This is a genomic window from Streptomyces lacaronensis, from assembly GCF_047337785.1.
Classification (GTDB): domain Bacteria; phylum Actinomycetota; class Actinomycetes; order Streptomycetales; family Streptomycetaceae; genus Streptomyces; species Streptomyces lycopersici.
Map to the genome: position 1 here is coordinate 10077936 of NZ_JBLHDK010000003.1, position 56795 is coordinate 10134730.

51 protein-coding genes and 1 pseudogene (2 of these 52 cut by a window edge) are annotated in these 56795 nt (G+C 70.2%); 27 read left to right on the forward strand and 25 right to left on the reverse strand.

Annotation, left to right across the window (positions count from 1 at the left end):
* Positions 1-1445, reverse strand: partial view of a SpoIIE family protein phosphatase gene (locus ACMTAK_RS43585; protein ID WP_413811260.1) — the 5' portion only. It extends 682 nt beyond the left edge of the window; 1445 of the gene's 2127 nt are visible here — the first part of the coding sequence; its start codon is at positions 1443-1445; its stop codon lies beyond the left edge, outside the window.
* A gap of 187 nt (positions 1446-1632) precedes the next feature.
* On the opposite strand from ACMTAK_RS43585, the gene ACMTAK_RS43590 reads away from it, so the two are divergent.
* Positions 1633-2319, forward strand: a complete 687-nt coding sequence (locus ACMTAK_RS43590) for a DUF899 domain-containing protein (RefSeq protein ID WP_413811261.1) — start codon at positions 1633-1635, stop codon at positions 2317-2319.
* A 15-nt stretch (positions 2320-2334) separates the two neighbouring features.
* Here ACMTAK_RS43590 and ACMTAK_RS43595 read toward each other — a convergent pair whose 3' ends face one another.
* A complete protein-coding gene (locus ACMTAK_RS43595) occupies positions 2335-2823 on the reverse strand; it encodes a tetratricopeptide repeat protein (RefSeq protein ID WP_413811262.1) in 489 nt (162 codons plus the stop codon).
* 73 nt (positions 2824-2896) lie between these two features.
* The gene (locus tag ACMTAK_RS43600) at positions 2897-3469 is read right to left on the reverse strand and encodes a TetR/AcrR family transcriptional regulator (protein ID WP_413811263.1); all 573 of its coding nucleotides are present in this window, start codon (positions 3467-3469) and stop codon (positions 2897-2899) included.
* Positions 3470-3578: 109 nt separating this feature from the next.
* On the opposite strand from ACMTAK_RS43600, the gene ACMTAK_RS43605 reads away from it, so the two are divergent.
* Positions 3579-4463 (forward strand): SDR family oxidoreductase, encoded by an 885-nt coding sequence (locus ACMTAK_RS43605; RefSeq protein ID WP_413811264.1) that lies wholly within the window; start codon positions 3579-3581, stop codon positions 4461-4463.
* A gap of 97 nt (positions 4464-4560) precedes the next feature.
* Here the strand turns inward: ACMTAK_RS43605 and ACMTAK_RS43610 are convergent, their stop codons facing one another.
* Both ACMTAK_RS43610 and ACMTAK_RS43615 read right to left on the reverse strand, forming a co-directional pair.
* On the reverse strand, positions 4561-5331 hold the full coding sequence (locus tag ACMTAK_RS43610) for a response regulator transcription factor (protein ID WP_413811265.1): 771 nt from the start codon (positions 5329-5331) through the stop codon (positions 4561-4563).
* The gene (locus tag ACMTAK_RS43615) at positions 5328-6728 is read right to left on the reverse strand and encodes a sensor histidine kinase (protein WP_413811266.1); all 1401 of its coding nucleotides are present in this window, start codon (positions 6726-6728) and stop codon (positions 5328-5330) included. Before ACMTAK_RS43615 ends, ACMTAK_RS43610 begins: the two co-directional genes overlap by 4 nt.
* 276 nt (positions 6729-7004) lie before the next feature.
* Here ACMTAK_RS43615 and ACMTAK_RS43620 point away from each other — a divergent pair, with 276 nt between their 5' ends.
* Positions 7005-7982 carry a CPBP family glutamic-type intramembrane protease gene (locus ACMTAK_RS43620; protein WP_413811267.1) on the forward strand — a complete coding sequence of 326 codons (978 nt, stop codon included), beginning with the start codon at positions 7005-7007 and terminating at the stop codon, positions 7980-7982.
* 25 nt (positions 7983-8007) lie between these two features.
* Here the strand turns inward: ACMTAK_RS43620 and ACMTAK_RS43625 are convergent, their stop codons facing one another.
* The 4 genes from ACMTAK_RS43625 to ACMTAK_RS43640 all read right to left on the reverse strand — a co-directional run bounded on the left by ACMTAK_RS43625 (position 8008) and on the right by ACMTAK_RS43640 (position 10377).
* Positions 8008-8160 (reverse strand): hypothetical protein, encoded by a 153-nt coding sequence (locus ACMTAK_RS43625; protein ID WP_167525773.1) that lies wholly within the window; start codon positions 8158-8160, stop codon positions 8008-8010.
* Positions 8147-8533: a nuclear transport factor 2 family protein gene (locus ACMTAK_RS43630; protein WP_413811268.1), complete on the reverse strand. Its 387-nt coding sequence runs from the start codon at positions 8531-8533 to the stop codon at positions 8147-8149. The genes ACMTAK_RS43625 and ACMTAK_RS43630 overlap by 14 nt, the downstream gene beginning before the upstream one ends.
* 305 nt (positions 8534-8838) lie before the next feature.
* Positions 8839-9696 (reverse strand): transporter substrate-binding domain-containing protein, encoded by an 858-nt coding sequence (locus ACMTAK_RS43635; protein WP_413811269.1) that lies wholly within the window; start codon positions 9694-9696, stop codon positions 8839-8841.
* Between the two features lie 114 nt (positions 9697-9810).
* Positions 9811-10377, reverse strand: a complete 567-nt coding sequence (locus ACMTAK_RS43640; RefSeq protein ID WP_413811270.1) for a TetR/AcrR family transcriptional regulator — start codon at positions 10375-10377, stop codon at positions 9811-9813.
* A gap of 124 nt (positions 10378-10501) precedes the next feature.
* Between ACMTAK_RS43640 and ACMTAK_RS43645 the strand changes: the two genes are divergently transcribed.
* Both ACMTAK_RS43645 and ACMTAK_RS43650 read left to right on the forward strand, forming a co-directional pair.
* On the forward strand, positions 10502-11617 hold the full coding sequence (locus ACMTAK_RS43645) for a saccharopine dehydrogenase family protein (protein ID WP_413811271.1): 1116 nt from the start codon (positions 10502-10504) through the stop codon (positions 11615-11617).
* A gap of 474 nt (positions 11618-12091) precedes the next feature.
* On the forward strand, positions 12092-12979 hold the full coding sequence (locus ACMTAK_RS43650) for a serine hydrolase (RefSeq protein ID WP_413811272.1): 888 nt from the start codon (positions 12092-12094) through the stop codon (positions 12977-12979).
* 86 nt (positions 12980-13065) lie between these two features.
* Here the strand turns inward: ACMTAK_RS43650 and ACMTAK_RS43655 are convergent, their stop codons facing one another.
* Positions 13066-13548 carry a MarR family winged helix-turn-helix transcriptional regulator gene (locus ACMTAK_RS43655; protein ID WP_413811273.1) on the reverse strand — a complete coding sequence of 161 codons (483 nt, stop codon included), beginning with the start codon at positions 13546-13548 and terminating at the stop codon, positions 13066-13068.
* 109 nt (positions 13549-13657) lie between these two features.
* Between ACMTAK_RS43655 and ACMTAK_RS43660 the strand changes: the two genes are divergently transcribed.
* The 8 genes from ACMTAK_RS43660 (at position 13658) to ACMTAK_RS43695 (ending at position 20478) form a co-directional block, all read left to right on the forward strand.
* Entirely contained in the window at positions 13658-14407 is a 750-nt protein-coding gene (locus ACMTAK_RS43660; protein WP_413811274.1) for a dienelactone hydrolase family protein, read from the forward strand.
* Positions 14408-14498: 91 nt separating this feature from the next.
* The gene (locus ACMTAK_RS43665; protein ID WP_413811275.1) at positions 14499-15203 is read left to right on the forward strand and encodes a GntR family transcriptional regulator; all 705 of its coding nucleotides are present in this window, start codon (positions 14499-14501) and stop codon (positions 15201-15203) included.
* A complete protein-coding gene (locus ACMTAK_RS43670; RefSeq protein WP_413811276.1) occupies positions 15200-16003 on the forward strand; it encodes a LamB/YcsF family protein in 804 nt (267 codons plus the stop codon). The genes ACMTAK_RS43665 and ACMTAK_RS43670 overlap by 4 nt, the downstream gene beginning before the upstream one ends.
* A gap of 35 nt (positions 16004-16038) precedes the next feature.
* Positions 16039-16683 carry a 5-oxoprolinase subunit B family protein gene (locus tag ACMTAK_RS43675; RefSeq protein WP_413811277.1) on the forward strand — a complete coding sequence of 215 codons (645 nt, stop codon included), beginning with the start codon at positions 16039-16041 and terminating at the stop codon, positions 16681-16683.
* Entirely contained in the window at positions 16680-17618 is a 939-nt protein-coding gene (locus ACMTAK_RS43680; protein ID WP_413811278.1) for a 5-oxoprolinase subunit C family protein, read from the forward strand. The genes ACMTAK_RS43675 and ACMTAK_RS43680 overlap by 4 nt, the downstream gene beginning before the upstream one ends.
* Before the next feature lie 52 nt (positions 17619-17670).
* Positions 17671-18123 carry a VOC family protein gene (locus tag ACMTAK_RS43685; RefSeq protein ID WP_413811279.1) on the forward strand — a complete coding sequence of 151 codons (453 nt, stop codon included), beginning with the start codon at positions 17671-17673 and terminating at the stop codon, positions 18121-18123.
* 199 nt (positions 18124-18322) lie between these two features.
* Positions 18323-19657, forward strand: coding sequence for an MFS transporter (locus ACMTAK_RS43690; RefSeq protein ID WP_413811280.1), 1335 nt, complete (start codon positions 18323-18325; stop codon positions 19655-19657).
* A complete protein-coding gene (locus ACMTAK_RS43695; RefSeq protein WP_413811281.1) occupies positions 19654-20478 on the forward strand; it encodes a putative hydro-lyase in 825 nt (274 codons plus the stop codon). Before ACMTAK_RS43690 ends, ACMTAK_RS43695 begins: the two co-directional genes overlap by 4 nt.
* A 625-nt stretch (positions 20479-21103) precedes the next feature.
* Here ACMTAK_RS43695 and ACMTAK_RS43700 read toward each other — a convergent pair.
* The 4 genes from ACMTAK_RS43700 to ACMTAK_RS43715 form a co-directional block, all read right to left on the reverse strand.
* The gene (locus tag ACMTAK_RS43700) at positions 21104-21655 is read right to left on the reverse strand and encodes a hypothetical protein (RefSeq protein WP_413811282.1); all 552 of its coding nucleotides are present in this window, start codon (positions 21653-21655) and stop codon (positions 21104-21106) included.
* A 239-nt stretch (positions 21656-21894) separates the two neighbouring features.
* Positions 21895-23967, reverse strand: coding sequence for a hypothetical protein (locus tag ACMTAK_RS43705; RefSeq protein ID WP_413811283.1), 2073 nt, complete (start codon positions 23965-23967; stop codon positions 21895-21897).
* Positions 23964-25043, reverse strand: coding sequence for a hypothetical protein (locus ACMTAK_RS43710; protein WP_413811284.1), 1080 nt, complete (start codon positions 25041-25043; stop codon positions 23964-23966). The genes ACMTAK_RS43705 and ACMTAK_RS43710 overlap by 4 nt, the downstream gene beginning before the upstream one ends.
* A 313-nt stretch (positions 25044-25356) precedes the next feature.
* Positions 25357-26025 carry a Crp/Fnr family transcriptional regulator gene (locus ACMTAK_RS43715; protein ID WP_413811285.1) on the reverse strand — a complete coding sequence of 223 codons (669 nt, stop codon included), beginning with the start codon at positions 26023-26025 and terminating at the stop codon, positions 25357-25359.
* A 523-nt stretch (positions 26026-26548) separates the two neighbouring features.
* Between ACMTAK_RS43715 and ACMTAK_RS43720 the strand changes: the two genes are divergently transcribed.
* The 4 genes and pseudogenes from ACMTAK_RS43720 to ACMTAK_RS43735 all read left to right on the forward strand — a co-directional run bounded on the left by ACMTAK_RS43720 (position 26549) and on the right by ACMTAK_RS43735 (position 31518).
* Positions 26549-27226 carry a Crp/Fnr family transcriptional regulator gene (locus ACMTAK_RS43720; RefSeq protein ID WP_413811286.1) on the forward strand — a complete coding sequence of 226 codons (678 nt, stop codon included), beginning with the start codon at positions 26549-26551 and terminating at the stop codon, positions 27224-27226.
* A 170-nt stretch (positions 27227-27396) separates the two neighbouring features.
* Positions 27397-28343: pseudogene (locus ACMTAK_RS43725) on the forward strand (hypothetical protein).
* Entirely contained in the window at positions 28340-30604 is a 2265-nt protein-coding gene (locus tag ACMTAK_RS43730) for a hypothetical protein (protein ID WP_413811287.1), read from the forward strand. Before ACMTAK_RS43725 ends, ACMTAK_RS43730 begins: the two are co-directional and overlap by 4 nt.
* Positions 30601-31518 carry a hypothetical protein gene (locus tag ACMTAK_RS43735; protein WP_413811288.1) on the forward strand — a complete coding sequence of 306 codons (918 nt, stop codon included), beginning with the start codon at positions 30601-30603 and terminating at the stop codon, positions 31516-31518. Before ACMTAK_RS43730 ends, ACMTAK_RS43735 begins: the two co-directional genes overlap by 4 nt.
* Before the next feature lie 829 nt (positions 31519-32347).
* Here the strand turns inward: ACMTAK_RS43735 and ACMTAK_RS43740 are convergent.
* Positions 32348-33760 (reverse strand): hypothetical protein, encoded by a 1413-nt coding sequence (locus ACMTAK_RS43740; RefSeq protein ID WP_413811289.1) that lies wholly within the window; start codon positions 33758-33760, stop codon positions 32348-32350.
* Positions 33761-33986: 226 nt separating this feature from the next.
* Here ACMTAK_RS43740 and ACMTAK_RS43745 point away from each other — a divergent pair, with 226 nt between their 5' ends.
* A complete protein-coding gene (locus ACMTAK_RS43745) occupies positions 33987-34892 on the forward strand; it encodes an AraC family transcriptional regulator (RefSeq protein ID WP_413811290.1) in 906 nt (301 codons plus the stop codon).
* Positions 34893-35048: 156 nt separating this feature from the next.
* Entirely contained in the window at positions 35049-35798 is a 750-nt protein-coding gene (locus ACMTAK_RS43750; RefSeq protein ID WP_413811291.1) for an SDR family oxidoreductase, read from the forward strand.
* A 126-nt stretch (positions 35799-35924) separates the two neighbouring features.
* On the opposite strand, the gene ACMTAK_RS43755 is transcribed toward ACMTAK_RS43750, so the two are convergent.
* The 3 genes from ACMTAK_RS43755 to ACMTAK_RS43765 form a co-directional block, all read right to left on the reverse strand.
* Positions 35925-37577, reverse strand: coding sequence for an alpha/beta hydrolase (locus tag ACMTAK_RS43755; RefSeq protein ID WP_413811292.1), 1653 nt, complete (start codon positions 37575-37577; stop codon positions 35925-35927).
* A gap of 157 nt (positions 37578-37734) precedes the next feature.
* Positions 37735-39168, reverse strand: coding sequence for a glycoside hydrolase family 28 protein (locus ACMTAK_RS43760; protein ID WP_413811293.1), 1434 nt, complete (start codon positions 39166-39168; stop codon positions 37735-37737).
* A gap of 22 nt (positions 39169-39190) precedes the next feature.
* Positions 39191-42184, reverse strand: a complete 2994-nt coding sequence (locus ACMTAK_RS43765; protein WP_413811294.1) for an alpha-L-fucosidase — start codon at positions 42182-42184, stop codon at positions 39191-39193.
* Positions 42185-42417: 233 nt separating this feature from the next.
* Between ACMTAK_RS43765 and ACMTAK_RS43770 the strand changes: the two genes are divergently transcribed.
* The 5 genes from ACMTAK_RS43770 to ACMTAK_RS43790 all read left to right on the forward strand — a co-directional run bounded on the left by ACMTAK_RS43770 (position 42418) and on the right by ACMTAK_RS43790 (position 47573).
* Positions 42418-43422 (forward strand): LacI family DNA-binding transcriptional regulator, encoded by a 1005-nt coding sequence (locus ACMTAK_RS43770; RefSeq protein WP_413811295.1) that lies wholly within the window; start codon positions 42418-42420, stop codon positions 43420-43422.
* Between the two features lie 108 nt (positions 43423-43530).
* Positions 43531-44973 carry an MFS transporter gene (locus ACMTAK_RS43775; protein WP_413811296.1) on the forward strand — a complete coding sequence of 481 codons (1443 nt, stop codon included), beginning with the start codon at positions 43531-43533 and terminating at the stop codon, positions 44971-44973.
* Positions 44973-45443, forward strand: a complete 471-nt coding sequence (locus ACMTAK_RS43780) for a MarR family winged helix-turn-helix transcriptional regulator (protein WP_413811297.1) — start codon at positions 44973-44975, stop codon at positions 45441-45443. The genes ACMTAK_RS43775 and ACMTAK_RS43780 overlap by 1 nt, the downstream gene beginning before the upstream one ends.
* A gap of 328 nt (positions 45444-45771) precedes the next feature.
* Positions 45772-46986 (forward strand): helix-turn-helix domain-containing protein, encoded by a 1215-nt coding sequence (locus ACMTAK_RS43785; protein WP_413811298.1) that lies wholly within the window; start codon positions 45772-45774, stop codon positions 46984-46986.
* Between the two features lie 122 nt (positions 46987-47108).
* On the forward strand, positions 47109-47573 hold the full coding sequence (locus ACMTAK_RS43790; protein ID WP_413811299.1) for an ATP-binding protein: 465 nt from the start codon (positions 47109-47111) through the stop codon (positions 47571-47573).
* Positions 47574-47630: 57 nt separating this feature from the next.
* Here ACMTAK_RS43790 and ACMTAK_RS43795 read toward each other — a convergent pair whose 3' ends face one another.
* From ACMTAK_RS43795 to ACMTAK_RS43805, 3 genes are all read right to left on the reverse strand, one after another.
* A complete protein-coding gene (locus ACMTAK_RS43795) occupies positions 47631-48308 on the reverse strand; it encodes a response regulator transcription factor (RefSeq protein ID WP_413811300.1) in 678 nt (225 codons plus the stop codon).
* Entirely contained in the window at positions 48305-49456 is a 1152-nt protein-coding gene (locus ACMTAK_RS43800) for a sensor histidine kinase (RefSeq protein ID WP_413811301.1), read from the reverse strand. The genes ACMTAK_RS43795 and ACMTAK_RS43800 overlap by 4 nt, the downstream gene beginning before the upstream one ends.
* Positions 49457-49584: 128 nt before the next feature.
* Positions 49585-50229: a hypothetical protein gene (locus ACMTAK_RS43805; RefSeq protein ID WP_413811302.1), complete on the reverse strand. Its 645-nt coding sequence runs from the start codon at positions 50227-50229 to the stop codon at positions 49585-49587.
* Positions 50230-50509: 280 nt separating this feature from the next.
* Here ACMTAK_RS43805 and ACMTAK_RS43810 point away from each other — a divergent pair, with 280 nt between their 5' ends.
* Together ACMTAK_RS43810 and ACMTAK_RS43815 are read left to right on the forward strand one after the other, a co-directional pair.
* Positions 50510-51043 (forward strand): hypothetical protein, encoded by a 534-nt coding sequence (locus ACMTAK_RS43810; protein WP_413811303.1) that lies wholly within the window; start codon positions 50510-50512, stop codon positions 51041-51043.
* 98 nt (positions 51044-51141) lie between these two features.
* Positions 51142-51786 (forward strand): hypothetical protein, encoded by a 645-nt coding sequence (locus ACMTAK_RS43815; protein ID WP_413811304.1) that lies wholly within the window; start codon positions 51142-51144, stop codon positions 51784-51786.
* Between the two features lie 176 nt (positions 51787-51962).
* On the opposite strand, the gene ACMTAK_RS43820 is transcribed toward ACMTAK_RS43815, so the two are convergent.
* Entirely contained in the window at positions 51963-52790 is an 828-nt protein-coding gene (locus tag ACMTAK_RS43820; RefSeq protein WP_413811305.1) for a helix-turn-helix domain-containing protein, read from the reverse strand.
* 111 nt (positions 52791-52901) lie between these two features.
* Between ACMTAK_RS43820 and ACMTAK_RS43825 the strand changes: the two genes are divergently transcribed.
* Complete coding sequence (locus tag ACMTAK_RS43825; RefSeq protein WP_413811306.1) at positions 52902-53678, forward strand: alpha/beta fold hydrolase; 777 nt, start codon at positions 52902-52904, stop codon at positions 53676-53678.
* 574 nt (positions 53679-54252) lie between these two features.
* Here ACMTAK_RS43825 and ACMTAK_RS43830 read toward each other — a convergent pair.
* The 3 genes from ACMTAK_RS43830 to ACMTAK_RS43840 form a co-directional block, all read right to left on the reverse strand.
* Positions 54253-54945 carry a carbon-nitrogen hydrolase family protein gene (locus ACMTAK_RS43830; RefSeq protein ID WP_413811307.1) on the reverse strand — a complete coding sequence of 231 codons (693 nt, stop codon included), beginning with the start codon at positions 54943-54945 and terminating at the stop codon, positions 54253-54255.
* A 140-nt stretch (positions 54946-55085) separates the two neighbouring features.
* A complete protein-coding gene (locus ACMTAK_RS43835; RefSeq protein WP_413811308.1) occupies positions 55086-56384 on the reverse strand; it encodes an MFS transporter in 1299 nt (432 codons plus the stop codon).
* A 104-nt stretch (positions 56385-56488) separates the two neighbouring features.
* On the reverse strand, positions 56489-56795 hold the end of the coding sequence (locus ACMTAK_RS43840; RefSeq protein ID WP_413811309.1) for a DeoR/GlpR family DNA-binding transcription regulator. 482 nt of this gene lie beyond the right edge of the window; 307 of the gene's 789 nt are visible here — the last part of the coding sequence; the start codon falls outside the window, past its right edge — the gene reads right to left on this strand; it ends in the stop codon at positions 56489-56491.

Consider the following 56795-nt stretch of genomic DNA (forward strand, 5'->3'; position numbering starts at 1 on the left):
TCGTGCCGGTCCGACGGCAGATAGCGGCCGGCCAGGTCCACCGCGGCGCCGCCCGACAGCTCCTGCGGCAGGAGACTGCGCTGGAGGGCGAGGGCGGCGGACCGCTCCCGTGTGTAGCGGCGGGCGTTGTCCAGGCTCAGCGCCGCCTGGACGCAGAGCTCCTCGGCCAGCAGCAGATCGTCCTGGGAGAAGGGCACGGCGTTGTCGGTCCGCGTGAACACGGCGATGCCGAGGATGGTGCCGCGGGCCCTGAGCGGGATCATCATCACCGAGTGCATACCGGTTTCGTGGATGAGCCGTCTGCGCTGGGAGTCACGGTCGAGCCAGGTCCCCGGGTCGGTCTTCATGGCGGGCTCGAAGTAGGACTGGCCCCCGTACAGCGCGGTGAGGAACGGCGAGCCGGGCGGTACGTACACCACGTCCCCCACCAGGAAGGCGGCCTCCGGCATATCGCCGTGGATGGAGGACTGACCCGCGCGGCGGAAGACGGGGATGCCGGAGGGGGCCTCGGACATCCGCTTCAGCGGCTCCCCGCCCAGCGGGACGGCATCGGCCAGATCCACCGTGACGTAGTCGGCGAGGGCGGGGACGGCCGTGTCCGCGAGTTCCTGCGCGGTCGTCATCACATCGAGTGTGGTGCCGATCTGATGGGCCGCCCTGCCGAGCAGCGCCAGCCGCTCGCGCTCCCCGCTCTTGGTGATCAACGAGACGGTGCACACGCCCAGTGGGGCACCGCCCTCGGGGGCGAGGGGAAATGCGGAGGAGGAGAAGACGACCTCCCGGCCGTGCTCCGGCGACACCCATCGCAGCACCTGGTCGCCGACCGGCTCCCGCGAGGTCAGCACCCGCCGTATCACCGGCTCGACGGTGGTCCGGTCGAAACCGCGCACGGCGCGCCGCGTGGACCGGGTGGGCGGGGCCACCTCGGAGCGGCCCACGAGCTCCCGGCAGGCCCGGTTCGACCACAGCAGCCGTGTGCGCGTGTCCCACACCGCCACGGCCAGCGGTGACCGGTCCAGAAGCGCCGCTTCGGCGTCGGCGGTCCGCACTCCGTCCGGCGCCCCGGTGACGGCGACGAACCAGCAGCTCTCACCGTCTCCGCCGGTCAGCGCGATGGTCTCCACCGTCAGCCGGAACCGCTCGCCGTCCCGGTGCCTGACCCTCACGACGGCGTTGGCGGCCCGCCGGCCGCCATGCTTCCCCATGTATCCCGGGGCCGAGGACCACCGCACCGCTTCGACGGGGGTCTCCAGCAGCTCCCGCACCGGCAGCCCCACGACGTCCTCCGCGCGGTGCCCGAGCAGCCGCCGGCAGCCCTCTCCCCACGCCAGGATGGTGCCGTCCGAGCCCAGGAGAGCGAGGGCCGGAGCGGGTGCCTCGGGCACGTCCGCGAAGCCGGCCGGCATCCGCTTCGCCTCGGGATCGGCCCCGGCTCTACCCGCCATCCCGATACCCTCCGTAGCCCCTGATATCGGTCGATGTCCTGCAAAAAGGGTAACGCGCAAGGGCGGCGCCCGGGGCCTTGCCAACCGGAGCCGATCCGAGTGGCCGGCCACCGATGAGTTCGACGACCGAGCGGGGTCTACACCTACAGATCGCACGCCACACACATGATCAGGAAGGGACCATGGCATGACCGACAACGCACTGCCGTCCGTCGTGGACGCCGACACCTGGCAGCGTGAGCTCGAAGCGCTGCGTGTCCGGGAGAAGGCCGCGACCCGGGAACTCGACGCGATCGCCGCCCAGCGCCGCCGCCTGCCGATGGTCGAGATGCCCGACTACACCCTCGAGGGCGAGGACGGGCCGGTCCAACTGGTGGACCTCTTCGACGGCAGGAAGCAGCTGATCGTCTACAACCACATGTGGTTCCCCGGCGAGCAGTGGCAGTGCTCGGGCTGCACGGGGTTCACCTCGCAGTTCACCAGGCTGGAGTTCCTGGGCAACTACGACGCCCGGTTCGTCATCGTCACCCAGGGCCCGATCGACGAGGCACTCGCCTACAAGCGGCGGGTCGGGAACACGATGGCCTGGTACTCCACGGCGAACAGCCCGTTCGGCACCGACGTCGGCGCCCCGCCCGGCGGCGGATTCGCCGTCAATGTGTTCCTGCGCGACGGCGACACCGTCTACCGCACCTGGCACACCAACGGCCGTGGCACCGAACAGCTCAGCCACTCCTTCGCGCTGATCGACCTGTTGCCGTACGGGCGCCAGGAGGAATGGCAGGACTCGCCCGAGGGGTGGCCACAGCAGCCCACTTACAGCCGGTGGGCCGGCTCCGAGGACATCGCCGCGCTCTACGGCCGGGACACGTGAGGTTGGCTGAAGAGCTCACGTATCCGTGAGGTGACTCGTACCATCGTGCGCTGCCGCGTTGTCGAGCCTGGACCGGAGGCGTTCACGCGGTTCGGCGCTCTCCTCGCGGGGAACGTCCTCGTACCGGGCCAGGGCCTCCGCCCAGCAGGTGCGCGCCCGCGCGGACTCGCCCGTCCCGTCCGTGGCGCCCCCGAGCACGAGCAGGACGTCGGCCCTTCGCCGGTCGCCGCCCACTCTGTGGAGGACCGCCAGCGCCTGGTCCAACTGTTCCAGCGCCTCGTCGGTGTGTTCCGTGCGGAGGAGCGCGAGTCCAAGTGCGTAGCGGCACTCCGCGAGGGCCGGAGTGGCGGGCTCGTCGCCAAGACGGTCGTGCAGCGGCAGGGCGGCGAGCAGGGCGCGTTGCTGGGGTGAGCCGGTGGACAACAGCTCGCTGCCGCGCCAGTCACGGACCGGGCCGGGCACGCGGAAGCGCAACGTCGCCGGGGACCCGACGCCCAGGCCCACCGCACGGCCAACTCCATCGCCACCTGAAGTCCTGGCGGACGAGCTCTGGTGGACGAGCTCTGGTGGACGAGTTCTAGTCGAGCGCGGCCAGCGCGGCGCGGAGTTCGTCGAGGGTGTGGCGGGTGAGTTCGGTGAGTGTCTGCTTGCTCGCCGGATCGGCCCACTGGTCGAAGGCGTCGTAGAAGGCGCGGATGCCGAGTTCGGCGGCGAGGCTCGCGGTCGGTTCCGACACGCCGCGCTCGTGGAGCGCGTCCGTCACGGCCTCGGCGAGTTTGGCGCGCTTCAACGCGGAGCGCTCCTGCAGTTCGGTGTGACCGGCGATGACCGGGCGGAGCCTGGCGCCGACGTCGCGGCGGTCGTCGGTGAAGGTGGCCGTGAGGGAGTCGAGGGCCGCGCGGACCGCTTCCAGCGGTGTGGCCGGGCCGGGCGCCGCGTCGATCGCGTCGGCGAGGAGTCGGGCGAGCGTGTCCTGACCGGCGAAGAGCACTTCCCGCTTGTCGCGGAAGTGCCGGAAGAAGGTGGTCTTGGTCAGACCGGCTCGATCGGCGATCTCGTTGACGGTGGTGGCGTCGTAGCCCTGCTCGGTGAACAGCTCCAGCGCGGCGCGCACCAGCCGTTCCTGCGCGTTCGGTTCCCATCGGGCCATGCGCACAGCATAAGTGATGTGACTTGGTACCGTCACTTCGGCTAAGGTGACGTTACCAAGTCACATCACTTCGCTCCGCCCGGGCGGAGCATTCCTCCAGGAGCTACCCATGCGTGTTTTCGTCACCGGTGCCAGTGGCCACATCGCATCGGCCGTGGTGCCCGAACTGATCGAGGCCGGACACGAGGTCGTCGGCCTGGCGCGGTCCGACGTCTCGGCCGCCGCCGTCAAGGCCCTGGGCGCCGAGGTGCGCCGCGGCGACCTCGACGACCTGGACGGTCTGCGCGAGGCCGCGGCCGAATCGGACGCGGTCGTCCACCTCGCGTTCGATCACGACGCCATCCCCGCCGGGAAGTTCGCCGACGCGGTGGCGGCCGACCTGGCCGTGGTGCGGACATTCGGCGACGCGCTGGCCGGCACGGGCAAGACCCTCATCGGCGTCGGCTTCACGCACACCGGCGACCCGCGGCGCGACGCGGCGATAGACGCCAACCCCCGCTCCGCCGTCGGGCGCGCGATCAACGACCTCACCGAACGCGGCGTACGGACCGTGCTCGTCGCGATCCCGCCGGTGACGCACAGCACGCGGGACAGGGCCGGCTTCATCCCGATACTGATCAGGATCGCCCGCGACACGGGCGTGTCCGGCTACGTCGGCGACGGCACCAACCGCTGGCCCGCCGGTCACACCCTGGACGTCGGCCGTCTCTACCGGCTGGCGCTGGAGAAGGCCCCGGCCGGCTCGCAGCTGTACGCCGCGGCCGAAGAAGGCATCACGGTGCGCGAGATCGCCGAGACCATCGGCCGCCATCTGAACGTCCCGGCCGTGAGCATCCCGGCCGAACAGGCCGCGGACCACTTCACGGGCTTCCCGTTCATCACGTTGGACATCACCATGCCCAACGCGGACACCAGGCGGTTGCTGGGCTGGGAGCCGGTCCACCCCGGCCTGATCGCCGACCTCGACGACGGCCATTACTTCGCCAACGACTGACGCCAACGACTGACGCCGAGGGGCGTGGCCGGGGCGGAGGCCGGGAGACCGGGGCGGCCCCGCCGGCCGGGCGCGGCGCTGTGTCTCGGCCGCCCGCTCAGCGCCGGCCCGGGGCCACTCCCGCCCGGTAGGCGAGGACGACGGCCTGGACGCGATCGCGCAGGTCCAGTTTGGTCAGGATGCGGGACACATACGTCTTGACGGTCTCCCCGCTGAGCACGAGCTCCGCCGCGATCTCCGCGTTCGAGAGGCCCGCGCTGATCAGCCTCAGCACCTCGTACTCGCGCGGGGTGAGAAGCTTCAGACGTTCGCGCTCGCGCACCGCGTCCGGCCCCGTGTCCTGCCCCGGGTCGGGGGCCGGGTCGTCCGCCGCGCGCACCCGGCCCGCGAACTCGCCGATGAGCGCACGCGTCACGGCGGGCGCCAGCAGTGAGTCGCCGCGGGCGACGGTCCGTACGCCGTTGACCAGTTCCGCGGGCGGCGCGTCCTTCAGCAGGAAGCCGCTGGCACCGGCGCGCAGCGCCTCGTACACCAGCGCGTCCACGTTGAACGTGGTGACCACGAGGATCCGTGTGCTGGGCGTCGTGCCGGGGCCGGCCAGCTGCCGGGTGGCCTCGATGCCGTCGAGCAGCGGCATCCGGATGTCCATCACGGCGACATCGGGCCGCAGTGCCTTCGCCGCCTCGACCGCGGCCTGCCCGTTGTCCGCCTCACCCACCACCTCGATGTCCGGCTGGGCCGAGAAGATCGTGACGTAACCGGCCCGCACGAGGCCCTGGTCCTCGCAGATCAGCACACGGATCGGAGCGCTGGAGTCCGCCGGGGGGAACGGCGGGAGTGGGAGTGGCGGAGGGGGCCCCGCGGTCATGCGTCGCCTCCGGTGGGTATACGGGCGCGGACCGAGAAGCCCCCGTCGGCGCGCGGGCCCGCGGTGAAGTCGCCGCCGAGCATTCTGACACGCTCGCGGAGCCCGCCCAGACCCCGGCCGCCGGATACATGGCGCGGCCTGGGCGCCGGGTGACGGCCGTCGCCGTGAACCTCGCCGGTGCCCTGGCGGGCGTGGTCGTCGGGACCGTCGTTGGCCACTTCGACGTCGACGTGTTCGCGGCCGTAGCCGACCGTGACGCGGGTGTGCCGCCCGGACGCGTACTTCACGGCGTTGGTGAGGGATTCCTGGACGAGGCGGTAGACGGTCAGGTCCGCGCCGATCGGCAGCGGCAGCCGCTTGCCCTCCTCGATCAGGTCGACGGGCTGGCCGCCCCTACGGGTCTGCTCGACCAGGTCGCGCAGATCGCCGCGGGCAGGCGCGCGACTGCCGGGTGCCGATCCGCCCGGTGTCGACCCGCCCGACACCGACTTGCCCGGTCCCGATCCGCCCGGTCCCGATCCGCCCGGCATCGGCGCAGGCCCGTCCGCCGCGGACTCGCCCGTGGCCTCCAGCACGCCCAGCAGGTACCGCAGTTCGGCCAGCGCGCGCCGCCCGGTGCCGCTGATCGCGCCCAGCGCCTCGGTCACCCGCTCCGGAGAGGCCATGAGGAACGGCGCGGCGTCGGACTGCACCACCATCGCGGTCACATGGTGGGTCACCACATCATGCAACTCCCGTGCCAGGCGGCTTCGTTCGGCCGCCGTGGCGGCCACCGCCACGAGCCGTCGCCGCTCGGCCTCGGCCGCCCGACGGCCCCGTACGACGGCGCCGCCACCCCAGACGGCGGCCAGCACGAGCCCGATGACGACATAGTCCTGCGGCGGCTGCGGCGCTCCGCGCGCGTGCAGGACGACGGACAGGGCGGCGTACGCCGCCACGGCGGGCACGACCAGCAGCCGCCGCCCGTGCTCCGCGTGCGCGCCCACCGAGTACAGCGCGAGGTAGAGCCCCATGCTGGCGAACGTCTGCGGCAGCCCCAGCGATTGGTGCACCCCGAAGGACAGGCCCACCAGCGTGAGACAGAGCGCGGGGCGGTCGGCGCGCACGGCCAGCGGCAGCGTCTGCCCGAGCGCCAGCAGCACAGCGAGCACGGGCGCGTGCCGGGTCGGCAGGTCACCGTACCGGGCACCGACACCGGCCAGCGGCTCGGCGAAGGACAGCACGGTGAGCACGAACGCCAACTCCCGGTCCCGTGCGGCGCGCGGGCGCCCTTGCCACCATGCGTTCCAGGTTCGCCACCATCCGGCGCACACCGCCGCCATGCGCGCGGCGCCGCGCGTCCCGGCCGTTTCGCCCGGTCCGGGCGACAGCGTGCTGTCGGTGCTCTCACTTCTCACGGATTTCACTGTGGTCCCAGGGATACGGCCGTGGCCCGGTACGGGTGGGCACGGGAGGGCGGGGGAGACCTGCGCCCGCCGAACGTATCCGCGAACGGCGCCGCGGGCATCCCCCGCGAGTGGACTCCCGGATGCCCCGCGCGGGGGATGCCGCCTCGGGAACTGTCCACGTGGCGGTGACGATCCGTGCCGGGTCCCGCTCGTAGCTTGCTCGCTGTGCCGAGCCGGAGCACATCCGCACCGGTCCACGAGGAGCCGGTCCACGAGGAGGACGCCATGTCGCAGTCGAACGAGCGGCCGGAACCGCCGTCACCGCCGAAGCAGATGTCGCTGCCGGAACCGACGCCGCAACCGCACATACCGGCGCCGTCGCGGCGTACGCCCGAACCGCGCACCCTCCGCAAGCCGCGTTCAGCGCGCTGGGAGTCCACGTGGGTGCGGCTGCCGGTGCTGTTCGTCCTGCTCCTGGCAGTGAACGGACTGACCACGCTCATCAACGGCGTGGCCGACGCGACCCCGGTGACCGGTCTGCTGTCGGGCGTGGCGACAGCGGGCCTCGCGCTCGGCGCGTACGTATGGCTGGTGCGGCGCCTGGAGAGCCGCCGGAACCCGGCCGAACTGCGGCCCGCGAACGCCCGGTCGGAACTGCGGACGGGCGCGCTGCTCGGACTCGGGATGTTCTCGCTGGTGATCGCGGTGATCGCGATGGGCGGCGGCTACCACCTGGAGGGCTGGGGCTCGTTCGGCGGGGCGCTCACGACGCTGGGTCTGATGACCTGCGTGGCGGTGACGGAGGAACTGGCCTTCCGCGGCGCGCTGTTCCGCGTCCTGGAGGAGAAGACCGGCACATGGGGAGCGCTGGCGGCGTCGGGCCTGCTGTTCGGGGCGCTGCACATGGTGAACCCGGACGCCACGGTGTGGGGCGGGCTGGCCATCGCGGTCGAGGCGGGCCTGCTGTTCGGCTCGCTCTACGCGGCGACCCGCTCCCTGTGGCTGCCGATCGGGCTGCACCTGGGGTGGAACATGGCAGAGGGCGGCGTTTTCGGCACCACCGTCTCCGGCTCCGACGCGAGCCATGGCAGCCTGTTCAGCGCCTCGGTGAGCGGCCCCGAGGCGCTGACCGGCGGAGCGTTCGGGCCGGAGGCCAGTCCGGTGGCCATCGTGATCTGCCTGATCCCCACGGTCCTGTTCCTCCGCGAAGCCAAGCGCCGGGACCGCTTCTGCGCCCGCGCCCGCACCCGGGCCGGCCGGTAGCCGGCCCGGCCCGGGCGCGGGCGGGTCAGTTGAAGAGCACCATGTAGGACGAAGTGAGGCCCGAGGCCAGCCAGAACGATCCGCCGGCGATACCGACGATGATCAGTACTGCCAGCGCGCTGTCTATCTTTTCCACCAGCGGGGACGGAGGCCGGGGCTCCAGGTCATGTGAACTCATCGGTCCAACATATGCCAAGAAGTAGGTGTGTGCGGCGGCCTGTCGAGGTTTCTGTGACCACCGGTCGTCCCGAGAGCCGCCCGCGCGTCGGTCGAACGGGATCATTGCGCCGGGCATCGGCGTAGAAACCGCGGAAGGTGACGGTGACGTCGCGTACGAAGAAGCGGGTGAAGTCCTCGGCGAGGAAGCCCACGATGGCCTTCTTGCCGACCATGTGACTGGGGCCGTCCAGCGCGACGGCGGTCGCGTTCCCCGGGGGCGCCAGCCACTCGGCGTCCTCGGTGAGGACCGCGGAGATCTGGTCGGCGTCGTGGCTGGCGAACGCCTTCCAGGCGTCCTGAACGACCCCCTGGTTCCGTTGCGACTGCGACATGTTCGCGAACGTAGAAGGGCGCGAGCGAAGAGGCTGGCGGTTTTCCGACGTCACCGCGTCGGGCCGCTCGACGATTGGGCCGGCGGCGGACGGCCAGGACGCCGTCGGGCGCGACGTTCGGTTCGGCGGGTCCGAGAACTCGCGCGTGCGGCGACGCGGTATGAGTCCGGAGTCGTTGGGCACTCACGGGGCGCGACGCGGTCAGGCGTCCGTCGATGTGGTGGTGGTCGTGCCGATGCGCGGCAGGACGACGAGGAGCACGGCCGCCGCCGCGGGCAGACGCAGCACTCCGAGGGCCACGACGGTCAGGGCCTGGTCCGCGCCGGCCAGTCAGATCGAGCGCCCTGCCCAGGCCACGGGGCAGACGGCGCCCTTCGGCACCGGGATTTCCGGCGTCCCGCCGGACCGTGCCCGTGGTCACCGCTCGGTTCGTTCACCGCTCCGTCGGCGCGGCCAGGGCCGGATTCTGCCCGGACCGGCTCAGCGCTTCGGCGATGAACCCGGAGGCCGTCAAGTGGGCCACGGTCTCGCTCAGGAAGCGCACGGTGTCCGGCCGTCGTGTCCTCGTCGTCCCGACGGCCTGCCGGATGGTCATGAACGCGGGCTCGACCAGGCGCAGTTCGGGGCGTTCGGCGAGGTGTGCCGTCAGCGGCTGCCGGATTCCGGCCGCGGCCTCCAGTTTTCTCGGTGTGGAAGACGTCCAACCCCTCCGGGCCCCGGACCACGCCGGCGTGGGCCAGGGTGCGGGTGAGGAACAGGTCGTAGGCGGAGCCCTGCTTCACCCCGATACGGATGCCCGGGCTGTCCACTTCGCCCGGTGTGCGCAGTGGGGACTCGGCCGGGACGGCGTACACCCCCTCGATGTGCACGTACGGCGGGGTGAAGGCGATCTCCGCCTCGCGGGCCGGTTCGATGGCCAGGAAGCACAGATCGGCGTGGCCGGTGGCCATGGCCTCGTAGGACTTGCGGGCCGCGTCGAAGCAGATGAACTCCACGGGCAGGCCGAGGCGCCGGGCCATCTCACGGGCGAGGTCGACGGTGACACCGCCGGGCGCGTCCGGGGTGCCCTGGGCGAGGACGGGGTTGCCGAGGTTGATGGAGGCGCGGAGCACTCCGGTGGGGGCGAGGTCGCGGGCGAGCGCGGTGCTGTCGGTGATCTCCATGGGCCGAGTCCAGGAACGGTCGGCGCTCCTCGGCTTCGCCGGGAGGGAGCCAGCAGGTGCAGACCTCGGTCTCGCCCCGAAGCGATCAGTTACGGCACTGGGCGGACGTTCTTCTCACGTCCCGGCGAGAGTGGCTCGCAGTTCGTCGGTCACCGTGTGCAGGCAGCTGTCGAAACTCGCATCCCCTTTGCCCTCGATCCAGTGCCGGAAGGCGTTCTGGAAGACCATCGTGGCGAGCTGCGCGACCAACTCGGCGGTCTCGGCCTTCACCTGACGCTGCCTCAGGGCATCGCGGATCGCCTCGGTGATCGCGACCGCCTTGGTCCGTTCGCGCTCCCGCAGCTCCGGGCTGGCGTCGATCACCGCCCGGCGCTCCGTCGCGCCGTCCACATGCTCGACGAGCTCGGCACCGACTCGCGCCAGGGCGTCGAGGACGGCAGTGAGCGGAGTCGCGTCCGGGTCTGCGGCCAGGACCGCCTTCGCAAGTGCCGGGGGCAGGCGTTCCGAACCGGCGAACAGGACCTCGCGCTTGTCCGGGAAGTAGCGGAAGTAGGAGCGCCGGGTGAGTCCGGCCCGCTCGGCGATCTGGGTGACCGTCACGTTGTCGTAGCCGCGCTCCAGGCAGAGCTCCAGAGCCGCCCGCTTCAGGCGCTCCTCGGCACCCGGATCCCACCTCGCCATAGGTCGACGGTAACAGGTGATGTCCCGCTGTGTCATCAGTGTTAGCCTGCACCCACGACACACTGTGTCATCATCGGGGTGCCCGTCCCCGGTGCGACCCGGAGCAGGCAGGGGTGACGTTCGCATGACGGAGACCAGCGAGACCGACGGAACGGCCGGCAGGAGCGGGCCGAACGACGAGGTGTGGATAGTCGGGGCCACCGGCCGTGTCGGCCGAGGCGTGACCGCGCGACTGGTCGAGCGGGGACTGACGGTCGTGCCGGTCGGACGCAGCCGGGAGCGGATGGTCACCGCCGGGAGCGAAGCCGGTCTGCCGGGGGACGCGAAGGTCGTCGTCGCCGACTCGGCTGAGCGGATCGCGGACGAGATCGTCCGGGAGCGCCCGCGGGTGGTGGTGAACACGATGGGCGCCTTCGCCGCCACCGCACCGGTGATCGCCCGTGCCTGCATGCCGGGCGGCCACTACGTCGACCAGGCCAACGACGTGGTCGCCGTGGGCCGGCTGCTCGCCCTGCACGACGAAGCGGTGCGGGCGGGCAGCGCCCTGGTCACCGGTGCCGGATTCGGCGTGCTGGCGACGGAGGCGGTGGTGGCCAAGCTGTGCGAAGGGCGTCCCACGCCGCACCGGGTCCGGGTCGACGCCGTGGGTTCGGTGGCCGTCGAGGCGGGTGTGCTCGGTGCCGCCCTTGCGACCGGCATCATGGACGCGCTCACCGCCGGCGGGCGGCGGTACGAGAACGGGCGGCTGGTGCCGTCGCGCCTCGGCGCGGACCCGCAGCGGCTCATCTTCCCGGACGGTGAGTCGGCGACGTCGGCAGGTGTCGCGTCCGGCGAGCTCCTCGCGGCGCATGCGGCGAGCGGAGCACCGTTCGTCACCGCGACTTCGGCCCTCGTGCCGACCGCTCCGCTGATACGCGCCCTGCTCCCGCTGTTCGGCCGCCTGCTGTCCGTTCCGGTGCTGCGACGCCTCGCCGTCGACCGGCTCGGCCGGGCCCCGGTGAAGGCCGCACCCCGTCCGCGCGAGCACTCCTGGGGGCACGCCGTCGTCGAGTGGGCCGACGGCACCCGCCACGAGGGATGGCTCCGCGCCGGTGACGGCATGGACTTCACGGTCGACGTCACCGCCACCGTCACCGAACTGCTGGCCCGCGGCGTCGGCAGGCCCGGGGCCTGGACGCCGGCAGCCGCCCTCGGAACCGACCTCGCGACGACCGCGGGCGGCACCTTCGTACTGGACTGATGAGCGCCAATACCCGCAGCCCAGCGGCTGCCGGTGCCTCGGCGAGTGCGCGGAAAGCGGTCGGCCACACGCAGGCGGCCTCCAGATTCGGGCCCGGAAGCACGGGCCGCTGCCGCCGCTCGTGCGGAGCGCGTCAACTCCTCGGGGGCGCCAACCGGGCGGAGCGCGTCAACTCCTCGGGGGCGCCAACCGGGCGGTTCATGGGCCGGTCCGGCCTGGCGTCGGGCGCAAGGGTGCGATCCGCGCGAACAGCGCCGGGCGGGTGGCTCGCATAGTGCGCCGACGGCCCCGCCGGGCTGCCCGGGTGCTGTGCCGGTTGTGGAGCGATCTTGTGAGATTCGGACACGTTTTTGAACCCCGCCCATCGCTTGTTCGTCCTCCAGTGCTGGAGCACCGGGATGTCTTCGCGACGGAGCGATGGCACCCGAGTGATGAACCGCAACCGCACCACGAGCGAATGGACAGGCACACACCATGGGGCGACACCGACGAATATCCCGGCTTCCCCGGACCGCGCTGGCGTCGCGGGCGGCGCTGGCCGCGGGGGCGCTCGTGCCGACGATCGCCTCGGTGGGGTCGGCTCAGGCGGCCACCCCGCAGGCGGCGATCTGCACCTCGGACGAGCCGGGGCTCGCCGACAAGCTCTCCGAAGACATCAACTCGGCGCTGGACGGCTCCACCGCCACGACGGCGATCAGCCTCCACGACCGCACCACGAACACCACCTGCACCCTTGACGCGGACCGGACGTTCGACTCCGCGAGCACGGTCAAGGTGACCGTGCTCGCCACGCTGCTGTGGGACGCGCAGAAGGACGACCGCGCCCTGACGCAGGAGGAGAAGGACCGCGCCACCGCCATGATCACGCAGTCCGACAACGATGCCACCACCGCCCTGTGGAAGCAGCTCGGGGCGGAGAAGATCAACGGATTCACGCAGGCCGCGGGGATGACCGACACCGTCCTCGACAGCGAGGGCCACTGGGGGCTCACCCAGATCACCGCCAACGACGAGGAAAAGCTCCTCAACCTGGTGACCCACGCGAACCCGGTGCTCGGCGAGGACTCCCGCGGCTACATCCTGAAGCTGACGAGCGAGGTCATCCCCTCGCAGCGCTGGGGGACCCCGGCCGGTGCGCCGGGCGACGCACAGGTGCATGTGAAGAACGGCTGGCTGGAGCGGGCCACGAACGGCTGGCGGGTGCACAGCCTCGGCGCCTTCACCGGCGGCGACCACGACTACACGATCACCGTGCTCTCGCAGGACAACGCCACGATGGACGACGGCATCGCCAACATCGAGGGCGTCGCCCGCGCGGTCCACCGGGACCTCAACGCACCCGCGCCCAGCGCTCGGCCCTAGGGTCCTTCTCCCACGGAGATCCGTCAGAAGGACCCTGGCCCGGCCGGGCAGAGCGAATAGGCCGCACCGGGCCGAACCCATCGGGGTCAGGAGGTCCCGGTGTGGTGGTCCAGCAAGCGGGTGAGCAGCCGCGCGAACTGGTCGCGCTCGGCAGGGCTCAGCGGTGCGAGCAGTTCGTCGTGGAGTTCGTCCAGGACCTTGTCGAGGCGGCGTAGCCGGCGGCGGCCTCGGGGGGAGATCGTGATGGTGTTGCGGCGCCGGTCGTCGGGGTCCGGCGCCCGCTCGACGAGGCCGCGCTCGGCCAGTTCGTTGAGCACACCGACCATATCGCTGCGGTAGATGCCGGTGCGCCTGCTCAGCGTCGCCTGGCTGCCCGGTCCGTATTCCTCCAGTGAGGCGAGCACGGCGTAATGCCACTTGCGGGCGTCGGCCCGGGCCAGGCCCTCGTTGATCAGCCGGTCCGACCGCGTGGTCAGCTGCGACAGCAGTCGGCTCGCCAGTCGACGCAGCCGTTCGGGCGTCTGGGGCGCGCTGTCGTCGGGGACGTCCGCGGCTTCGGCTCTGGTCATGGCGCGTATCTTACCGATTGCGTTAGTCCGACTAACGTTGTACGTTCGCTCGCGCCGACAACGTTAGTGCGACAAACGTTTGTTGAGCGAACTCCAAGGAAGGAATGCCTTGCCCACTACGACACTGCGGATCCCCACCCCGGACGGTCAGGCCGACGCTTTCGCCGCCTTCCCCGACGGGGGCGAGCGGCACCCGGGGGTGCTGCTGTACCCGGACGCCTTCGGCGTCCGGCCCGAGCTGGAGGAGCGGGCCCGTGAACTGGCCGGGCACGGGTACTACGTGCTCGTCCCCAACTTCCTCTACCGGCACGGCCCGGCACCGGTGATCGAACTTCCCGAGCACATCGGAGAGGAGATCCGGCCCGCGATCATCGGACAGCTAATGCCCCTGATCGTGGAGCACACCAGCGAACGGATCCTGCGCGACGCCGATGCCTGTCTGAGGTTCCTCACCACCCGGCCCGAGGTCGGCCCCGGACCGGTCGGCGTGATCGGCTACTGCATAGGCGCCGCCCTGGCGATGCGCACCGCGACGGCCCATCCCGGCCAGGTGGCCGCCGTCGCCGGATTCCACCCCGGCTTCCTGGTGACCGACGCGCCCGACAGCCCGCACCGCCTCGTCCCCGATCTCACCGCCGACGTCCACATCGGCCTCGCCGAAGGCGACATGTCGCCCGAGGCCATCGGCGAACTCAACCAGGCGCTGGACGCCGCGGGTGTCGGCTACACCACTGAGATCTACCCCGGCACCGTCCACGGCTTCACCATGTCCGACACCGACGCCTTCAGCCCCTCGGCACTGCGACACCACTGGGACCGGCTGCTCCCGCTCCTGGACCGAACCCTGACCAGCGACTGAGGGGCCCCGGCTGGGAGAGCGAGCCTGACGGACGGATTTCCTGTGGCCCGCCCCCTTCACGCATCCGGTGCATGCACTGTATACACGGTATATGAGCCGAGAAGACAGAGGCCGCCGCGGTGATGCCCAAGGCGCCGACGCCCTCACCGACGAGCTGCGCCGGCTGATCGTCGAGGGCGTCTACCCGCCGGGCCACCGACTGGTCCAGGACGAACTCGCCGACCGTTTCGGGGTGAGCCGCATCCCGCTGCGGGAGGCCATCCGCACCCTCGCGAGCGAGGGCCTGCTGCGCTCGACGCCGGGCCGCGGCACGTTCGTCACGGTGCTGGACCTCGAGGAGATCGACGAGATCTACAACCTGCGGCGGCTCATCGAGCCGAGTTTCGCCGAGCACGTCACCGAGCGGGTCTCCCGGCGCGACATCAGCCGGTTCGAGGAGATGGCGACCGCGATGGAGCGGGCCGCGGGGTCCGGCGCCGATATCTGGTCGCGGACGAACCTCGCCTTCCACCTGGACATGTACCGGCTGTCCCGGCTGCCCATGCGCTACGAGATCATCTCGCAGATGTACCACCGGCTGGAGCCGTACTCCCGGTTCTACGTCCATGGCACCTCCGCGTACGGCCGCGTCCACCATGAGCACGCCGCGATGGTCCAGGCGCTGGCCGACGGGGACGCGGAGGAGCTGGCCCGGCAGATCACGGCGCATATCGACGGCGGTCAGGAAGGGCTGCACACGGCCTGGGAGAACAGCAGCGGCGCCCTCCAGGCGTACTGGGCGGAGTCGGCCCGGTGACCGCGCTCGCGCTCAACACCGATGTGGGCGAGGGGTTCGGGGTCTGGGGGCCGGCCGACGAGGGCGAACTGCTCGACCAGGTCACCGCGGCCAACGTGGCCTGCGGATTCCATGCTGGAGACCCCGACATCCTGCGCCGCACCTGCGAGGCGAGCGCCGCCCGGGGCGTGGCGATCGGGGCCCAGGTCTCCTACCGCGACCTGGCCGGTTTCGGCCGCCGCTTCATCGATGTGCCACCGGCCACGCTGGTCAACGAACTCCTGTACCAGATGGGGGCGTTGGAGGTGTTCGCCCGGCTCGCGGGCGGTCGCGTCGGCTATGTGAAGGCCCATGGCGCGCTCTACAACGCGGCGGCCCGGCACACCCGGCACGCGGCCGCGATCGTCGAGGCCGTAGCCCTGTACGACCGCGCGCTGCCGCTGCTGTGCCAGCCGCGCACCGCGGTCTGGGAGCGGGCGGTGGCGGCCGGGGTGCGCCCACTGGCCGAGGGGTTCATCGACCGCGGCTACACCGACGAGGGGCTGCTGGTGCCCCGCTCCGCGCCCGGCGCTCTGATCACCGACCCGGCCGAGGCGGCCGAACGCGCCCTGCGGATGGCGGAGTCGGGGACGGTGGTCTCGGTGAGCGGCAGCGTCGTAACGATCGCCCCGGACGGCGGGGGGCTGGCCGCGCTGTGCGTGCACAGCGACACCCCGGGCGCGGCCGTGCTGGCCGCCGCCGTACGGGAGGCGCTGGCGTCGGGGGGCGTCGCGGTGGGCCCGCCCGGTGCCGCCACCGACCGGGTCGGGGTACGGCCGTGACCCCGGCCGACATGACGTCCGTGAACGTCGCGTCTGTGAACGTCACATCAGGCGAAACGATTCTGCGGAGGGCCGGTGACCGGGGCTGGCTGATCGAGTGCGCGGACCGGCACCCCGCCGAGGTCGCCACCTCGATCCGCGCCCAGCCCTGGGCGTCGGGGCTGCGGGAGATCGTGCCCGCCGCCACGACCGTGCTGGTGGTGGCGGAGACCACCGCCGGGATGGGCAAGCTCGCGGCCGGGCTGCGCACCGTGCTCGACGGGCCCGGCGCCCACCGCACCGGACCGCCGCCCGGCAGGCGGATCGTGATCCCGGTCCGGTACGACGGCCCGGACCTGCCCGAGGTCGCCGAACGCCTCGGCCTGACTCCGGAGGAGGTCGCGCGGCGGCACGGCGCGGGGGAGTACCGGGTCGGCTTCTTCGGCTTCGCGCCCGGCTTCGCGTATCTGGACGGTGTACCGGAGAGCCTGCGGCTGCCCCGGCTGTCCAGCCCGCGGCCGAGGGTGGCCGCCGGGGTGGTGGCCATCGCCGGGAACCAGACGGTGGTCTACCCCGGCGGAACTCCCGGCGGCTGGCACCAGATCGGCGTCACCACCACCCGGCTGTGGGACGTGACGGCCGAACCGCCGAACCGGCTCGCGGTCGGCGACCGGGTCGTCTTCGAGGCGGTGACGCCATGACGGTCATCTCCGCCGCCCAGGGCCGCCGGGTCCGCCCCCGGCACCGGCCACCGGACCCCGGCACCGGCCCGGAGCCCGCCGTACTGACGGTCGTCCGGGCGGGACCGGCGGCCAGCGTGCAGGACCTGGGCCGTCCGGGGATGGCCCACCTGGGTGTGCCCGCCTCCGGTCCGGCCGACCGGCGCAGCTTCCGGCTGGCCAACAGGCTGGCCGGGAACCTGGAGGACACCCCGGCCCTGGAGGTCACCCTCGGCGGTCTCGCGATCACCCTCTCCACCACCCGCCATGTGGCGGTCACCGGGGCCCCGGCGCCGCTGACGGTCGACGGGGTGCCGGTCGACGGCGCGCCGCGGCTCTGGCTCCGTGCCGGATCGGTGCTCGCCATCGGCCGCCCCTGGGCGGGCTGCCGCACCTACCTCGCCGTCTCCGGCGGGATCGAGGCGGAGCGGGTGCTTGGGTCGGCCTCGCGCGACTCCCTCACCGGGCTCGGCCCCGACCAGGTGCGCGCCGGGGCGGAGTACGGACTGGGCCCGGTGCGCCCGGTCCCGGCGATCCCGCTGGAGCTGGCGTTCAGCGTCGTCCCGCACGGCGGCCCGGCCACCGTCCGGTTCCGCTGGGGCCCGCGGCACGAGTTGTTCGGCGCCGCGGACCGGCACCGGCTCACCACCACGCCCTGGCGAGTCTCCGCCCAGTGCGACCGGGTCGGCGCGCGGCTGACCGGACCGCCGCTGGCCATCGGCCCGGTCGACCTGCCCAGCGAGGGGACGGTACGCGGCGCCATCCAGGTGCCGCCGTCGGGCGAGCCGATCGTCTTCCTCGCCGACCACCCGGTCACCGGCGGGTACCCGGTCATCGGGGTGGTCACCGACGCCGACATCGATCTCGTCGGCCAGACCCTCCCCGGGGACGAGCTCCGGCTCGCCCCCGTCCACTGACCCCCTGCGAATCCACCTGAACCACCGTGAGAAACCTTAAGGAGACACGCATATGTCCGCTCAGCCCGACTCCCTCGTCCCCTTCCACCTGGCCATCCCGGTGGACGACATCGAGGCCGCCCGGGAGTTCTACGGCAAGGTGCTCGGCTTCGCCGAGGGCCGCTCGGACACCAAGTGGATCGACTGGAACTTCGGTGGCCACCAGGTCGTCACCCACCAGGTCGGCGACGGCCCTTCCGGGGCGCCGCGCGACGGCATCGCCGGGACCAACCCGGTCGACGGCCACCAGGTGCCGGTGCCGCACTTCGGCCTGGTGCTGCCGGTGCCGGAGTTCCAGAAGCTGGCCGAGCGGCTCACCGCGGCGGGCACGGAGTTCGTGATCGAGCCGTACGTCCGCTTCCAGGGCGAGCCCGGTGAGCAGTGGACGATGTTCTTCCTCGACCCGGCGGGCAACGCGCTGGAGTTCAAGGCGTTCGCCGACCTCGGACAGCTCTTCGCCGTCTGATCCGCCATCCGCCCGGCGGTCCTCATCCGCCCGGCGGCCCTCACCGACCCACCGGCGCAGCGGCGCCCGGCCCGGCAGGACGACGGTCATCAGCAGGAGGACTGGTCCCGCGGATGACCGTCGTACGGGCCCCCGGCGCCGTACCGGCGGCACTGACAGCACATCCCGGCCAAAGGACATGTCAGACCCGGAGGAACCCATGACGAGCGTATCAACGGCCTCAACGGCACCCGGAGACACCGGGGACGCGGCCGCCCTCGCCACCGCGGCGCGCGGCGGCCCGCGCCGGGCGGCGCTGGCGGCGGCCGCCGGCACCGCCATCGAGTACTACGAGTTCGGCGTCTACAGCTATCTGGCCGTGATCATCGGCCCGAACTTCTTTCCCGGGGACGACCCCACCGCCGCCCTGCTGGCCACGCTCGCGGTGTTCGGCAGCGCGTTCCTGATGCGGCCGCTGGGCGGCATCGTGCTCGGGCGGCTCGGGGACCGCGTGGGCCGCAAGCCCGTACTGATCCTCACCGTGACCGGGATGGGCGGCGCCACCGCGGTCGTCGGGCTGCTGCCCACGGCCGAGGCCGTGGGCGTGGCCGCGCCCGTAGCCCTGCTGGTGGTGCGGCTCGCGCAGGGGTTCTTCGCGGGCGGTGAGGTGACCGGTTCTGCCACGTATCTCGCCGAGTCGGCCCCGGCCGGGCGGCGTGGCTTCTTCGGGGCCTTCACCCCGGTCGGGGTGGCCCTCGGCGGCGGGGCCGCGGCGCTGGTCGCGGGCATCACCACGACCGCGCTGAGCGAGCGCCAGCTCGACGCCTGGGGGTGGCGCATACCGTTCCTGCTCTCGCTGCCCCTGGTCGCCGTCGCCCTGATCGCCCGCAACCGGCTCGCGGACTCCGAGAGCTTCCTCGCGGCGAAGTCGGAGCGGGCCACGGCCAAGGCGCCGCTGACCGAGGTGTTCACCCGCCACCGCGGCCCGGTGCTGAAGGTGACCCTGCTGGCCATCGGCTCCAACTGCGGCTACTGGGTCGGCCTGATCTTCATGAACATCTACCTGACCACCGACCTCGGCTACCCCAAGGACTCCACCTTCTGGATCATGGGCGGGATCAGCCTGTTCGTGGCCGTCCTGATGCCGGTGTGCGGGGCGCTGTCCGACCGGTGGGGACGCAAGCGGCTCATCACCGTCGGGTTCGCCGGGTACGCGGTCCTGGTCGTCCCCGCGATGCTGGTCATGGGGCTGGGCAGCTTCCCGCTCGCCGTCGCGGCCATGGTGGTGCTGGCCCTGCCGATGCCGGTCGTCCAGTCCGTCACGTACCCGACGTACGCCGAGCTGTTCCCCACCCGGGTGCGGTACACCGGGCTCTCGTTCAGCTTCAACATCGGCACCATCGTCGGCGGCGGGCTCAGCCCCTATCTGTCCACCTGGCTGATCTCGGCCACCGGCAGCCTGCTCGCCCCGGGCTTCCTGCTGATGGCGACCGTGGTGGTCGCCCTGCTGACGCTGCGCACCGTCACCGAGTCCAGCCACCGGGAACTGGCGTGACGGCCGCCACCCCGTTGGGAGATGGCCTTCCCGAGGACGTCCCCGCCACCCCGGCGGCGCTGCGGCGCCTGGTGGCGGACGGCGGGTGGACCGGGCCCACGGCCGGTCTGCTGGACGGGTACCAGCAGGCCAACCTCGTGATCGTCCCGCGCGACCTGGCCTTCGACTTCCTGCTGTACTGCACACGTAACCCCGCGCCCTGCCCCGTCCTCGCCATCACCGAGCCGGGCGACCCGGTGGTCCGGCTCGGCACGACCATCGCCGACCTGCGGACGGACCTGCCGCGCTACCGGGTCTGGCACGACGGCGAACTCGCCGCCGAACCACACGACATCACCGCCCACTGGCGTCCGGACGCGGTCGGCTTCCTCCTCGGCTGCAGCCACACCTTCGAGGGCCCGCTGCGTGCCGCGGGCGTCCCGGTGCGGTACGCCCCGGAGTCCGCGGCGCCGCCCGTCTACGTCACCGACGTGGCCACCCGCCCCGCCGGGCGACTGTCCGGACCGCTGGTGGTCAGCATGCGCGCGATACCGGCTCGCCTCGTGGCGCGCGCCGTCGAGATCACCGCCCGCTATCCGGCCGGGCACGGGGCGCCGGTGCACATCGGCGACCCGGCCGCGCTCGGCATCGCCGACCTGGCCCGGCCGGACTTCGGCCCCTCCCCGGTCGTCGAGGACGGTGACGTCCCGGTGTTCTGGGCCTGCGGGGTGACACCCCAACTGGCGCTCCCCGCCACCCGGGCCCCGTACACCATCACCCACTACCCGGGCCATATGTTCCTCTTCGACCACACCGTCGACGCGGGCCCGGCACCGGGGTGAACGGCCCTGCGCGGTGGCGGGTCAGCGCATCCGCCTGGAGATGAAGAGTGTCTGCTCACCGGCCGATGCAGTGCCGTCGTAGAGCGTGGCGTCCAGCCCGCAGAAGATGAATCCCATGCGGAAATAGGCACGAATCGCAGGGGCGTTGATGTTGGTGACTTCGAGCCATACATGCCCGGCCCCGCGCTCCTTGGCGTAGTCGGATCAGTTCAGGATCGCGGTCTCCTCCAGCGTTGTCCTCGTCGGGGAATGTCTTGTGGGTCGGAGGGCCCACCGGTGCCTCAAGGATCCTGAACTCCTCGGCCGTCACGGTTACGTCGAATGCGGAATCCGTCGTGAACGACTCATCCAGCTTCGCGAGGGGCTCACCGCCTATGGAAGGCGCCAGCAGGTAGGCGACGGTCCCCACCACGCGAGCGCAGCCCCGTCATCTGCGGTCTCTTCATGCCAACCATACGCCTGCAACATGGGGGGCGTCGTGACCTGATGATCCTCGGCCGTGGTTAGGCAAACGTCATTGGTTCGCCTCGGCGACCGGGGCGGCGCTCTCGCGGACCGATGCGGTACGACCGGTGGCCAGCATCTGATGCTGCCGGGGACCGGTCGACCGCGACGGTGCGAGAGATCAAAGTGGTTCAGTTGCAGGGACCAGGTTCTTCTGCTCTACCGCCTCTGCCCGTTCCGAGGCAGTCGCCGACTCGGGCGTGAGAAGGCTCAGGACGGTCTCCAGAAGATCCATCGCGCGCATTCTTGTGTCCGGGTTGCGGAAAGCATCGAGTAGTTCCTCGATTCGGGCTCTCATCAAGACGTTCTCGTCGCCCTGGCCGAAGGCCGCATCGGCATGCAGGGCATCGCTCACGAGGCGGAAGGCACCGAGGACCGATTCCGTTTTGCTCTTAGGGTCTCCGGCAGAGAACTGCAGATCCGCGTACCTGTCGATCCACCACACCAGGCCGAGTCCGCCGTCGAGCAGCAGATCGCGGAGCACTTCCAGACGTGCGATGTGGGCTGCCTCCTCGACACGATGCCGCTCGGCCGCCTCGCTTCGGCGGCAGGCGGCCAGCAGTGTGTCCTCCGTGACGACCACTGTGACCCCGCCGGTCACACACAGCCTCTGATCGTCACGGATCTCCTCGCTGAGCATGTGGTTGACGGCTGTTTCTGCGGTGTCGGCCATGAGGATGGGGTACCTGCACAGGGCATTTGTGGCATGGTCCGTCAGCAGTGACCGTGCCACGGCATCGCCGTGGAGGAGAGCAGTCTGTTGCGATGCCACCGGTCTCCAGTCGTAGGCGAAACGCACGTCGAAGTAGAGACCGTGGTCTGCGCTGGGCAGCTGGGCGGAGAAGGCCCGGCTGAAAGACCGAGTCTCCTGTCCGGCGGGACCGGGTTCGCGCCGGCGGAAGAGACGCGCCCTCATGCGGAGCTGTAAGCGCTGGACGCCGCACGGCGAGCCGCCGTCTCCCTGACAACGTGGAAGAGGCGCGTACGCAATCGGGCGCGGAAGGGCGCTGTGCCGGCGATGAGCCTGTCGAGTTCGCCGCCCATCACGTCGGCCTGGGCCGAAAAAATGACGGCGACGACGTCCTCCACCGCGTCTCCGGGCAGTTCACCGGCTTCGGCCGCGTCGCACCAGCCGCCGAGTACCTCCGCTGCGCGCTCGCGTAGTTCAGGTCGTCGCCATATGGCCTGCCAGCCTTCGCGGAGTAGCTCTCGGACGGCCTCGCCGTGCTCCGCTTCCGCGGTGAGGAGGAGGGGAAGCGGCGATATGGAGGACTCGGCGTCGTCAAGCGCGAAAACGTCGAGGAAGGCGGTGCGGCTCAGCTCCGCCTTCTCCGATGTGTTCTTCTCCGGAGTGGTCCAGTCGACGAGCGTCTTCAGTACCCGCGCCGAGAGGTCGGTGTCGCCTAGCAGCGACTGCAGCGTGTTCAGCGCCGCCTCGCGTACCTTCTCGTCGTCAGCCGTTCGCACCTTCTTTTTCCAGGTACTTTCCAGGACGTATTTCAGCCTGGTCAGAGCGACACTGGTGTATTCACGAACCAGCTGCCTCCCACACACTTTTGTGATGGCCAACTGGCGTTCTGGCGTGTTGTGGCCGTGAGCCCACTGAGCGAGGTCCTTGCGAACTTCCGGCCCCAGAACAGGGTTGACCGCCAACTGGTCCAGCACGTCGACCGCGAGCTGCGCGTAGCGGACACTTCCATTGCGCAGCCAGTCCTGCGTCAAGTCGAGGACGACGTCGGCCCCTTCTGACTCGGCCAGTGTCGTCAGTACCTCGGCCAGTCTGGGGAGGCAGGTGTCGGCGATGCCCTGCGGTTGGCTGATCGTTGAGAGCCAGCGGGTCAAGACGGGCACGAGTTGAGGCCGCTCCCGCCACACGTGCCCGAGCAGGGCCCGGTCTATACCTGGGTGCTGCCTCGTGATGGAGACGGTGCCGTCGGACGAATAGTCGAGTTCGGCGTCGGAGCAGCGTTGGCTGCCGCCCGCGCCGCCCAGCGGACCGCCTTGCCGCGCTGGCCAGTGGATCTCGGGGTCGGCCAGGAGGGCGTCAGCGGCGTCGAGGACGGTCCGGGCCCGGGCGCCGTCGAGGAAAGCGGCGGCGACCTGGAGGGCCCGTCGTTCTGGCGCGTCCTGGGCAGTGGAGCCGAACCAGTCTGTGAGCTTGTGCTTCCAGCCCATGAACCCATCGAGCGCATCCGTGTCCCGAGGTCCCTCCGCGCGCAGGACGACGTGGGCCAGGCGTACGGCCTCGGCAGGCGGCTCGTCTCCCTGAAGCAGACCCGCGAACACACTGGAGTCGTCCGTAAGCCAAGCAGCGCGCCCGGCATGCTCGCTGTCGGCCTCGACCCGCCGACGGGCGATCTCCAGCGCGGAGGGCCGGTCTACTTCCATGACCCTTACCGGTGACGTCCGGCTGGTCATGGCGGTGCTGTTCCAGACGCGTGGGGTGGCGATGACGGTTAGGAGGCTGTCTTTGCTGTGGGCCCGCATGGCGTATTCGGCGAGCCGATCGTGGAACTCCTTGTCGAGCGGCTCTTTGACCCCGGCGAGGTTGAGAAGGTACCCGGTGTTGGACTCGCAGGGGATGCGGTCGACGTCGGGCTTCTCCCAGTCCGGGTACAATTCGAATATTTCACAGTGCTTGTCGGTCAAAGCCGTATCAAGCATGTCAAGTGCTAACGTACGGCGGCCTGAGGACTCCCTGCCCAGGAGTGCGATGACGCTGCCTCCGGTCGGGTCCGCGACGGGGAACGGCTCCGGTACCGGCCCACCGAACCGCATGGGCGGCGGGACGAAGACCGGCTCGCCGAGGATGCGGCCGCGGTCGACAGGGTGTGGGCGCAGCATGGCGAGGCCCGAGACGATGTTCTTGATGGTGACGTCGCCGCTCGCCACTACTAGATCCCTTCCCGCGGACGATCCGTCGACCGAGATCCTCTGGTCCGTCGTCCCTTCGAAACCCTCGGGCGGATCACTATCGAAGGTCATCGCTGCCCTCCCTTGTAAACCGTGGTGTTTCGGCCGCCCAGGATGAAGTCCCCCTTGGCCCGCACGTCGCGGACGCTGATGCTGCTTCGGGCGGCGCTTTCCGTACGCGCGGCATCCGCTGCCTCAGCGAGGGCACGCACCTCGTCGGCCGCTTCGCCGGAGAGCGCCGCGACGCCGGCCAGAGCGGTGGTGGCACGGCCTGCGAACATGGCGGCGAGGCTGTCGTGATGTCCCCCCTCCACGGTGGAGAGGCACCGATCGAAGCCGTCGAACAGATCCAGAACTTCCTGCCTCTCCTCAGGCGTGTGACGGGTGAGGAGCGCAGCGCACCGATCCCGTACGAAGGCCCAGGCATCAGCGGCCATGGCCCCCACGACAGCGCTACCGGCCAGCGCCGCGATCGCTTCTGGCGTGTTCATGATGGGGTCCTCCTGCTTTCCGTTCGCCATGCCCGTCGGGCGACCGCTCAGGGCGAGGCCGCGGATCTCGGCCGTACTGTGTTCAGGGATCTGTATCCACCCGTATCCGGCGAATTCGTCGTGTCGCACGTGCACCTTGAGGTACTGGTCCGGATCCAGTCCGTGGCTGTGATGCTGGACCACGTCCTGGTAGAGCCGGTCCGAGACGATGACGGCCAGGTTCGTGGTGCGGGTCCCGCTCAGGACGGACTTCAGCGGGGGCGCGTTCAGGTAACGGGCGACGGCTATCGGGGCAGGACCGCTGTGCCCGAGCGCCGCGGTCCTTGCCACCCCGAGGTCCATGGCCAGCCGAAGCCTCATCGGCTGCTTCCGCGGACGATGAGCGTTGCACTCTCCGAGGGCGACCGTGAGGTTCCTGATGAACTCACCGAGCACGACCTGCTCCGGAGTCCCGGCGGGCAACACGGCGAACTCCTGGTCGCCTTGCGGCTGGCGCTTCCAGGACAGCCTGTCCAGACTGCTCAGAGTCGCCGCTCTGTCGAGTACCTCGACGAGTTCGGCCTGAGCCCGTTCCTGCTGTGGGATGTCCAGCCTGCTGTACCGCTCTACGTCAGCGGCTATGCAGAGATGGCGCGTGATGATGTTGTGTGATGCCATGCGACACCTGTCTGGTGAAGTGACTGATGTGACTGGCTCTCGCGAGCCGGGCATCAACTGTGCAAGCCGATCACGGAGAACACGGCGAAAGCCGTACTAATACAGGTTCTGCGGATGACGCGACTAGGTTCCTTCTGGCGGATCTCCGTGGAGGAAGGAGCGGCGTCAGGGGGCACCTCCCAGCGGTAGCTGGGGGAGCGTGCTCTCGGCGTGCTGCGCGGAAGCCCTCGTAGCGGAGCTACTTGGGTTTTCGCGCGGTGGGGCGAGGGGCGTGCCGGGCGTCGCGACGCCGCGGAGATCCGTCAGAAGGGCCCTAAGTCCTGGGCAGGCCTGCGGCCCGACGAAGTCCCGGCAGGTCGAGCACCGTGACGCGGCGATAACCGGTGGCGAGCAGCCTCTCTCGGCGCAGTTCTCTAAGCGCCTTGTGGACTGTGACTTCTGAGGACCCGGTCAGTGCGGCCAGTTCCGGCTGACTCAGGGCGACGCCGATGACGAGACTCCGTCGTACCTGATGGCCGTGCGACACAGCGAGCTCCGCCAGCACCCGTGCAAGACGTGCCTTGACGGGGAGCCCGCCGTACTCCACCCGGCGACGGTTGGCCCAGCGCAGCTTCTCGACGACCATGCCGGAGAGCGTCAATGCAGCGTCGGAATGGCGATGGAGAAACAGCTGTAGGTCTTCGTATTCCACGACGCTGGCTGAAATCTCTCCACATGCGGTGACTGTCGCCGATCTCGGAGCGTCATCCAGGGCAGCCATCTCACCCACGATGTCACCGCCGGCCCGGATGGCCAGAAGGGCTTCACGACCGTTTTCCATCTGAGCGGTGACCTTGGCGAACCCGGAGCGCAGCACGACCACGTACTGGGAACGGTCGCCCTCCTGGATGAGGATTTCCTCCGGCGAGAAGCGACGGAGGGTCCCAAGCTGGAGCATGTCCGTCCGGACGTAGCCCTGCAGCCTTCCTAGGAAGCTGCGCATAGGCCAGCCACCGGGAAGCGGAGGGCGAGAGCCACCATGTGCAGGACCAGATTGGCATTTCGGGGCAGTGCCCTCCAGAGTCAAGATCAATCCCTTCGGACACATGACCGCCCAACGACGAATCGCTGGCCAAAAGCGTTTGATGCCGCATCAGCACAGCACTGGCGAGTGGTGCGAACAAGGGGGCACGCACTCAACATTCGGTGCATTTCATCGCTCTACCGTGCGCCGTCGCGCTCCCGGGGGTGGTTATAGACCAGATAGGGATCTCTCCCAAGGAGTCGGCTGATGAGTACGACAGCTGGCCACGCGATCGAGAGGGTGAACGGTGTGCCGCTTGACGAGGTCGATGAGAGCGCTAGGAGCGCCCCGTCACAGTGGTGGCTTGACGACGTCGTTAGGGGGCGAACGTACTCAGGCCGCTGGTCAGGTGTAGGAACCACAGCCTGTGAGGGAATCGGCCGATGAGACGCACGGAAGGACTGACTGTGTAGCACAGGCTCGCGCAGGACAAGGTCGTTGCATGAGCGATTTCGCATACCACTCCGCGGGGGCATCCGAGACACCGGGCGAGACGTTGCGTGATCTCGCGGGAGAAGCAGTATGGGACGATCTGGTCCGACAGTCCTATGAGCGCTGGCATCCACCGGGTGAGTTGCTGTTGCAACAGGGCGAACCCGGAACCCTGGTACTGGCTGTTCTGAGAGGCGTGGCCAAGGTGGTGCGGACTTCGCGGAGCGGGGCGCCCACGTTGCTGGCATTTCGCGGCCCGGGCGAGCTGCTGGGCGAGGTGGCGGTCCGAGGCGGGGGCGCGAGGCTGGCGAGCGTCGAGACGCTGACCCGCTGCAAAGTTGCGGTCATGATGGCCCCGGATTTCACCCGGTTCGTCGATGCGCAAGGGCTGTCGCCCGTCCTCGAGCGCTACGCGCTGGCGCGGCTGCGCGAGTCGACTCAGGCCCGCGGGGGTGGCGACGTATTGCACCGGCTAGCAGTGACCCTCGTGAAGTTCGCTGACATCTCGCGCTCCCAGGAACTCGCCGTCACCCACGACGAATTGGCACAGCATTTGCGGGTGTCCCGGAACACCATCACCCGACTACTGCGTGAGCTGGAGTCCTGTCAAGTGTGGGCGCGGCGCAAGCGCATCGTGATCGACGATCTTCCGGCATTGCGCCGTGTCGCGAGCTCCGACGACGGATGAACCCGGCGGCCTGCGACGCATGTGGCGCCTGTCACCCGTTATCCGCACTGAGAGTGCGGAAGACGAGGCGTCGGTTCGCGAACCTCGAAGGCACGGCGGCCCGACCCGTTTCTCCACGGATGTTTCAGGGCCGCCCATGCCACGTCCGTCGTTCCGTGAAGGAGCCCCAGATGTCCGAGCAGTCCCAACCCCACCTGCCGCTGCCCCAGGCGACGGCCGCGCCCTACACCCGAAGTCGTCAGCTACCGCCCTACCGAGGATCGTGGCCGTCGACGCGAAGGACTTCACCGGCTATCCCGCTATCGAGCACGAGCTCATCAGCCGGGCCATTCCCCAACTCCTCCGCACATCGTTCGAGCGTGCGGGAATCGCGGATGTCTGGGACGACAGGCGGTTCCCAGACTCCACCGGTGACGGCTTTGTATTCGGCTTCGATCCGACGGCAATGCCCTTCGTCATCCACCCCTGGCTGAGCACACTCCAGGACGTGCTCACCGAGTTCAACGTGCACTCCATGGGGGCCGTGCGCATCCGGCTCCGCGTCAGCCTGCATATCGGGCCAGTTACCGACTCGGGGGAGCGGGAGGACGGTAAAGGTACGCCGCGCAACGACACACACCGGCTGCTCGACTCCCGCCCCGTCAAGGCGATGTTGGCCGCCTCCAGCGAGAACGTCACCCAGGTCGCAGCTATCCTCTCGGATCGCTGCTATCAGGACGCGGTCGCGAGTGGCTACACGGGCCGCCACGTCGATCACTTCACTGAGGTTCCGGCCACGGTGGAAGGCAAGTCGTTCGCCCAGCGCGCCTGGCTGTACGTACCCGCTCCCTCAGGCACTCTGTACGACCGCCGGATCCTGGGCGATCAGGTGATCGAGGAACAGGAGGCCAAGCGGGTGCACGACGACGGCCCGCGCGACCCCGGGCACGCGGCGGTTCCCCGAACCGTCACGAACAGGGCCGACAACGGAAACCTGAACACCGGAACGGTGCACGGCGGCCAGAACGTCAACAACACACAGGTCGGTGGCGACCACTTCGGCGGCAACAAGGCGGGGTCGGTCCACGGCAACCAGGGCGACACCGTCCGTGGCAACAAGAACTCGGGGCACCGGTGAGCGAGCGGGAACCGCGCCCCGAACTCCCCGCAGGCTCTCCGGGCCCGGCCGCCGGGAAAGGAGACGACTCCGCACCGCGGGAGGAACCAGAAGCTACGGGCGCGCGTTCCGACCAGGTGGAGCCGGACGGATTCGACGATGAGGACGGTGTCGGTGACGAGGATCCCATCCCCGGGATCGACGACCTGCTCGGTGGCGCCGGGCGCGACGGCCGTGGACCGTTCATCTACGCCCCCAACGGCAACATCAATACGGGCTCTATGCACGGTGGCCAGCATGTGAGCAACCACAGCCATTCGGTCGGTTCGGGCCCCCGCCGGGTGGAGGCGCGGGAAGGCCCCATCTCCGAGCACGAAATCGGGGAAGCGGGCTTCGGTTTCGCGGAGCCGGAGTGGTTCCCGGAAGCGCTGAGGAAGCTCGACAGCAGTGTCCTGTTCCTGACCGGAGCCCCCGGTTCCGGGCGCCGCACGACCGCCCTCAACCTGCTGCGCCGCCACAGCGGCAGCATGGCGCTGCGCGCGGTGGACAGCGACATGGACCTTGCCACCTGGCGGCCCACCCACACCGACGCCCGCGGGTACCTCGTAGACGGACTCCTGCCGAAGCACGCCCTGAAGCCCGGCATGGTGGGCAATCTGCGGGGCCTGCTGAACGAGGCCGACGCCCGCATGGTGATCGTGCTCCCGGACGATCCCGAACTCGTACGAAGGCTGGAGCGCGACCTCCACGTGACGCCCGTGGTCTGCCGACCAGCGCCGCCCCGGGAGGTGTTCGACGCCCGTCTGCGAGCCGTCGTACCGAACCCGGTGCGCCGGAACCGGCTGCTTGCCGGGCTGGAACCGGGGCTGCTGGATGACTTGTTGACTCCGGAACTGGTTCCCGCCGAAGTCGCGGAACTCGTCGCAGCGGTGGTCGACTCGGGTGAGGACGGGACGGACGCCATGGGCCTCCGGAACCGTCTGAGCTTCCTCGCCGAGGGCGAGGTACCGGACCTGATCAAGAAACTGCGCGATGACTCCGACGGGCTGGCCTTCCTGCTGGCGACCTGCGTCTTCGAAGGGCTGGACCACCGCATCATCAGGGAGGAGGCTGAACGGCTCCTCGAAGTGGCGGAGGGCCGTCTGAACTGCGAAGTGCCACCATCCGACGACGACACGGGTGCTCAGGGCAAGCGGGAACTGCCGCGTCCCAACCCGCACTTCGTCTTCCGGCGATCCCTGGAAGACCTGCTGCGCTCCGTACGCGCACAGTGCGCGCCCAAGGAAATCCGCGCGGCCTCCGGATACACCTTCGCGGTGGAGCCGGTGCGGTTCACCCGGCAGCGGCAGGCCGAGACCGTACTCCGCTACGTATGGCGCGAGTACGGCCAGCTGTCCGGGGTGCTGACCTCGTGGATGGACGCAGTCAGAAACGAGACGGAGCTCACGCAGCCGGTGGGCCGGGTCATGGGCATGGCTGCGGGCTGGGGCGGCGGACGCAGAGCACTGCGCCACATCCGCACCCTTGCCGAGTCCGATCGCCGCACCAGCCGGATCATCGCCGCCCATGCGATGGGTGTGGCGGCCAAGGACCCCGTACTTGCCACGGAGGTCAAGTACCGCCTCCGCGATTGGAGCTGGGCACAGAGCCCCCAGCTCCGGTCCACCGTGGCGTATACCTGTGGTACCGACTTCGGGCTCTCCCGGCCGGACGTCGCCATGCGGCTGCTAGGCGGCCTCCACCACGGTCTGGACGACGAGGGGGAGCGCGCCGTGCGCAGGGCGGTGGACTCGGCCCTGGTTGGCCTCTTCAACTCGGGCAGCCAGGCGCTGGTCTTCAGGTACCTGGTCGAATGGGCCGACCGGGAGGGGACCGATGCCGAGCCGGCGGTCCGCAACTTCCCCCGTCTGTTGGCGGAGCCCTCCTGGTTCCAGCAACAGCTGCTGAGCCAGGGAGAGTCCGCACGGCAGATCGTTGAACTTGTCCATCGGACCCTGGACGACGACGACACCTTTGGTACCACATCCGGACACTTGATCTCGTGGTGCCGTATGGCCTCCTGGGGCGAACAGCAGAAGGAGGCCGTGGAAACCCTGCTCACCGCCTTGGCGCAGGACATGGGGCATGGAGTGTTCCGGCTGTTCGTTCTGATCGATCGGCACAAGGACTCCGATCTGGTCGGACGGGACATCGCGCACCGGGCACTGAACGCCTGGCGCGAGGGCGAACCGGCGGCGCGCCCCCCGCACAGCGAGCCGCACCCATCCGGGAGGACAGCATGACGACCGAGGACAACTGCCCCGTCTACACTCTCGCCCCGCACGCGCCGTGGCGTGAGATCCTTCGCCAGCGCCTGGCCGGGCGGCGCGACCGGGCCCTGGTCCTGAGGGACCGAGCGGGGGCCCACCACGTATTGGGGATCAGGCGCCACCGCGGTGCGGAGCCCGCCATGGCCGCCGACCGCGCGGCTCCGTCCCCCGGACTGCTGGGCGGCTACGAAGAGGCCTTCCGCGTCCGGCTGGGAGAACAGCCCGAAACCCGGAGCGTGGCGCTGCCGACTGCATACGGCACCGAGTCGGTGAACGTGCGCGTGCTGTGGTGGGTGCACGATCCGGCGCAGGTGGTGCGCTCCCGGACGGCCTACGGATGGGACGTCGTGCGCAAGAACCTCGACCACTGCCTCCACCAGTTGGAAGAGGCCCAGAGCACGGGGAGCCGCAGCTTTGGAGCCTCCGAGATGATGCACCACCTGGCCCCGCCTCAGCGTCTGGAGAGTGTGGGGCTCACCTACCGCGTCACGGATGTCCAGGCCCGCGACACCGATGGCGAACTGCGGCTGGGACAGCCGGGGGAAGCCGGTCTGCCGTACTCCTGGACGGCAAATCGCCGCGAGGAATACGACTTCTGCATCCAGGCCCTGCGCAACGGACCCGTCTCCCTGGCAGCTCTGTGGCTGGTCAGGCACCCGGACCAGGTCAGTCAGGTGCTCGACTGGTCGGTGCAGAATCCCGGTCTGGTCCGGGAGGAGACCAACTGGCAGGAGGAGATGGCCGGCCTGCTCGGCAAGCTGACCCCGCAGGAACAGCAGGAGCTCTCCGAACTGCTGCGTGATCGGCTCGTCAGCCTGGGGCGGCGCGTTCCAGGACCCCGGGCAGCTCGGGTGAACGGCAGTGTTGACCAGCCCTCCTCCGTATGAACGATCGTCCGTCCGGTGCCCTGACATACGGAGATCCCAGGGGCATCCACCGGGGTGATTCCCCGAGAGAGGTTCGTTGAGAGGTGTGGGGCAGCTGACCGGGAGAGCCGTACGCCCGTGATCGGCTTAGCTCGGCCTGCCGCCGAGTCTGCGCGGCAATGTCGGCACTGCTGGCGACGAGGGGGACCCCTGCGTCGGGGCTCCCTCCACGGCGGGTGGTGTATCGATCCGTGGAGGCCACAAAGGGCGGGTACAGAATGGTGCGGCTCGCTGCTGAGAGTTTCGACGCGGCTGGGGTCAAGGGTTGCAAGTTCACATTCTTTCGTTTCGACGCTGCAAGGGGCCTTCGCAGGTCAGAGCCTGTGGAGGCCCTCTTTTCACGCGTGAGCTGGGCTTACGTGTGGGGAGCGGGCACCGCGTCCGCACGATGTGCTTCCTCTCCCGGCCGCGGGGGCGGCGCAACCAGGCGTGCGAGGTCGGCTACATGCAGGCGCCGCTGCTGGTTGAAGTCGACAGTTTGGTGGAGTCGTTGGTGCCCCGGCCTGTGTTGACCAGGGCGAGCGGGCGGCTCAGACCGTCCACCGTCAGGTGCATCTTGACGGTCGGGACCGCCCCCGGACCGCCCGAGGGCCTGGCCGCGACGCTGGGATCGACACCAGCCAGTCGATGCCGCGCGCCGTTCGGGCACGTCTCGCCAAGCGGTACTGGTCCGGAACGTTCACCCGATTCGTTTGAGAACCAGCCGCCGACGCCCATATTGGGCGGGCAACAGGGGCGGCGCCAACACCACTCGGCCGGAATTCCATCGACCTGAGGTGGCCTGCCGTTTTCAGGGAGCGATGCCCACACCCTCGATCCGGCTCCAGGCCCGCTCCTGGGCGGACGTCATGGCCGGCCAGGTCAGTCCGCCCGGCCGAGGCCGGACATGAGAGGCGTAGGGCTTGGGGTGGAAGCCGGAGTCGTAGAAGCACCCGGTGCCGTAGACGCGGTCGAACCTGGCGCAGGAGGACGCGATGGACCGCGGTGTGGGCTTGCTTCCCGTGCGCGCCCAGGAGTCCAGCGCGGCGATGGAATCGGCGTACTCCGCGTTGCTCAGCTCGCTGTGTTCGCTCTCCTTGGTGAAGGTCTGTACGAGGTTCTTCCCGCGGTGCGCGCCATCGACCGTCGCCCGGTACGCCGACTCGTGCTCGACGAATGCCGTGGGGTCGTCGATGGCGTGCATCGTCAGCACCGGGATGGACACGTGCCCGGTGAGGTCGCTGTCGTAGGAGAGGTCACGCCGGGCGTCGGGGGTGGCGGAGAAGCGCTCGACGCCCGCGTTCAGCGCCGTGTCGTCGTGTGAACCGGAGTACCACACGCCCTGGTTGCTGAACGGATTGCGGTCGCCGAGCCGGTTGTGCACGATGTCGCGGAAGGTGAACACCGAGAACCGCAGATGGGACTCCAGGGTCCGCTCCGGAAGGCGGGTGACGGCGAGTATGTCGTCGAGGTTGCGCTGCTGCGGCGCGGTGCGCTCCTCGGGGGCGGAGGCATAGCCGGTGCACTCCTGAAGGCGGGCGCGGAGCCCGGCCGTCGTCAGGGTCGACCCGGGGCGCAGCCCCTGCCACAGCGGGTACTGGGGCTCGCTGGGGCGTGGCAGGTTGCGGCAGTAGTACTGGTAGACCACGCGCAGGTCGACGCGATAGTCGTAGCCCCGGGAGCCGCCGCCCAGGACACCGCTGGTGAGGAGGGCGCCGTCGTAGGGGCCGTTCTTCCTTCCGTACGTCTCCACGACCTTGGCGGCGACATTTCCGCCCCAGGACTGGCCGTGTACGTACGTCCGCTCGGGCTTGCCGAAGTCCCCCACGAACAGGCGGCGCAGATTCTCCGTGTCGGCGGCGGCCATGCGCGTTCCGTAGCCACCTCGCCGGTAGGAGGAGCCCGCCCAGGCATAGCCCTCGGACACCATCACCGACCAGCGGTCCAGATCGCCGACGCTCCGCTCGGGATCGGACCCGTCGCCGAGGTCGGGACCGCCGTGGGAGTGGACGATCAGCGAACCGTTCCACTTCTTCGGAATGGCGATCGTGTAGTACGCCCCGTTGCTGTCCTTGCCGGTGTAACACGTGGCCTTGTCGCCCACGCTCGCCGGGCACGCGACCGGTGCGGGGCGCGGCTGGGCCGCCTGGACCGGACCGGCATTGCCCAGCGTCCCCGCGACGATGCCCGCGATGCCGACGGTCGACGCCACGGTACGCCGCATACGCGTCAGGCTTCGCAGAAGGGAGGAAGGTACGTTCCGATTCGAGCTGTGCACAGCAACGCTCCTGACCTCGGTGGCGCTCCCTCGCGCCAGGCGTTGCGATGTTAAGGACACCACTTCTGCCGACACCATTGAGCAGGGAGTTCTGTTCTTAACGTGCACGGCTCCTCGTGCGCACGGCTCCTCATGCGCACGGCCGGAGACGCTGTGGTGCTGCAATGGACCCATGTCCCTCGACGAGCTCCGCACCCTGCTGGCCCGGCATGCCCGGCCCGACTGGACCACCGCCATCGACGGTGTCCTCGTCTCGAAGGTCGACCGGGCGGATCCGCCGGCGCCCTCCATGTCCGGCATGGTGCTCGCGGTCATCGCCCAGGGCAGCAAACGCCTCGCGCTGGGCGACCGGGTCTACGCGTACGGCCCCGGGGAGTATCTGGTGGCATCCGTCGACCTGCCCGTCACGGGGCAGTTCACGCAGGCCGACCCCGAACAGCCGGCGCTCGGCTTCGGTCTCACGCTGGAGCCGTCCGCCGTCGCCGAACTGCTGTTGCAAGCCGGTCCCGGAGACACGCCCCATACCGGCGGAGGTGTTCCGTCGGGGATCGCGGTCAGCGAGGCTTCGGGCGCGCTGCTCGACGCGGTGGTCCGGCTGCTGCGCCTGCTCGACGAGCCCCGCGACCGGGCCGTACTGGCGCCGCTGGTCAAACGCGAGATCCTGTGGCGCGTGATCACTGGCGAGCAGGGGGCGACGGTCCGGCAGCTCGGTCTGGCCGACAGCGGGCTCAGCCATGTCTCCCGGGCCGTGCGCTGGATCCGGGAGCACTACGCGGAGCCGTTCCGGGTCGAGGACGTGGCGCGCAGGTCCGGCATGAGTGTCTCCGCCTTCTACCGCAACTTCCAGGCGGTGACCGCGATGAGCCCCATCCAGTTCCAGAAGCAGATCCGGCTCCAGGAGGCCCGGCTGCTGCTCGCCACCCATCCGAACGACGTCACCGGGGTCGGTCAGCGGGTCGGCTACGACAACCCGTCGCAGTTCAGCCGGGAGTACCGCCGCCAGTTCGGCGCACCCCCGAGCCGGGACGCGGCCCGTCTGCGGGACACCGTACGCACCCCCGCGGGCGTCCTGCCCTGAGCGGGGAGCGGGCCACCGGGAGGATCGTGCATGCCAAGGCGAGGATGGTTCTATCGTTTCCGCAGGTCGGAGCGGTGCAATGGGAGTGCAAGCCCTCCCGCGGAGCAGGAAACGCCTGTTCCTCCGCGGATCCCACCACATCGCAGGGGTCACACCATGAACACCGTTCTGATCACTGGTACGTCGTCCGGGTACGGGCGGGAGACCGCCCTTCACTTCCACGAGCGGGGGTGGAACGTCATCGCCACCATGCGGACGCCACGGCCGGGCGTCCTCCCCGAGTCGGACCGGCTCCGCGTCGTCGAGCTCGACGTGACCAGGCCCGAGAGCATCACCGCCGCGCTCGATGCGGCTGGGCCCATCGACGCCCTGGTCAACAACGCGGGCATCCCGTCGATGGGCGTGTTCGAGGGCATCTCCATGGCCCACGTGCGGGACGTGTTCGAGACCAACACCTTCGGCGTGATGGCGACGACCCGGGCGGTGCTGTCCCAGTTCCGCGAGCGCGGCTCCGGTGTGGTGGTCAATGTGACCTCCAGCGTGGTGCTGGGGCATATGCCGCTCACCGCCGTCTACAAGGCGAGCAAGACGGCCGTCGAGGGGTTCACCTCATCCCTCGCGCTCGAACTCGCGCCCTTCGGCGTCCGGGCGAAGACGGTCGAGCCGGGCGCCTGCCTGACGACGAACTTCGGGGCCGGGGCGGCGCACGATGTCCCGCTCGAGGAGCGGGTCCCGGCGCCCTACGCGGCGTTCGCGAAGAAGTCCATGGCCGACTTCGCGGGCCAGGACGTGTTCACCAAGGAGAGCGACGTCGCCGAGACGGTGTGGCAGGCCGTGCACGACACCACCGGCCGGCTGCGCTTCCCGGCCGGTCCCGACGCGGTCCGGCTCGACCAGGCGAAGTGACCCGCCGGGGGCGAGGTGTTCACACCCGGTCGGCCCCGCTCCTCCGCCCGGCCGTATGGGCCGGCGCGGACGGGGCGGAACCCGCCGGAGGTTCCGCCCCGTCCCCTGTGCGTCAGGCGCCGGCCGTCAGAAGCGGTCCGGGGAGCGCTGCGGAAGCGGGGCCCCGGGGCGGGCGTCCCGCTTCCGGTCCTCCTGGGCGCCGCCGTCGCCCGTCGCCTGGCAGGTCACGTCCTTCGCCGGCAGCTTGCCGGTGGTCAGGTAGTCCGCCACCGTGCCGTCCGTGCACGCGTTGCCGCTGGGGTAGACGCCGTGGCCCTCGCCGCCGAGGACCGTCAGCATCCTCGAGCCCTTCAGATCGGCGTGCAGGGCCTGGCCGCTCGGCAGCGGGGTCTGGGAGTCCCACTCGTTCTGCACGACCAGCGAGCCGACCTTGTTGTTCACGACGGTGGCCCGCTCGACCGACCTGTCCCAGAAGGCGCAGGGCTTGATGCTGGACGCGAAGTCGCCGTAGAGCGGGTAGCGGCCCTTGTCCTCGATGGCGTCCCGCCGGTAGCTCTCGGGGTCGCGGGACCAGGCGGCCGAGTTGTCGTTGCACACCACGGCCCAGAAGCTCGCGGTCGTGTTGTCGCTCGGTACATCGGCGGAGTCGGCGGAGTCGGCGGCCAGGCGTGGCGTTCCGGCCGGATCCGGGAGCTTCTTCCCGGAGGCGGGCTCGCCGGCCGCGGCCTTCTTCAGCTCCACGACCAGTTCGGTGCCCTCCCGCACGCTGAAGACCGCGCCGCGCATCATGCTCCGGACGTCATCGCCGGTGTACTTCTCCCCGTCCATCTCGATGGGCTTCTCGTCCGCCCGCTGGACCAGGTCCCAGAACGTCCGGTCGACCTTCTTCGGGGTGTCGCCGAGGCCGTACTTCGCCGAACGCGCGGCGGCCCACTCGGTCCACCGGTCGAACGCGGGCTCGGCACCCTCCGCCCACCACTGGATCATCTTCCGCCAGGCGCGCGCCGGATCCACCGCACTGTCCACCACGACCCGGTCGGCCCGGCTCGGGAACAGCTGGGTGTAGACGGCGCCGAGGTACGTCCCGTACGAGTAGCCGAAGTACGAGAGCTTCTTCTCGCCGAGGATCGCCCGGAGCAGATCCATGTCACGGGCCGTGTTGCGCGTGGTGATGTGCTTCAGCGTGGCGCCCGACTTCTCACGGCACTTGCGTGCGACATCCCGTGCCCAGGCGACGTCCTTGTCGAACGTCGCCTTCTTGTACGGCCGCAGCCAGTTCTCCTCCTCCGGCTCCAGACCGCAGGTGACGGGCGTGCTCCGGCCCACCCCGCGCGGGTCGAAGCCGATGAGGTCGTAACCCTGCCGCGCGGATTCGGGCAGCATGTCCTTCATCTGCAGCGGCATGTCGAGCCCCGGCCCGCCGGGACCACCGGGGTTGGCGAGCAGGACGCCGTGCCGCTTGTCCGGTGTGGTGGTCCTGATCCGGGATATGGCCATGTCGATCCGCTTGCCACCGGGAGCCCGGTAGTCCAGCGGCACCTTGATCGTCGCGCACTGGTACTCCGCCGGTTTGTCGGCCTCGCACCGCTGCCACTTCGGCTTCTGCCTGATGTACGGGTCCAGGGCGCTCGCGGTGGCGGACGCCGGGGCGGCGGCCTGGGCGGTGCCGGTCTGTGCGGTGCCGGTCTGGGCGGCGCTGGCCGTGGAGGTGGCGAGCGCGGGAGCCAGCGTTGCCGTGACACCGACGGCCAACAGCGGCGCGAGACCTCGTCTACGCACGAAATCGTTCCTTCCGGTCGCGTATCGGGACAGGAACGATCATTCAGGTGATGTGCGCCGGGGGACATCGGCCGTGCGTCCCCAACTCCCCTCCCTCTTGGGAGGGATGTGACGGCCGTGTGTGGTCCCCTGGTTGTATGGCCCGCCCGCACCGCACTCAGGGTCGGGGCACCTCCTGGCCGTTGACGAAAACCCGCCGGAAGGTCAGGTCGTCGGTGTGGGCGACGCTGTCGGGGTCGCGGATGCCGGTGAACGTGGAGCGGGAGAGGTGCACCCCGCGCAGATGGTCGGTCTCCAGGCCGACCAGCCGCAGCACGGTCTGGGCGCCGTCGATCTCCATCCGGTCCAGGTGGATGTTCCGCACGGACACCGGCAGTGTTCCGTCCTCGCCACCGTTGTAGTCCATGGTCACGAAGGCGATGTCACGCTCCACGCCCCGCCCGGTGAAGTTCCGGATGTGCACACCGTCGATGGAACCGCCGCGCTTCTTGTTCGCCTTGACGTACAGCGCGTACTTGACGGGGTAACGGCCGGGGAAGTCCGGAGGGTTGATCTCGCAGTCCTCGGCGAAGATGTCACGCACCCCGCCGGACATCTCGCTGCCGACCGTCATCCCGCCCCAGCGGCCGGAGAACCGGCAGTCGCGCACCACGATGTTCCTGCTCGGCACGCCCACCCGGTGGCCGTCCTCGTCCCGGCCGGACTTGACGGCCACGCAGTCGTCGTTGGTGTTGAACCGGCAGCCGACGATGAGCACATCGGAGCAGCACTCGGGGTCGCAGCCGTCGGTGTTGTAGAGCGTGCTGTCCACGGTGATGTCCCGCACGGTGACGTTGCTGGAGAGGACCGGATGTACGGTCCACATCGGCGGATCGACGATGGTCAGGCCGCTGACCAGGACGTTGCGGCAGTGGTAGAACTGCACCATCTTCGGCCGCAGATGGTGGCCGTCGCCGAAGACGCGCCGCGCCACCGGCACCCCCGTGGAGCCCATCTCGCGCAGCAGCTTCTGGTCGGCCCCCTGCGGCCCGCCGTCGCGGTACCAGCTCTCCCACGGCCCGAGCCGCGCCTGCCCGTCGAGCGTGCCGCGGCCGGTGACCGCCACGTCCCGCTCGCCGTACGCGTAGATGAAGGGCGAGTAGTTATAAGCCTCGGTGCCCTCCCAGCGGGTGAGCACCACCGGCAGGAAGTCGCGTGGATCGGGGCTGAAGGCGATGGTGGCGCCCGCGGTGACATGCAGGTCCACCCGGCTGCGCAGATGGATCGCGCCGGTGAGGAAGCGGCCCTCGGGGACGACGACATGGCCGCCACCCGCGCGGTGGCAGGCGGCGATGGCGGCCCGGAACGCCACGGTGTTCATCGTCCGCCCGTCGCCGACCGCGCCGTAGTCGGTGACCCTGAACGTACGCCGGGGGAAGGCGGGCGGCCTGATCCGGGCCAGGATCCCCGGGACCGCCCGCCACGCCCCGGTATAGGCGGCGGCCTCGCCGGTGTTCGGGGTGGCCGCGTACGCCCGCTCCGGGAGCAGCGCGCCCGCCGCCAGCAGACCGCCGGTGCGCAGCGCCGCGCGGCGGGAAGGTCTCGGGTGCATGGCCTGCCTCCTTGGCAACGCTTTAGCTGACGGAGATCCGGTCCAGGTCGGGCGCGGACTCGGTGTCGTTGGAGATCCTGATGGTGTTGGCGCCGGGCTTCAGGGTGACGGGGAGGGTGGTCGTACGTGGCGTGGTGTTCCCGGTGTCGGTCACCGTCACCTTGGCCGCCGGGCCGCCGTTGACGCTCACCTGGAACGAGCGGGTGCCGTTGACCGTGTAGTCGAGGTGCAGTGTGTGCTCCCCGCCATCGGGGACGACCACATCGGGGAACACCATGGCCGCCTGCTCGCTGCCGCCGATGTTGCGCACCTTCTCGGCCCCGGAGCAGGGGCCGCAGCCGGTGATGCCCGTGCTGCCGAACTGGTTGGCCGAGTCCTCCGCCTCACGGGCCCATATCCGGCCCTCGGGCAGTGGCCGCACCCGGACCTGGTCCGAGACGGACTTCTGCCGGCCGAGCAGCGTGTAGTCCGCCGTGACGGGGATGTCGGCCGACCCGGCGTCCTGGCCGGGCGGGGAGGTGACGGTCCATGTGCCCCGTACCGTCTGGCCGAGCCGCAGCGACCGGGCCGTGACCGGCCCGCCGTCCGCGGTCCAGCCGGCGGGCAGCCGGGGCGCGAGGCTGACGTTGTCGAACTGCTCGTCGTCGTCCAGCCGGAGTGTCGCCGTGACGGTGAGGGACCGTTGCCCGGGGCCGACCCATTGCAGACCGTGGGGCTTGACGGTGAGCGTGGTCTTGGGGGTGTACGAGTCCGGGGGCAGCGGGGCCACCGCGATCCGGTCCAGACCGGGGCCACGGCGGGCGGTGCTGAACACCTTCACCGTATTGGCACCGGCCTTGAGCGGCACGGACACCGCCGTGCTCCCCGGCACCTCGGGGCTGTCCGCGGCAACGGGCACCTCGACCGGTGCCGCGCCGTTGACACTCACCGACAGGGAGGAGTCGGCCGCGGCGGTATGGTCCAACTGGAGCCGGTAGTCGCCCTGTTCGGGTGCGCGCACATCGCGGTACGTCACGGAGTTTCGCGGCCCGCCGCCGAGGCCGTCGACGCGGCGGCCGCCCGAGCAGGCGCCGCAGGCCACGGAGTGGGCCGCGCCCGACGGCCGGTTCTGCCGGGCCTCGGCCTCCAGCGGCAGCGCGGTACGGGTGGTCTTCGAGCGGCCGTACGCCACCTGGATCTCGTCGATGCGCAGCTGGTTGTGGAACTCGGGCGCCTGCGGACCGCCCCACAGGCTGCGCACCTCCAGCTTCAGATAGCGGGCGGTCCGGTCGCCGATGTCGATGGTGCGCACCCCGCGCGCACTGGGCAGTGTGCCCGAGCGCACCTTCGACCAGCGCTTGCCGTCGCCGCTGGCGTAGACGCGGTAGTCCTTGATGCGCGCGGAGTCCTCGGGACGGCCGAAGGACGACCGGGCGTGCGTCGGGGACCACTCGCGCTGGTTCACCGCGAGCGCCGTGGCGTGCTTGCGCGCGCCGAGGTCGAGGGTGACGGAGACGGGCAGTTCGCCGTCGCTGTCCCAGTAGGTCTCGTAGTCGCCGTCGGCGAGGTCGGCCGCCGGGTGGCCGGTGCGCGCGGACGTGGCGGTGGCGCCGACACCCGACTGCGGGTAGAGGGGCCGTCGGCCGTCGGTCTCGACCTTGAAGACGGTGTCGTACGGATCCCAGTTCTCGATGCCGAGGATCGACAGATGGCCGCCGGACTGGCTGAAGCGCATCGGCTCGCCGGTGCGTAGATCGGTGACCCGGCGCACGGTGTAGCCGTTGTCGCCCAGCCGCACCATGTCGGTGCGGGGCCGGGTGACCACGTGCACGTACTGGGTGCGGTCGCCGTTCTCGCCCCGGCCCACGGTGACCACGCCATGGGCGCCGTCGTTCCAGAAGCCGGGCTGCATACCGCCGTACATGTAGCCGCCGCCCTCGACGCCGTACACCGACTCCCGGACGGGCTCGACCCATTTGCCCATGAAGTCGTTGAACTCCTCCTGCTGGGCCGGGAGTTCGCCGTTCACCATGGGTGTCTCGGCCATGAGCGACTTGATGGAGGAGCCGGCGTTGGTGATGTAACGGCCGGTGCTGAGCCGGGCGTCGACCTCGTGGTCACCGCCGTCGTACCACCAGTCGCCGGTGGTCGGCAGCTTGTAGTCGGCCTCGGTCAGCCGGGGCATGGGGACGCTCACGGCGGCGGGGTAGTCGTACGCCGGGGTCATGCCGGTCTTCTGCTCATTGCTGACCGTGTCCATGATCGGCGTGTCTTCGTTGTTGTTGCTCAGCAGCCAGTCCGGCCGGCGTTCGCGGATCTTCTCGTAGAGACCGTTCTCCTCCCAGTACTCGTTGTCGTTGTCGATCCAGAACCCCGACAGATCCGGGTACTTGTCCATGACCTCGAGGAACAGGTCGTAGCTGTACATGCCGAAGCCACGGCGCGTGGTCAGGTCCACCTGTCGGCCCTTGTACTTCGAGTAGGCGGCCGAATCCAGCGTCTCGGTGCCCGACTCGTTGTGCCACTGCGGGTCGTCGGTCATGTAGAGGATGATGCGCACGCCCTTGGCCTTGGCCGCGGCCACGAGCTCGCCGAGCAGATCGCGCTCGGTGGCACAGCTGCCGGGGATCTTCGAGGGCCAGGGGCGGGCGTAGCCCAGCCTGCTGTGGAAGGTCGCGAGCACGATGTACGAGGCGCCGAGCTTGCGCGCCTCGTCCACCCAGTAGTCGGCGTTCCAGCCGCCCTCGGTGACATCGCGCTCCCAGGTGGCGCAGTCGCGGTGCTGGGGGTGGGTGAACATGCCCCAGTGCAGGAAGAGCCCGGCGGTGGACTGGCGCAGCCACTCCTGCCGGGGGTGCTGGACCTCGGCCCGGGCGGGGGTGGCCAGAAGGCCGATGGCCAGGGCGAGTACGACCGCCGCGCACAGCGCCCGCCACCGGGAGCGGGTGGCGCGGGCGGCGTGTGCGGTGCGGGCAGCACCGGCGGCGCGGGCTGCGGGGATGTGGATGGGGCGGAGCGGGATCCTCGGCGTGGGCATGTCCTGTCCTCCGTGAACGTTCCCGTGAGCGTTCACGGAGCACTGTCCGGCCCACTCGGCCGCCGTGTCAATATGTGTGCGAGGTTGGGGTGTTCCGCTGTGGGGTTCCGTTGACGCCCGTCGTCGCCGCGGTGATTATCGAGGAGGAGCGGTTCGGGGAGCACCCCCGTGAGCGGCCCGAGTGCCACGCCGTTTCACGTCGTACCACGTCCGAGGGTGGGGAGAGGGGGCCCGTGCCCACGAGCGCCAGGCCGCGCCGCATCACCATCGAGGATGTGGCGCGCTCGGCCGGGGTGTCCCGGCAGACGGTCTCCCGCGCGGTCAACGACAAACCGGAGATCGACCCCGCCACGCGGCAGCGGGTGCTGCGGGTGGCCCAGTCGATGGGGTACCGGCCCAGTCGGTTCGCCCGTGGCATGGTCGGCCCGCACCTCACCACGCTGGGCCTGGTCATCGCGGATGTGCTCAACCCCTTCTTCCCCGAGGTGGTTTCCGGTGTGCTGGCGGCGGCCGACGAGCGGGGCTGGCAGGTCGCCGTCTACAGCACCGGGTCCGCCCTGGAGCGCGAGACCGCGGTGGCGCGGACCGTGGTGGACCATGTGGACGCGTGTGTCGCCTTCCTGCTCGACCCCGGCGCCATCGAGCTCGTCCACCGCTCCGGTATGCCCTTCGTCCTGCTCGACAACGAGCACCGGCCACCGGGCGTGAGCGGGGGGCGGATCGACTTCGCCACCGGTATGCGGCACGCGGTCGGCCACCTCGTCGAGCGCGGCCACCGGCGGATCGCGATGCTGGACGACCGCGGCCGCCCGGACGCCGGCGGCCACGGCACCCGCCACTCGCTGTTCCTCGGCGCCGCCGCCGAACACGGGCTGCCCGCCGAGGAGGAGTGGGTGTTCCCGGCGGCCAACTCCCTCGAGGGCGGGGCGGCGGCCATGGACGACGTGCTGGCCGGCGGCTTCGGGGCGACGGCGGTGCTCGCGTACAACGACCTGATCGCCATCGGCGCCATGCGCCGCGCCCGCGACCACGGAATGCGGGTGCCGGAGGACTGTGCGTTCGTCGGGTGCGACGGGCTGACGCTGAGCCGGCTCGTGGACCCGCCGCTGACCACCCTGACGGTCGACAAGGAACTCCTCGGCCGGGCCGCGGTGCGGCAGGTCGCCGCGCAGATGACCGGCGCCGGGACGGGGGAGACGGTGATCGTGCCACGCCTGGTGGTACGCGAGTCATCCTGATGTGGCCGCCGCCGGGTGGCGTGATGTGGCCGTGGCCGATGGCGTGGTGGGCCCATTTAGTTGTGTCTGTATAATGATTATGGCAACACAATTAAACGGAGGCCCTTCATGCCGGATCTCGCTCCTGGGCGACGATGGCTCGTGCTGGCCATCTGCTGCATGAGCCTGCTGATCGTCAGTCTCGACAACACGATCCTGAACGTCGCCCTGCCCTCCATCCAGCGCGACCTGCACACATCGGTGTCCGGGCTGCAATGGACGGTCGACGCGTACACGCTGGTGCTGGCGAGCCTGTTGATGCTCTCCGGCTCGACCGCCGACCGGGTGGGCCGCCGCCGCACATTTCAGACCGGACTGGTGATCTTCACCGCGGCCTCGCTGCTGTGCAGCCTGGCTCCCGGGCTCGGCTGGCTGGTCGTCGCGCGGATGCTTCAGGCGGTCGGGGGATCGATGCTGAACCCCGTCGCCATGTCGATCATCAGCAATACCTTCACCGACCCCCGGGAACGCGCCCGCGCCATCGGTGTGTGGAGTGGTGTCGTGGGCATCAGCATGGCCGCCGGGCCGATCATCGGGGGTGCGCTGGTGGAGTCGGCCGGCTGGCGGGCGATCTTCTGGCTCAACGTCCCCATCGGCCTTGCCGCGCTCTTCCTGACCCGTAGGTATGTGCCGGAATCCCGGGCGCCGCGGGCTCGCCGAGTGGACCCGGTCGGGCAGTCGCTCGTCATCGTGCTGCTTGTCGCGCTGACGTACGCGATCATCGAGTCGCCGAACCTGGGCTGGACCTCTCCCGTGGTCGCCGGGTGCGCGGCCGCGGCGCTGTGCGCGCTGCTGGGGCTGCTGTGGTACGAACCAAGGCGCACCGACCCGGTCATCGACCTGCGATTCTTCCGCTCCGCGCCGTTCTCGGGCGCCACCGTGATCGCCGTCGCCGCGTTCGCCGGTCTGGGCGGTTTCCTGTTCGTCAGCTCTCTGTACCTCCAGGATGTCCGTCGGCTCGATCCGCTGCACGCGGGGTTGTTCATGCTGCCCATGGCGGTCATGGCCCTGCTGACCGCACCCGTATCGGGTCGCATGGTGGCCTCGCGGGGGCCGCGTACTCCGCTGCTGCTCGCCGGGGCGGCGTTGTGCGCGAGCGCCGCGCTCCAGGCGCTCACCTACTCCGAGCACCTTCCGGTACCCCTGCTGGTCGTCGCGTATCTGCTCTTCGGTACCGGCTTCGGGCTGGTCAACGCGCCCATCACCAATACCGCCGTCTCGGGGATGCCCCGTTCGCAGGCCGGTGTCGCGGCCGCGGTGGCCTCCACCAGCCGGCAGACCGGCCAGTCCCTCGGCGTGGCCGTCATCGGTGCTCTGATGGCCGGGGGAGCGCACACGGACGCGGCGGCCTTCACGGAGGCGGCACGGACGGCATGGTGGATCATCGCGGGCTGCGGCGCCGCGGTGCTGGTCATGGGTACGCTCACTTCCGGCCGCTGGGCTCGGGCAACGGCCCAGCGCACGGCGAAGCGGCTCGCCGCCGAGGAGACCAAGGAGACAGTGAACGTCTGATGGAGCGCCCACATGACAACGAGCCGCACGAGGGGGACGAGCGGGACGAGCGGGACGACGAGACCGTCAGGACGGCGGCCCGAGCCTGGCTGGGGTTGAACACGCTCCTGATGGAGCGTTACAACCGCCGCAAGGCGGTCGCGGAGAGCCTCGGCATGAGCTTCAGCCGCGTCAGAGCGTTGCGCCGGCTCGCCGCCGGTCCGATCACCCTTCGCGAACTGGCCGAGCGACTGGGCGCCGATCCGCCCTACACCTCCGTCATCGTCGACGACCTCGTACGGCGCGGCCTCGCCGAACGCATCACCAACCCGGCCGACCGCCGGTCCAAACTGGTCCATCTCAGCGAGGACGGCCAGGCGTTGGCCGCCCGTGCCATCGCGATCCTCACCACCCCGCCCGACGCCCTGCTCGCCCTGCCGATCGAGGACATCCAGGCGCTCGACCGCGTGGTGGCCAAGCTTCTGAACTGAACGAAGAGACACGCCCGGAGGTGGTGTTCTCGCCGGCGAGGCGGCGAGCCATGAGGTCGGTCATGGCGAAATGGATCATGGCTTGGGAGCAGGCGGGAAGGTTGCGTAGTCGACGGCCAGACGGTGGTGGGCCGCCCGAAGCGGGGGAGCAGGTGCCGCTCTGGCGGTCAGCAGTGCCGAAAACGGCACGGAGATGCCCGAGGACGGTCGCTGCATGGCCCGCACGCAATCCGCGGAGGTCATCGTGGGCCTATCCGAGTGCGCGGAGGGCTGTTAGGGCTCTGTACTGCTGAAGAAGCACGGCAGCATTGCGGCGTACGGTGGCAGCGTGGCAAACGAACACCTGGGGCGGACACTGCGCCGCTTGCGCCGTCTGGCCGCCCTGACGCAAGAAGAACTGGCCGAGCGTTCCGTCGTGTCCGTCGATGTGATCCGTCAGCTCGAACAGGGGCGGAAGCACTCGGCACGCCTCCCCACGCTGCATGCGCTGGCGAACGGTCTCGGCGTGGAGCTGACCGCCCTCCTGGGTGACCCTCCTGCGGTCTCCTCGACAGGCGAGAACGATGGGCCGCGCTTCGTGGCCGTGCGCCGCGCCATCATGCCCGCGCTCTGGGGACCGGAGCCGGAGCCGCCCGGGCCTGACTTCTCGTTGGACCGTCTGCGTGAGCAGATCGCGGACGGTTGGACCCAGTATCATGCCGCAGAGTTCGACACGGTGATGAAGGCATTGCCGGAATTGATCTCGGATGCGCGCACCGCCACGGCCTCGGGCGACGACGCCGACCGCAGGGCGGGTTTCGCGGCTCTGGGCAAGGCGCTTCAGCTCGCAGGGCATGTCGCTGTGCGAATGGGCAAGACGGACCTTGCCCTGACGAGCCTGGAGCGCGCAGTAGACGCTGCGGGACACTCCTCTGATCCGCTGCTTCTGCCGATGATCGTCAACTCCATGGCATGGACATACCAGCGGCAGGGACGACTGGAGGATGCGTTGGGCATCGCGCTCCGTGCCGCCGACGACATGACGAACGCTGTGCACACCGGGACGGCTGACGGCCTGAAGGTGTGGGGAGCGTTGACCATGAGTGCCGCCACGTCGGCTGCGAGGAGTGGCGACTACGAGCGCGCGGCGGCGATGATGGAGACGGCAGAGAAGGAAGCCGCCCGGGTCTCGAAGCTGTCCGACAGCGGTGACAACCGCATGGTCAGCGTCTTCAGCCCATCGTCGGTCCGGATCGAACGTGTCCGCCTTGCTGTCCAGTATGGGCACCCCGAAGACGCCTTGAAGCTGGCCAAGGGCATGCGGTTGTCGAAGGATACCCCGCCGTCCTGGCGGACGTGGCTGCTGTTGGACGTGGCCCGAGCCCACACGGACGTAGGGGACGCGGCGGGAGCCGTGAACACCCTGGAGTCCCTGCGCCGGGTGGCGCCGACGTGGATGCAGCACCACACGTTGGCCGTGGCCATCGTGCGCGACCTGTGGGCGTTGCCCAACCACCCGCCAGGGCTGCGCCCACTGGCGGAGTTCCTGGGGGTTGGCGAATAGCGTCCTGAAACTAGGATGTTGCGCCCCTGTCACCCTTCTTGGCACGTCGCTTACATGAGTGGTCACTGCCCCGCAGCCTTGTGAACAGCCGGGGCTGCGGTCGACCCGAAAGAGCAATTGACGTGCCAAAATTCACGGACGCGCGGTCACGAAAGCAGCCTCGACAATGTCTGCCGCTCACCATAGCCCGCCCTACTGGGCACCCTGGCTACAGCGAGACCCTGCCGCGTGAACCAGAGAGCGCGGTCACAGCCCGGCGTCTGGTACGTGTCGCCTTCGCAACATGGCGCCTGGAAGAACTGGCCGAGGCCGCGGCTTTAATCGCCTCCGAGCTGGTGACCAACGCCGTGAAGCACGCCCAGAGCAATTACATCCGGGTCACGGTCACCCGGCTCGAGGCAACGCGGGTGCGCATCGGGGTGGTGGACAAATCGAAGAGACGCCCGGTGCCTCGTGAGTCGAGCGCGGAGGACGAGAGCGGGCGCGGCCTCGCGCTCGTGGCCGCGCTGGCCGAGGAGTGGGGCACCGACCCGCTGCCGTGGGGCAAGCGGGTGTGGGCAGAGCTGCTCGGGAAGGAAAGCGGATGAGCCAGGGCAGCGGAGCACCCGGCAGCCCGAGCTTTGTTCGGTACTGCCGGGATCCGGTCAGTCCAGGCCGTGGTCACGGGCGTAGCGGGCGGCCGCGACGCGGTCGCGGGAGCCGGTCTTGGTGAAGACCCGGTTGATGTGGGTCTTCACGGTGTTGCCGCTCAGGAAGAGGGCGGCGGCGATCTCCGCGTTGGTCATACCGCGTGCCATCAGCGTGAGGATCTCCGCCTCACGAGGGGTGAGACCGTCCGGGAGCGGCCGGCCGACGGCGTCGGGCCCCGGAGGAGGGGCGGTGGGAGCGCTCGCCGCGGCGAGCAGGGTGGCCTGGACCCTGGGGTCGAGGACGGAGAGTCCCGCGACGGCGCTGTGCAGGGTACGGGCGATGTGCAGGCGGTCCGCGTCCTTGGTGAGGTAGGCGCGGGCCCCGGCCCGGAGCGTCTCCAGGACGGACGTGTCGTCGGCGTAGGTGGTCAGGACGACGACGGCGACCTCGGGGTGCTCGGCGGTGAGCCGACGGGTGGCCTCGGTGCCGTCGAGCACCGGCATGTGCAGATCGAGCAGGATCGCGTCCGGGTGGTGCTCGGCGACCTGGTCGAGCGCCTGTTGTCCGTCGGCCGCCGAACCGACGACGTCGATGTCCGGCAGCAGGTCGAGCATGAGGACCAGCCCCTCCCGGACGCTGGCCTGGTCGTCGGCGACCACGATCCGCAGCGGCCGGGCGTCCTGGGCGTTCATCGCGGCACCTCGGCCCGGACGCGCCACTGTCCGTCCCGTACGCCCGCGTCGAGTGTCCCGCCCAGCAGCAGGAGGCGCTCGCGCATCCCGGTGAGGCCGTAGCCGCCGTCGACGGTGGCGAGCGCGGGTGCTTGCGCAGGGGATGGTGGTGCGCCGAGCGGGTTGTCGACGGTGAGCGTCACGTGTTCGTCCTCATACGTCAGGGCGACCTCCACCGGCTGGGCGGGGGCGTGTTTGGCGGCGTTGGCCAGGGCTTCCTGCGCGGTACGGAAGAGGGGGAGCGCCTGGTCCGCCGGGAGCGGGGAGGGCTCGCCCTCGACCCTGAGCCGTACCGGAACGCCGTGCCGCTGCCGGTGGGTGTCCGCCATCGTGCCCAGTTCCTCGTCGAGCGGCGCGAGGTCGGAGCGCAGGGCATGCACCGCGCGGCGGGTCTCGGCGAGCCCGTCGGCGGTCAGCCGCCTCGCCCCGTCGAGCACGGTGACAGCCCGGTCGATGTCCCGATGATCCGTCAACAGGGCACTGGCCGCCTGGATCTGGATGCTCAGGGCACCCAGGGAATGGGCCAGTACGTCATGGATCTCACGGGCGATCCGGGTGCGTTCGTCCAGTACCGCCACCCGGCGCTGCTCCGCGCGGAGCAGCTCGCTCTGGGCGAGCATGGCGGCCGATTGCTCGGCGCGTATCCGGTACGCGCGCCGGTTGTGGCTCGCGACCAGGACCAGCGCCACCAGCATCGGATAGCCCAGTGCGAACCCGCGGCTCGCCCCGGCGACCAGGACCCCGGTCTCCAGGGCCACCACCGTGCAGCCCGCCACGGCCCAGCCCACCGGGAGGCTCAGCTCGGTGCCCAGGTGCATGACGGCCATCAGCGAGAGGCCGATGAGTGCTCCGGCGTGCGGGAAGGCGCTGGCGTAGCCGGAGAGGGCGGCGGCGACTCCGAGCAGGATCCGCATCCGCGGCGCACGCCTCACGGCCTCGTCGCCGAGGGCGTGGGCGAGCTCCCACAGCAGCAGCGCCAAGCCGCCCAGCGCGTACGTGACGGCGGCCAGGGTCACCGCCCCGGGCCCGGCCGGAGGGCCCGTGAAGGTGTGCAGGCCGATGAACGCGTACGCGCCGGCCCTCATCAGCCATGACACCGTACGCAGCACGGATGCAGGATAGCGACCCCGAGACCGCTCGGCCGCGGCACCGGGGGGTACCCCGTCATGGGCGGAGGGTCGGGCTTTTTCGTCGTCTCGTGTGGGGGCCGCGGGGGCGCATTCCGGGTGCCGTCCGGTCATCGCCGTCCCCGGCGGCCCCGGTCGCGTAGCAGGCCACTCGTCGACCGGTCGTACGATCCCGTGGGCCGGGGCTGCCGCGCGGGCCGCTCCGCGCCGGGCGCCGACGGGCCGCCCGGCCCGCCCAGCAGTCCCGCCAGCGCGCCCCGCACATCGAAGGGGCGGCCGTCCTTCTCCGGGGCGAACGGCACGCCGGAGGCGAGGGCGCGCGGTGTGACGACGGCGGTCTGGCCGAGCCGGTTGAGGCCGAGCAGCATAAGGATGGGCGCCGAGGAGCCCGCCAAGGGAGCGTGCAGCGCCATGGCGACGGCCGTCATCATGACCCGCGAGACCACCAGCGCGAGCCACAGCCACAGTCCGTACACCGGCATCCGCGCCCACAGCACCCCGTCGCGCGGCTCCAACCGCAGCACGGCTCCCTGGGCGGCGCCGATTCCGGCCGCGATCACCGCGCTGATGACGAGGCATGCGAGATCGGTCGTGGCGAGGTGGCGGCCGCCCTTGCCGAGGCCGGTGAAACCGATGACGGCGAGGATCGCGGGAAGCAGGATCAGCCGCTTGCCGCGCAGCGGCTCGCCGCGTAGCTGACGTGCGATGACGAAGACCACGACGGCGATCGCGGCCAGCACTTGCAGCACGTTCACCGGAGGACTCCCGTCGGCCACGCTTCGGTCGCGTACCCCTGTTGACTCGCCCCGAGGCTAGGAAGGTCCGCGGGGCACCGCGTCACCCCGAGCGGTGACCTCCGCGGTGACCCCGCGGGGTGATCCGCGGGTGACACCGGCGCCGGGACCGGTACCACCGGGCGGCCGAAGCGATCACCTCGGAGGTCACCCCCTGCTACGGCGCGCGGGACCGCGTACCGGCACGAGCCTGAGCGAGCCGAATCCGCGGCAAACCGTCCACCGAGAGGCTCGCCATCCCATGTCCACCATCGGGCAAGCCATGATCATCAACGGTGCGGTCCTGATCGCCGTCCTGGAGGCGGACCTCGGGCCCCACCGCAAGATCGGGAAGCTGCGCATCCTGCGGCCGCTGCTGATGACCGCCGCGATCGTCCCCCTCTTCATCAAGGGCCCGGCCACCCACGGCTCCGGTCTGGCGCTCGAACTCGCCGCTGTCGTCGCGGGGTTGCTCGTCGGCCTGCTGGCGATGACCTTCACCACGGTCTACGCCGGCCCCACGACCGGCAAGCCGGTCAGCCGTGCGGGCTTCGCCTACGCGGCGCTGTGGATCGTCGTGATCGGCGCACGGGCCGCGTTCTCGTACGGATCGGAGCACTGGTTCGCCCGGCAGCTGGGCCGCTGGATGGTCGACCACCAGGTGACCGCCGACGCCCTCACCGACGCGCTGCTGCTGATGGCCGTGGCGATGACGCTCACCCGCACCATCGGACTCGCCACGCGAGCGGCCACCGTCGGCCGCGGGGCACCCGTAGCCGGGCCCGCGGCCGAGTAGCGGTGGAGTGGGGAATGTCGTCGACGAGGACACAATGAGGTTCGCATTGTCTCGTCTCGTCGGATCGGAGCGAAATGCAGCCCGGACAGGATGGAGAAGTGACCGACGCCGCGGAGCTCGCGGCGCGGCTGCGCCACGTCTTCTGGATCGGTGGCGGGAGTGGTGCGGGCAAGTCGACCATCGCCCGCCGACTCGCCGACCGCTACGGGTGGCGGCTCTACGCGACCGACGATGTGATGCGGGATCACGCCGGGCGGGTCACCCCCGAGGAGGCGCCGTTTCTGCATCGGTTCATCTCCATGGACATGGACGAGCGATGGGTGAACCGGTCTCCGGAGGTCATGCTGGAGACGTTCCACTGGTTTCGGGGTGAGGGCTTCGGTCTGATCGTCGAAGACCTCCTTCGCCTGCCGCCGGAGCCCTGCGTCATCGTCGAGGGGTTCCGGCTGCTTCCGCACCTCGTGAAGCCGCTGCTCGACGCTCCTCACCACGCGGTCTGGCTTATTCCGACTCCCGATTTCCGTCAGGCCGCCATCCGCGGTCGGTCCGTACCGGGGGAAGGGTTCGTCTGGAGGACCAGCGATCCGGCGCGGGCCGGCCGCAACCTCGCCGAACGGGATCGCATGTTCACCACGCGCCTCGAGGACGAAGCCGAGCGGCTCCGGCTGCACACCATCGAGGTCGGCACCGCGACGACGGAGGACGCTCTCGCTGAGCGGGTGACCAGGGCGTTCCGGCTCTGACGCGACGACTCCCGCGGCCGCCGCGCGCCCCGGGCTCACTTGGTGAAGCCGGGCTTAGAACTCGCGCGGGTAGGCACGGTGGCGCACCGATAAAGAGAGGCGAGCACGGAGTTCCGGTGATCATGGGGTTGTGACGCCACGTGATCATAGATGTGAGTGTTCTTGTGGGCACCTCCTCACTCGGCGGCCACCGTCGCCTGCCACGCGCCCGGGCGTTTGCCTGTGGCCTTGTGGAAGAACACCGAGAAGTTGGATGCGTCGGGGAAGCCGAGTATGTCGGCACAGCGGGCGGCGGTGAGGCGGTCGTGTGCGAGGAGCCGTTTGGCTTCCAGGGTGATCCGTTCGACGATGTACGCCTTCGCGGTGCGGCCGGTGGCCTGCTGCACCGCTCGTGAGAGGGTGCGGGGCGCGTATCCCAGCGCACGGGCGTAGTAGCCGGCGTCGTGGTGTTGCCGGAAGTGCGCTTCGACGCTGGAGCGGAACAACCGGAACACCGGATGTGTGAGCCGTGCTTCGGCGTGCGGTGGGTGCAGTCGGGTGATGAGCGCGGAGAGCAGGATTTCGGGCAGCTCCGTCGAGGAGTCACTGGGTGGGGCGGATGCTTCGAGGAGGAGATGGCTGCGCGCCGTGTCGACGAAGGGCCAGTCGGCGTCGGGGATGCTCCAGTGCGCGGCCAGGTCCGGGGAGGCGACGAGTTCTCGGGTGGTGTGGGTGACCGGCGCGGTCGGCACGAACAGCACGAGGTGCCCTGCCACTTCGGCGATGTCGTCCCACCGGTGCACCGCGCCGGGTGGAATCCACACCGCGGACCGATCTTGGAGCGGGTGGAGGTGGAAATCGACCGTGACTGAGCCGGGTCCGGCGTCGATGACGGCAAGGACGTGGAAGTCGGCGCGCTGCGTGCCGCCGTCGTTCAGCTCGCGAAGGCGGCCGAACGCCATCGTCTCGACCGAGGCGGCGCGGCGTCCTGCGGGCTGGTAGGTCATCTGCCGGATCACGCTCACGTGTCCAGTTTTCACCATCGGGCGACCAGTCACGCCGATGCCCCGTCCGGGTGCAGAAGTTTCAATGAATACACAGGGCAATCGCCTAGCGCATCGACCGGAAGAGCCATCATGAACACGACGCAGCAGACGCTTCTGCCCACTTACGACCATCGGCCGGGGACCGGGCCGACTCTGGTGTTCCTGCACTATTGGGGTGGTTCTGCCCGCACCTGGGACCTCGTCGTCGACCGCCTGGCGGGCCGTGACGTGCTCACGGTCGACTTCCGCGGGTGGAGCCGGTCGAGCGCTCTGCCCGGTCCCTATACGCTCGGTCAGCTCGCCGACGACACGCTCGCCGTGCTCGCGGATGCGGGGGTCACCGACTACGTCCTGGTGGGGCATTCGATGGGGGGCAAGGTCGCACAGCTGGTCGCGGCCACCCGGCCCGCCGGCCTGCGCGGCATCGTTCTCGTCGGCTCCGGCCCGGCGAAGCCCGCCGCACAGGTCACTCCCGAGTACCAGGAAGCCCTGTCGCACGTCTACGACTCCGCCGAGTCCGTGGCCGGGGCACGGGATCACGTCCTCACCGCGACCGAGCTGCCCGCTCCGGTCAAGGCGCAGATCGTGACCGATTCGCGGACCGTCACCGACGCCGCCCGCACCGAGTGGCCGCTGCGCGGCATCGCGCAGGACATCACCGAGCACACGCGCATGGTCAGCGTGCCCGCTCTCGTCGTCGCCGGAGAACACGACCAGGTGGAGCCCGTCGGCGTGCTCCGCGACAACCTGGTGCCCTACCTCTCCCAAGCCGACTTCGTGGTGGTCCCCCACACCGGTCACCTGATCCCGCTGGAAGCCCCGGCCGACCTCGTCGACGCCATCACCGCATTCGCGCCGGCAGCCTGACCGTCCCCGCGGCCCGACGACGGGCTGTGCCCCTGATCACCCGCCCACGGGGGCCGGGACAGGCCCTGCCGCGTTGCACCGCACCCGACAGATCTGCTTGTACGCCGGCCGCACAGCGGCCGGCACCGCATCGTGGACGACCTGTTCCCCGAGCCAGCCGCCCGAGGTCCGGGGCAACGCGGTGAGCGGCGCCCGTCACGCACCAGTCGCCTCCCCGTCTCACGCCCCAACGGGCCCAGCGACCCCCTTGTTGTGACTTCTCGCGCACCCTCGCGGAGCGGACGAAGAGGCGTCCGAACAGCCCGATCGGCAGGTACGGGTCACTGACCCCGCCCGCTCGGCAGATGCCGAGATCGGCGATGTGGCCGGCGATCGGTGCGCCGGTGAGCAGGCTGAGTTCCGCGGCGGAGCCGAAGTGGTCAAGGCCATCACCGTACGTAGTCCGATCCGCCAAGCATGGAGGACTCACCGCTGGAAGGCGCGCCCTTACCTGCGCCCATGAGCAGACGCCCTATCTGCCTATCTGCGCGAGTTCTTACTTGCTGAAGCCGGGGCTCACTTGGTGAAGCCGGGCTCACTTGGTGAAGACCGCCCGCGCGATCTCATCGGGCGCGGCGCTCGTCTCGGCGATCAGCTCCCCGTCCGCGGACCAGATGCCCGAACGGCCGGACGTGCGGTCGAAGCCGCCACCGGTCGGACCCGCGAAGGCCGCCGTGGCGACCCACACACCGTGGTCGGCGGCGACCCGGCGGGCGCGCTCGCCGTGGAGCCCGGCCTCGTGTTCGGCGTGGACGACGCCGGCCACGTAGCCGTCGATCCCCAGCGCCGCCGTCTTCGCGGCGTGCTCGGGGAAACCGGTGTCGCGGCAGACGGCGAGCCCCAGCCGCCACTCGTCCACGTCGAGCACGGCGGGCTCCCCGGGCACGAAGTGGATGGCCTCGCCGCGGTGCAGATGGACCTTTCCGTAGACCACCCGTGCGCCGTCCGCGTCCAGCGCCAGGATGCCGATGCGCGGCCCCGCCACCGGCGCGCCGACCAGGGCGAGTGTCCCGGTCCCGGCGCACGCGGCGACGATCGGAGCCAGCCGTTCATCGCCCGGGGCGACCGGCGTCGCGTCCAGCTCGTATCCCGTCAGCGACATCTCGGGGAAGACCACCACCCGCGCGTCCGCCGCCCGAACGGCCTCCGCGTGGGCCACCGCGTTGGCGGCCACGTCATGAGCGGCGCACCTCGGCTGCGCCACCGCGATGCTCAACGGCTGTGCCACCCCGAACTCCCCTCGCCGAATCGCACGATCAGCCTATCCAGGTCCGTACCGCGGACACCGCCGAAATCCGGTGGAGGCGCTGCGCCGGCAGCCCGACCTCGTGGTTCGGTCTGCCGGCGCGGGGCCCCGCGTACCGAACCTCAGGCGGACGCGGCGGGCGAGGAGGTGGTCGAGGCCGGGTCGGTGCGGGGCTTCCGGCCGTCGTCCGCCGCGCTCGGGGCCGACGGCCCGCCGTCGCGTTCCTCGGGCAGCTTCAGCATCAGTGTCAGGACGAGCGCGACCAGATAGAGCGCGAGGAAGATCAGCGTGACTCCGCCGGCGCCGACGAGGGGGAGGAAGAGGCTGGCGACGGCCGGGCCGACGAAGGCCGCACCGCCCGCGCCCAGGTTGAGCAGGGCCATCGAGCCGCCCTTGTTCTCGGGCGCCATCGACGGGATGAGGGCCGAGATGGGGACGAATCCCGCGAGGGTCGCGCCGTAGAACATGCCCGCGAGCACCGCGACCCAGTAGTAGTCCGGGCCGAGCCAGGTCGGTACGAAGTACAGCGTCGTGACGCTGATCGCACAGCCCAGCGCGCCGAAGCCCGCGATGGTCGTACGCCAGCCGATGCGGTCGGAGAGGACGCCGAAGATGAGGTTGAAGAAGATGTTCGTGCCGTAGATGATCGCCAGCAGCTGGAGCCACTTGTCCTCGCCGAAGCCGACGTCGTCGGAGAAGATCCGCGGCAGGTACACCAGCATGCCGAACTCCGGGGCCGTGTTGATGATCCGGACCAGGCAGCCCACCAGTACCCGCGGATGGGTCCAGACGATGGAGACGGAGTTGAGCAGGCTCTCGCCGGTGGTGACCTCCGGGGGTGCCATCCGGTCGCCGCCGGGCCGCCGCCGGGCGCCGACCAGGGCGATGGCGCCGCCGATGAGGATGAGGACGAGCGCCGACCACAGCGTGCCCAGGCGGCCGAGCGCGGGGATCGTCAGGCTCGACCACAGCGAGCCGAGGGTGGGCAGACCGCCCGTGAAGGCGAAGTAGAACCAGCCCACCGCCGTGCCCAGCCGGGCCTTCGGTGCCGTGTTGGTGATCCATACGAGGAAGCCGAACGCGAAGAGCGGATAGCCGAAGCCCCGGATGCCGTAGAAGATCAGCATCATCGGGTAGTTCTCGGTGCCCAGCGCGAAGAGCAGGTACGCGGCGTCGAAGACGGCCCAGATCGCCAGGCCGGTCCACATCACCCGGCGGGGCCCCCACACCTGGCAGAGCGCGCCGGAGAACCACGACGCCAGCATGACGGCGATGCCGTAGACCGTGATGACGTACCCGGCCCGTACGTCCGTCGCCGCGCCGTGATCGGCCATGTACGGAGCGATGAAGCCGGATTCGACACCGTCGCCGATCATGAACAGGAGTACGCCCAGATAGCCCAGGACCAAGGGTTTCGGCATCGCTTCCTCCACTCTGAGGGAATGACGGAGTACGACCGCAGATACTCAAGCGAGCCGAGAAAAATATCAAGAGGTCTGGTAAAGATAACGAGATTCGCTGGTAACTACTCGGTCTCGACGACTCTCACATCCGTCAGCTCCCGCATCTCCCGCAGCAGCTCCTCGTCCACCGGGCCGGTCAGCAGGACATGGTCGAAGGAGTCCACGCTCTCCAGCCGGTGCAGCGCGCGACGGCCCACCTTGCTGTGGTCCATGAGCAGCACGCTGGTCGCGCCCGCCTGCCGGGTCGCCCGCTTGATGCTGACGATCTCCTGCTCCTGGTGGAAGGTCATGCCCGCGGTGATCCCGGAGGTGGAGAGCACGCTGAGATCGACGGATACGCCGCTGATCATGTCCATCGCCGGCAGACCG

What these genes read in the sequence shown, in the direction of transcription:
- ACMTAK_RS43590 (WP_413811261.1), top strand. Translation starts at nt 1,633, where the DNA reads ATGACCGACAACGCACTGCCGTCCGTCGTGGACGCCGACACCTGGCAG.
- ACMTAK_RS43600 (WP_413811263.1), bottom strand. Translation starts at nt 3,469, where the DNA reads ATGGCCCGATGGGAACCGAACGCGCAGGAACGGCTGGTGCGCGCCGCG.
- ACMTAK_RS43605 (WP_413811264.1), top strand. Translation starts at nt 3,579, where the DNA reads ATGCGTGTTTTCGTCACCGGTGCCAGTGGCCACATCGCATCGGCCGTG.
- ACMTAK_RS43610 (WP_413811265.1), bottom strand. Translation starts at nt 5,331, where the DNA reads ATGACCGCGGGGCCCCCTCCGCCACTCCCACTCCCGCCGTTCCCCCCG.
- ACMTAK_RS43620 (WP_413811267.1), top strand. Translation starts at nt 7,005, where the DNA reads ATGTCGCAGTCGAACGAGCGGCCGGAACCGCCGTCACCGCCGAAGCAG.
- ACMTAK_RS43625 (WP_167525773.1), bottom strand. Translation starts at nt 8,160, where the DNA reads ATGAGTTCACATGACCTGGAGCCCCGGCCTCCGTCCCCGCTGGTGGAA.
- ACMTAK_RS43630 (WP_413811268.1), bottom strand. Translation starts at nt 8,533, where the DNA reads ATGTCGCAGTCGCAACGGAACCAGGGGGTCGTTCAGGACGCCTGGAAG.
- ACMTAK_RS43635 (WP_413811269.1), bottom strand. Translation starts at nt 9,696, where the DNA reads ATGGAGATCACCGACAGCACCGCGCTCGCCCGCGACCTCGCCCCCACC.
- ACMTAK_RS43640 (WP_413811270.1), bottom strand. Translation starts at nt 10,377, where the DNA reads ATGGCGAGGTGGGATCCGGGTGCCGAGGAGCGCCTGAAGCGGGCGGCT.
- ACMTAK_RS43645 (WP_413811271.1), top strand. Translation starts at nt 10,502, where the DNA reads ATGACGGAGACCAGCGAGACCGACGGAACGGCCGGCAGGAGCGGGCCG.
- ACMTAK_RS43650 (WP_413811272.1), top strand. Translation starts at nt 12,092, where the DNA reads ATGGGGCGACACCGACGAATATCCCGGCTTCCCCGGACCGCGCTGGCG.
- ACMTAK_RS43655 (WP_413811273.1), bottom strand. Translation starts at nt 13,548, where the DNA reads ATGACCAGAGCCGAAGCCGCGGACGTCCCCGACGACAGCGCGCCCCAG.
- ACMTAK_RS43665 (WP_413811275.1), top strand. Translation starts at nt 14,499, where the DNA reads ATGAGCCGAGAAGACAGAGGCCGCCGCGGTGATGCCCAAGGCGCCGAC.
- ACMTAK_RS43680 (WP_413811278.1), top strand. Translation starts at nt 16,680, where the DNA reads ATGACGGTCATCTCCGCCGCCCAGGGCCGCCGGGTCCGCCCCCGGCAC.
- ACMTAK_RS43685 (WP_413811279.1), top strand. Translation starts at nt 17,671, where the DNA reads ATGTCCGCTCAGCCCGACTCCCTCGTCCCCTTCCACCTGGCCATCCCG.
- ACMTAK_RS43690 (WP_413811280.1), top strand. Translation starts at nt 18,323, where the DNA reads ATGACGAGCGTATCAACGGCCTCAACGGCACCCGGAGACACCGGGGAC.
- ACMTAK_RS43700 (WP_413811282.1), bottom strand. Translation starts at nt 21,655, where the DNA reads ATGGCCGACACCGCAGAAACAGCCGTCAACCACATGCTCAGCGAGGAG.
- ACMTAK_RS43705 (WP_413811283.1), bottom strand. Translation starts at nt 23,967, where the DNA reads ATGACCTTCGATAGTGATCCGCCCGAGGGTTTCGAAGGGACGACGGAC.
- ACMTAK_RS43710 (WP_413811284.1), bottom strand. Translation starts at nt 25,043, where the DNA reads ATGGCATCACACAACATCATCACGCGCCATCTCTGCATAGCCGCTGAC.
- ACMTAK_RS43715 (WP_413811285.1), bottom strand. Translation starts at nt 26,025, where the DNA reads ATGCGCAGCTTCCTAGGAAGGCTGCAGGGCTACGTCCGGACGGACATG.
- ACMTAK_RS43720 (WP_413811286.1), top strand. Translation starts at nt 26,549, where the DNA reads ATGAGCGATTTCGCATACCACTCCGCGGGGGCATCCGAGACACCGGGC.
- ACMTAK_RS43735 (WP_413811288.1), top strand. Translation starts at nt 30,601, where the DNA reads ATGACGACCGAGGACAACTGCCCCGTCTACACTCTCGCCCCGCACGCG.
- ACMTAK_RS43740 (WP_413811289.1), bottom strand. Translation starts at nt 33,760, where the DNA reads ATGCGGCGTACCGTGGCGTCGACCGTCGGCATCGCGGGCATCGTCGCG.
- ACMTAK_RS43745 (WP_413811290.1), top strand. Translation starts at nt 33,987, where the DNA reads ATGTCCCTCGACGAGCTCCGCACCCTGCTGGCCCGGCATGCCCGGCCC.
- ACMTAK_RS43750 (WP_413811291.1), top strand. Translation starts at nt 35,049, where the DNA reads ATGAACACCGTTCTGATCACTGGTACGTCGTCCGGGTACGGGCGGGAG.
- ACMTAK_RS43760 (WP_413811293.1), bottom strand. Translation starts at nt 39,168, where the DNA reads ATGCACCCGAGACCTTCCCGCCGCGCGGCGCTGCGCACCGGCGGTCTG.
- ACMTAK_RS43765 (WP_413811294.1), bottom strand. Translation starts at nt 42,184, where the DNA reads ATGCCCACGCCGAGGATCCCGCTCCGCCCCATCCACATCCCCGCAGCC.
- ACMTAK_RS43775 (WP_413811296.1), top strand. Translation starts at nt 43,531, where the DNA reads ATGCCGGATCTCGCTCCTGGGCGACGATGGCTCGTGCTGGCCATCTGC.
- ACMTAK_RS43780 (WP_413811297.1), top strand. Translation starts at nt 44,973, where the DNA reads ATGGAGCGCCCACATGACAACGAGCCGCACGAGGGGGACGAGCGGGAC.
- ACMTAK_RS43795 (WP_413811300.1), bottom strand. Translation starts at nt 48,308, where the DNA reads ATGAACGCCCAGGACGCCCGGCCGCTGCGGATCGTGGTCGCCGACGAC.
- ACMTAK_RS43810 (WP_413811303.1), top strand. Translation starts at nt 50,510, where the DNA reads ATGTCCACCATCGGGCAAGCCATGATCATCAACGGTGCGGTCCTGATC.
- ACMTAK_RS43825 (WP_413811306.1), top strand. Translation starts at nt 52,902, where the DNA reads ATGAACACGACGCAGCAGACGCTTCTGCCCACTTACGACCATCGGCCG.
- ACMTAK_RS43835 (WP_413811308.1), bottom strand. Translation starts at nt 56,384, where the DNA reads ATGCCGAAACCCTTGGTCCTGGGCTATCTGGGCGTACTCCTGTTCATG.